Annotated in this window: 54 protein-coding genes; 33 read left to right on the top strand and 21 right to left on the bottom strand. The window is 64.0% G+C overall.

The features are described from left to right. Window positions 1–37 precede the first annotated feature (37 nt). The 3 genes from frc to AC0L2J_RS07080 form a co-directional block, all read right to left on the bottom strand. Window positions 38–1,315 (bottom strand): formyl-CoA transferase, encoded by a 1,278-nt coding sequence (frc, locus tag AC0L2J_RS07090; protein ID WP_007608365.1) that lies wholly within the window; start codon window positions 1,313–1,315, stop codon window positions 38–40. A 65-nt stretch (window positions 1,316–1,380) separates the two neighbouring features. After that, window positions 1,381–3,114: an oxalyl-CoA decarboxylase gene (gene oxc / locus AC0L2J_RS07085; protein ID WP_473249632.1), complete on the bottom strand. Its 1,734-nt coding sequence runs from the start codon at window positions 3,112–3,114 to the stop codon at window positions 1,381–1,383. Window positions 3,115–3,193: 79 nt separating this feature from the next. Further along, on the bottom strand, window positions 3,194–3,886 hold the full coding sequence (locus AC0L2J_RS07080; RefSeq protein ID WP_162496371.1) for a GntR family transcriptional regulator: 693 nt from the start codon (window positions 3,884–3,886) through the stop codon (window positions 3,194–3,196). Between the two features lie 350 nt (window positions 3,887–4,236). On the opposite strand from AC0L2J_RS07080, the gene AC0L2J_RS07075 reads away from it, so the two are divergent. The 8 genes from AC0L2J_RS07075 to AC0L2J_RS07040 all read left to right on the top strand — a co-directional run bounded on the left by AC0L2J_RS07075 (window position 4,237) and on the right by AC0L2J_RS07040 (window position 14,234). Continuing rightward, a complete protein-coding gene (locus AC0L2J_RS07075; protein WP_473388135.1) occupies window positions 4,237–6,366 on the top strand; it encodes an acetate--CoA ligase family protein in 2,130 nt (709 codons plus the stop codon). Window positions 6,367–6,451: 85 nt separating this feature from the next. Further along, entirely contained in the window at window positions 6,452–7,300 is an 849-nt protein-coding gene (locus AC0L2J_RS07070) for an IclR family transcriptional regulator (RefSeq protein ID WP_473388288.1), read from the top strand. Window positions 7,301–7,407: 107 nt separating this feature from the next. Next, window positions 7,408–8,208: an NYN domain-containing protein gene (locus AC0L2J_RS07065; protein WP_473388133.1), complete on the top strand. Its 801-nt coding sequence runs from the start codon at window positions 7,408–7,410 to the stop codon at window positions 8,206–8,208. 85 nt (window positions 8,209–8,293) lie between these two features. Then, window positions 8,294–10,096, top strand: a complete 1,803-nt coding sequence (locus AC0L2J_RS07060) for an adenine deaminase (protein WP_473388131.1) — start codon at window positions 8,294–8,296, stop codon at window positions 10,094–10,096. Window positions 10,097–10,247: 151 nt separating this feature from the next. Further along, window positions 10,248–12,038, top strand: a complete 1,791-nt coding sequence (gene gcl / locus AC0L2J_RS07055) for a glyoxylate carboligase (protein ID WP_473388128.1) — start codon at window positions 10,248–10,250, stop codon at window positions 12,036–12,038. Between the two features lie 11 nt (window positions 12,039–12,049). Next, window positions 12,050–12,835, top strand: a complete 786-nt coding sequence (gene hyi / locus AC0L2J_RS07050) for a hydroxypyruvate isomerase (protein ID WP_473388126.1) — start codon at window positions 12,050–12,052, stop codon at window positions 12,833–12,835. A 12-nt stretch (window positions 12,836–12,847) separates the two neighbouring features. Beyond that, window positions 12,848–13,735, top strand: a complete 888-nt coding sequence (locus tag AC0L2J_RS07045) for a 2-hydroxy-3-oxopropionate reductase (RefSeq protein WP_473388124.1) — start codon at window positions 12,848–12,850, stop codon at window positions 13,733–13,735. Window positions 13,736–13,850: 115 nt separating this feature from the next. Further along, window positions 13,851–14,234: a DUF1236 domain-containing protein gene (locus AC0L2J_RS07040; protein WP_007593296.1), complete on the top strand. Its 384-nt coding sequence runs from the start codon at window positions 13,851–13,853 to the stop codon at window positions 14,232–14,234. 43 nt (window positions 14,235–14,277) lie between these two features. Here the strand turns inward: AC0L2J_RS07040 and AC0L2J_RS07035 are convergent, their stop codons facing one another. The 3 genes from AC0L2J_RS07035 to AC0L2J_RS07025 form a co-directional block, all read right to left on the bottom strand. Continuing rightward, a complete protein-coding gene (locus AC0L2J_RS07035; protein ID WP_063993022.1) occupies window positions 14,278–14,655 on the bottom strand; it encodes a VanZ family protein in 378 nt (125 codons plus the stop codon). 76 nt (window positions 14,656–14,731) lie between these two features. After that, entirely contained in the window at window positions 14,732–15,334 is a 603-nt protein-coding gene (locus AC0L2J_RS07030) for a thiamine pyrophosphate-dependent enzyme (protein WP_007608378.1), read from the bottom strand. An 11-nt stretch (window positions 15,335–15,345) separates the two neighbouring features. Continuing rightward, complete coding sequence (locus AC0L2J_RS07025) at window positions 15,346–15,912, bottom strand: thiamine pyrophosphate-binding protein (protein WP_063993020.1); 567 nt, start codon at window positions 15,910–15,912, stop codon at window positions 15,346–15,348. A 266-nt stretch (window positions 15,913–16,178) separates the two neighbouring features. Here AC0L2J_RS07025 and AC0L2J_RS07020 point away from each other — a divergent pair, with 266 nt between their 5' ends. Together AC0L2J_RS07020 and AC0L2J_RS07015 are read left to right on the top strand one after the other, a co-directional pair. Further along, window positions 16,179–17,228, top strand: coding sequence for a hydroxyacid dehydrogenase (locus AC0L2J_RS07020; protein ID WP_473388119.1), 1,050 nt, complete (start codon window positions 16,179–16,181; stop codon window positions 17,226–17,228). A 156-nt stretch (window positions 17,229–17,384) separates the two neighbouring features. Next, window positions 17,385–17,597, top strand: a complete 213-nt coding sequence (locus AC0L2J_RS07015) for a hypothetical protein (protein WP_007608382.1) — start codon at window positions 17,385–17,387, stop codon at window positions 17,595–17,597. Window positions 17,598–17,601: 4 nt separating this feature from the next. Here the strand turns inward: AC0L2J_RS07015 and AC0L2J_RS07010 are convergent, their stop codons facing one another. The 6 genes from AC0L2J_RS07010 to AC0L2J_RS06985 all read right to left on the bottom strand — a co-directional run bounded on the left by AC0L2J_RS07010 (window position 17,602) and on the right by AC0L2J_RS06985 (window position 24,978). After that, on the bottom strand, window positions 17,602–18,177 hold the full coding sequence (locus AC0L2J_RS07010) for a GNAT family N-acetyltransferase (RefSeq protein WP_473388117.1): 576 nt from the start codon (window positions 18,175–18,177) through the stop codon (window positions 17,602–17,604). A gap of 6 nt (window positions 18,178–18,183) precedes the next feature. Further along, window positions 18,184–20,541, bottom strand: a complete 2,358-nt coding sequence (locus AC0L2J_RS07005) for an Orn/Lys/Arg family decarboxylase (RefSeq protein ID WP_007608384.1) — start codon at window positions 20,539–20,541, stop codon at window positions 18,184–18,186. Window positions 20,542–20,644: 103 nt separating this feature from the next. Then, complete coding sequence (locus AC0L2J_RS07000) at window positions 20,645–22,846, bottom strand: xanthine dehydrogenase family protein molybdopterin-binding subunit (protein WP_473388113.1); 2,202 nt, start codon at window positions 22,844–22,846, stop codon at window positions 20,645–20,647. A 7-nt stretch (window positions 22,847–22,853) separates the two neighbouring features. Further along, on the bottom strand, window positions 22,854–23,870 hold the full coding sequence (locus AC0L2J_RS06995) for an FAD binding domain-containing protein (RefSeq protein ID WP_473388111.1): 1,017 nt from the start codon (window positions 23,868–23,870) through the stop codon (window positions 22,854–22,856). Then, the gene (locus tag AC0L2J_RS06990; RefSeq protein WP_063993016.1) at window positions 23,867–24,358 is read right to left on the bottom strand and encodes a (2Fe-2S)-binding protein; all 492 of its coding nucleotides are present in this window, start codon (window positions 24,356–24,358) and stop codon (window positions 23,867–23,869) included. The genes AC0L2J_RS06995 and AC0L2J_RS06990 overlap by 4 nt, the downstream gene beginning before the upstream one ends. A gap of 140 nt (window positions 24,359–24,498) precedes the next feature. After that, window positions 24,499–24,978, bottom strand: coding sequence for an Lrp/AsnC family transcriptional regulator (locus AC0L2J_RS06985; protein ID WP_007608389.1), 480 nt, complete (start codon window positions 24,976–24,978; stop codon window positions 24,499–24,501). 134 nt (window positions 24,979–25,112) lie between these two features. Here AC0L2J_RS06985 and ald point away from each other — a divergent pair, with 134 nt between their 5' ends. Further along, window positions 25,113–26,228, top strand: a complete 1,116-nt coding sequence (gene ald / locus AC0L2J_RS06980) for an alanine dehydrogenase (protein WP_473388108.1) — start codon at window positions 25,113–25,115, stop codon at window positions 26,226–26,228. Window positions 26,229–26,237: 9 nt separating this feature from the next. On the opposite strand, the gene AC0L2J_RS06975 is transcribed toward ald, so the two are convergent. After that, entirely contained in the window at window positions 26,238–26,873 is a 636-nt protein-coding gene (locus AC0L2J_RS06975; protein ID WP_473388106.1) for a DsbA family protein, read from the bottom strand. A 200-nt stretch (window positions 26,874–27,073) separates the two neighbouring features. On the opposite strand from AC0L2J_RS06975, the gene AC0L2J_RS06970 reads away from it, so the two are divergent. Next, on the top strand, window positions 27,074–27,292 hold the full coding sequence (locus tag AC0L2J_RS06970; RefSeq protein ID WP_473388103.1) for a hypothetical protein: 219 nt from the start codon (window positions 27,074–27,076) through the stop codon (window positions 27,290–27,292). Window positions 27,293–27,379: 87 nt separating this feature from the next. On the opposite strand, the gene AC0L2J_RS06965 is transcribed toward AC0L2J_RS06970, so the two are convergent. Next, a complete protein-coding gene (locus tag AC0L2J_RS06965) occupies window positions 27,380–27,520 on the bottom strand; it encodes a hypothetical protein (protein ID WP_473388100.1) in 141 nt (46 codons plus the stop codon). Continuing rightward, window positions 27,517–27,828, bottom strand: coding sequence for a transposase (locus tag AC0L2J_RS06960; RefSeq protein ID WP_473388098.1), 312 nt, complete (start codon window positions 27,826–27,828; stop codon window positions 27,517–27,519). The genes AC0L2J_RS06965 and AC0L2J_RS06960 overlap by 4 nt, the downstream gene beginning before the upstream one ends. A gap of 163 nt (window positions 27,829–27,991) precedes the next feature. Between AC0L2J_RS06960 and AC0L2J_RS06955 the strand changes: the two genes are divergently transcribed. Next, entirely contained in the window at window positions 27,992–29,050 is a 1,059-nt protein-coding gene (locus AC0L2J_RS06955) for a YeiH family protein (RefSeq protein WP_007608399.1), read from the top strand. 198 nt (window positions 29,051–29,248) lie between these two features. Here the strand turns inward: AC0L2J_RS06955 and AC0L2J_RS06950 are convergent, their stop codons facing one another. The 5 genes from AC0L2J_RS06950 to AC0L2J_RS06930 form a co-directional block, all read right to left on the bottom strand. Next, window positions 29,249–30,121, bottom strand: a complete 873-nt coding sequence (locus tag AC0L2J_RS06950) for an ABC transporter ATP-binding protein (protein WP_007608401.1) — start codon at window positions 30,119–30,121, stop codon at window positions 29,249–29,251. After that, on the bottom strand, window positions 30,118–31,026 hold the full coding sequence (locus AC0L2J_RS06945; protein ID WP_088931024.1) for an ABC transporter permease: 909 nt from the start codon (window positions 31,024–31,026) through the stop codon (window positions 30,118–30,120). Before AC0L2J_RS06945 ends, AC0L2J_RS06950 begins: the two co-directional genes overlap by 4 nt. After that, a complete protein-coding gene (locus AC0L2J_RS06940; protein WP_007608404.1) occupies window positions 31,023–32,444 on the bottom strand; it encodes an ABC transporter substrate-binding protein in 1,422 nt (473 codons plus the stop codon). The genes AC0L2J_RS06945 and AC0L2J_RS06940 overlap by 4 nt, the downstream gene beginning before the upstream one ends. A 181-nt stretch (window positions 32,445–32,625) precedes the next feature. Then, complete coding sequence (locus AC0L2J_RS06935; RefSeq protein ID WP_007608405.1) at window positions 32,626–33,399, bottom strand: Crp/Fnr family transcriptional regulator; 774 nt, start codon at window positions 33,397–33,399, stop codon at window positions 32,626–32,628. A 219-nt stretch (window positions 33,400–33,618) separates the two neighbouring features. Then, a complete protein-coding gene (locus AC0L2J_RS06930) occupies window positions 33,619–33,915 on the bottom strand; it encodes a gamma-butyrobetaine hydroxylase-like domain-containing protein (RefSeq protein WP_007608406.1) in 297 nt (98 codons plus the stop codon). A gap of 208 nt (window positions 33,916–34,123) precedes the next feature. Here AC0L2J_RS06930 and AC0L2J_RS06925 point away from each other — a divergent pair, with 208 nt between their 5' ends. From AC0L2J_RS06925 to mmsB, 16 genes are all read left to right on the top strand, one after another. Next, the gene (locus tag AC0L2J_RS06925; RefSeq protein WP_007608407.1) at window positions 34,124–34,897 is read left to right on the top strand and encodes a ferredoxin--NADP reductase; all 774 of its coding nucleotides are present in this window, start codon (window positions 34,124–34,126) and stop codon (window positions 34,895–34,897) included. Between the two features lie 104 nt (window positions 34,898–35,001). Continuing rightward, entirely contained in the window at window positions 35,002–36,744 is a 1,743-nt protein-coding gene (locus AC0L2J_RS06920; RefSeq protein ID WP_007608408.1) for a fumarate reductase/succinate dehydrogenase flavoprotein subunit, read from the top strand. A gap of 29 nt (window positions 36,745–36,773) precedes the next feature. Next, window positions 36,774–37,007 carry a 4Fe-4S dicluster domain-containing protein gene (locus AC0L2J_RS06915; RefSeq protein ID WP_007593252.1) on the top strand — a complete coding sequence of 78 codons (234 nt, stop codon included), beginning with the start codon at window positions 36,774–36,776 and terminating at the stop codon, window positions 37,005–37,007. A gap of 2 nt (window positions 37,008–37,009) precedes the next feature. Then, window positions 37,010–37,987, top strand: coding sequence for a HEAT repeat domain-containing protein (locus tag AC0L2J_RS06910; protein WP_473388092.1), 978 nt, complete (start codon window positions 37,010–37,012; stop codon window positions 37,985–37,987). A 111-nt stretch (window positions 37,988–38,098) separates the two neighbouring features. Continuing rightward, window positions 38,099–39,271, top strand: a complete 1,173-nt coding sequence (locus AC0L2J_RS06905) for a fumarylacetoacetate hydrolase family protein (protein WP_007608420.1) — start codon at window positions 38,099–38,101, stop codon at window positions 39,269–39,271. 387 nt (window positions 39,272–39,658) lie between these two features. Next, a complete protein-coding gene (gene ytfQ / locus AC0L2J_RS06900) occupies window positions 39,659–40,624 on the top strand; it encodes a galactofuranose ABC transporter, galactofuranose-binding protein YtfQ (RefSeq protein WP_007608422.1) in 966 nt (321 codons plus the stop codon). A gap of 120 nt (window positions 40,625–40,744) precedes the next feature. Next, window positions 40,745–42,289, top strand: a complete 1,545-nt coding sequence (locus AC0L2J_RS06895) for a sugar ABC transporter ATP-binding protein (RefSeq protein ID WP_473388087.1) — start codon at window positions 40,745–40,747, stop codon at window positions 42,287–42,289. Further along, window positions 42,286–43,278: an ABC transporter permease gene (locus tag AC0L2J_RS06890; RefSeq protein WP_007608426.1), complete on the top strand. Its 993-nt coding sequence runs from the start codon at window positions 42,286–42,288 to the stop codon at window positions 43,276–43,278. Before AC0L2J_RS06895 ends, AC0L2J_RS06890 begins: the two co-directional genes overlap by 4 nt. Then, window positions 43,275–44,255: a galactofuranose ABC transporter, permease protein YjfF gene (yjfF, locus tag AC0L2J_RS06885; protein WP_473388084.1), complete on the top strand. Its 981-nt coding sequence runs from the start codon at window positions 43,275–43,277 to the stop codon at window positions 44,253–44,255. Before AC0L2J_RS06890 ends, yjfF begins: the two co-directional genes overlap by 4 nt. Continuing rightward, window positions 44,252–45,031 (top strand): FadR/GntR family transcriptional regulator, encoded by a 780-nt coding sequence (locus tag AC0L2J_RS06880; RefSeq protein ID WP_473388080.1) that lies wholly within the window; start codon window positions 44,252–44,254, stop codon window positions 45,029–45,031. Before yjfF ends, AC0L2J_RS06880 begins: the two co-directional genes overlap by 4 nt. Next, complete coding sequence (locus AC0L2J_RS06875) at window positions 45,028–45,954, top strand: Gfo/Idh/MocA family protein (RefSeq protein ID WP_063993008.1); 927 nt, start codon at window positions 45,028–45,030, stop codon at window positions 45,952–45,954. The genes AC0L2J_RS06880 and AC0L2J_RS06875 overlap by 4 nt, the downstream gene beginning before the upstream one ends. A gap of 2 nt (window positions 45,955–45,956) precedes the next feature. Next, window positions 45,957–47,033 (top strand): aldose epimerase family protein, encoded by a 1,077-nt coding sequence (locus tag AC0L2J_RS06870; protein WP_473388074.1) that lies wholly within the window; start codon window positions 45,957–45,959, stop codon window positions 47,031–47,033. Beyond that, the gene (locus AC0L2J_RS06865; protein WP_473388284.1) at window positions 47,033–47,911 is read left to right on the top strand and encodes an SMP-30/gluconolactonase/LRE family protein; all 879 of its coding nucleotides are present in this window, start codon (window positions 47,033–47,035) and stop codon (window positions 47,909–47,911) included. The genes AC0L2J_RS06870 and AC0L2J_RS06865 overlap by 1 nt, the downstream gene beginning before the upstream one ends. A 73-nt stretch (window positions 47,912–47,984) precedes the next feature. Next, a complete protein-coding gene (gene chvE, locus AC0L2J_RS06860) occupies window positions 47,985–49,058 on the top strand; it encodes a multiple monosaccharide ABC transporter substrate-binding protein (RefSeq protein WP_473388071.1) in 1,074 nt (357 codons plus the stop codon). A 187-nt stretch (window positions 49,059–49,245) separates the two neighbouring features. After that, a complete protein-coding gene (gene mmsA / locus AC0L2J_RS06855; RefSeq protein WP_473388068.1) occupies window positions 49,246–50,823 on the top strand; it encodes a multiple monosaccharide ABC transporter ATP-binding protein in 1,578 nt (525 codons plus the stop codon). Further along, window positions 50,820–52,010 (top strand): multiple monosaccharide ABC transporter permease, encoded by a 1,191-nt coding sequence (gene mmsB, locus AC0L2J_RS06850; RefSeq protein ID WP_007608442.1) that lies wholly within the window; start codon window positions 50,820–50,822, stop codon window positions 52,008–52,010. Before mmsA ends, mmsB begins: the two co-directional genes overlap by 4 nt. Before the next feature lie 3 nt (window positions 52,011–52,013). Here mmsB and AC0L2J_RS06845 read toward each other — a convergent pair whose 3' ends face one another. Next, window positions 52,014–52,241 carry a hypothetical protein gene (locus AC0L2J_RS06845; protein WP_473388299.1) on the bottom strand — a complete coding sequence of 76 codons (228 nt, stop codon included), beginning with the start codon at window positions 52,239–52,241 and terminating at the stop codon, window positions 52,014–52,016. Window positions 52,242–52,414: 173 nt separating this feature from the next. On the opposite strand from AC0L2J_RS06845, the gene AC0L2J_RS06840 reads away from it, so the two are divergent. From AC0L2J_RS06840 to AC0L2J_RS06825, 4 genes are all read left to right on the top strand, one after another. Then, window positions 52,415–52,990: a cytochrome c oxidase subunit 3 family protein gene (locus tag AC0L2J_RS06840; protein ID WP_473388066.1), complete on the top strand. Its 576-nt coding sequence runs from the start codon at window positions 52,415–52,417 to the stop codon at window positions 52,988–52,990. A 2-nt stretch (window positions 52,991–52,992) separates the two neighbouring features. Next, a complete protein-coding gene (locus AC0L2J_RS06835) occupies window positions 52,993–53,253 on the top strand; it encodes a cytochrome C oxidase subunit IV family protein (protein WP_063993001.1) in 261 nt (86 codons plus the stop codon). A 96-nt stretch (window positions 53,254–53,349) separates the two neighbouring features. Next, window positions 53,350–53,802 carry a c-type cytochrome gene (locus AC0L2J_RS06830; RefSeq protein ID WP_007608447.1) on the top strand — a complete coding sequence of 151 codons (453 nt, stop codon included), beginning with the start codon at window positions 53,350–53,352 and terminating at the stop codon, window positions 53,800–53,802. Between the two features lie 39 nt (window positions 53,803–53,841). Further along, a complete protein-coding gene (locus tag AC0L2J_RS06825; RefSeq protein WP_473388059.1) occupies window positions 53,842–55,188 on the top strand; it encodes a cbb3-type cytochrome c oxidase subunit I in 1,347 nt (448 codons plus the stop codon). Window positions 55,189–55,310 lie beyond the last annotated feature (122 nt).

Genomic DNA, 55,310 nt, shown 5'->3' with positions numbered 1-55,310 from the left:
GAAGCGGGCGGCCTTTCGGGTCGTGAGATAAGCCCGCTTACTCGGCGGCCTGCTTTTGCGGCGGATCGAGCGCGCCGGACTTGTGGATATCGGCGACCTGATGGTCCGAGAAGCCAAGCACGGTGCGCAGGATCTCGTCGGTGTGCTCGCCGAGCAGCGGGGAGCGCTCCACCTCGCTCGGGGAGTCCGACAGCTTGATCGGGTTGCCGACCGAGATGTACTTGCCGCGGGTGGGGTGGTCGACCTCGACCACGGTGCCGGTCGCACGCAGCGACTGGTCCTCGGCGATCTCCTTCATCGACAGGATCGGTCCGCAGGGGATGTCGTCCTTGTTGAGGATTTCCATCGCCTCAAACTTCGTCTTCGTCATCGTCCACTGTTCGATACGGCCGAAAATCTCGTTCAGGCGCGGCAGGCGGACGGCCGGCTTGGCGTAGTTCGGATCGGTCTTCCAGGAGGGCTCACCGATCACGTCGCAGATCTTCTCCCAGACCGGGGCCTGCGTGATGAAGTAGATGTAGGCGTTCGGATCGGTCTCCCAGCCCTTGCACTTCAGGATGCGGCCGGGCTGGCCGCCGCCGGAATCGTTGCCGGCACGCGGTACGGCATCGCCGAACGGAATGCCTTCGCCGAACTGGCTGTATTCCTTGAGCGGTCCATGGGCGAGGCGCTGCTGGTCGCGCAGCTTGACGCGCGCCAGATTGAGCACGCCGTCCTGCATCGCGGCCGTCACCTTCTGGCCCTTGCCGGAATGGGTGCGCTGATAGAGTGCGGTGACGATGCCGAGCGCCAGATGCAGACCGGTGCCGCTGTCGCCGATCTGCGCGCCGGTCACCAGCGGCAGGCCGTCGCGGAAGCCGGTGGTGGAGGCGGCGCCGCCGGTGCACTGCGCGACGTTCTCATAGACCTTGCAGTCTTCATACGGTCCGGGACCAAAGCCCTTGATCGAGGCGACGATCATCTTCGGGTTGATCGCCTGGATCTTCTCCCAGGGGAAGCCCATGCGGTCGAGCACGCCGGGACCGAAGTTCTCGACCAGCACGTCGCATTTCTTGATGAGCTCGGTGAGGACTTCCTTGCCCTTGGGGTTCTTGGTGTCGAGCGTGATCGAACGCTTGTTGTGGTTGAGCATGGTGAAATACAGGCTGTCCACGTTCGGGATGTCCTGCAGCTGGCCGCGGGTGATGTCACCCACGCCCGGGCGCTCCACCTTGATCACGTCGGCGCCGAACCAAGCGAGCAACTGCGTGCAGGTCGGCCCGGACTGGACGTGGGTGAAGTCGAGAATGCGAACGCCCTCGAGCGCTTTTGTCATCGTGTTGCTCCGTACTCTGATCTACCCCTGCACCCGCAGGGACCTTATGGGTTGAAGGGGAGTGCTTACTTCTTCTTCTGCAGAACGCTCTGCGGATTGAGGTTGCCGATGCGGCCGCTCTCGGATCCGGCAGCCGGATCGATCACGGCGTTGATGAGCGTCGGCTTGCCCGAGGCCATCGCTTCGTTGACGGCGCGCTTGAGCTCGTCCGGCGAGGTTGCGTTGATGCCGACGCCGCCGAAAGCTTCCATCATCTTGTCGTAGCGGGCGCCCTTGACGAACACCGTCGTCGCCGGATCGGCGTTGACGCTGTTGACGTCGGTGCCGCGATAGATGCCGTCATTGTTGAAGATCACGACGCAGATCGGCAGATTGTAGCGGCAGATGGTCTCCACCTCCATGCCGGAGAAGCCGAAGGCCGAGTCGCCTTCGACCGCGAGCACGGGATGGCCGGTCTCGAGAGCCGCCGCGATCGCCTGGCCCATGCCGATGCCCATCACGCCCCAGGTGCCGACGTCGAGACGCTTGCGTGGGCGATACATGTCGATGACGCCGCGGGCGAGGTCGAGCGTGTTGGCGCCCTCGTTGACGAGGATCGCCTCGGGATGATCCTTGATGACGTTCTTCAGCACGCCGAGCGCGCCGTGATAGTCCATCGGCGATTTGTTGTTCATGAGCTTCGGCGCCATCTTGGCGACGTTCTCTTCGCGCTTGGTCGCAATCGCCTTGGTCCATTCGGCCGGCGGGGCGGTCCAGCCCGAAGCCATCGCCTGGTTGAAGGCGGAGACGACCGAGCCGATGTCGCCGACGACGGGCGCGACGATCTCGACGTTGGAGTCCATCTCGCGCGGTTCGATGTCGACCTGGATGAACTTCTTGGGCGCTTCGCCCCAGTTCTTGCCCTTGCCGTGCGAGAGCAGCCAGTTCAGCCGGGCGCCGATCAGCAGCACGACGTCGGATTCCTTCAGCACCGTCGAGCGGGCGGCGCCTGCGCACTGCGGATGGGTGTCGGAGAGGAGGCCCTTGGCCATGCTCATCGGCAGGAAGGGGATGCCGCTCTTCTCGACGAAGGTTTTGATCTCCTCGTCGGCCTGCGCGTAGGCCGCGCCCTTGCCGAGGATGATGAGCGGACGTTTTGCGCTCTTCAAGACATCAAGCGCGCGCTTGATCGAAGCGGGCGAGGGGATCTGCGCGGGAGCCGCGTCGATCACCTTGACCAGCGACTTCTGGCCGGCATCGGCGTTCATCACCTGGCCGAACAGCTTTGCCGGCAGGTCGAGATAGACGCCGCCCGGACGGCCGGAGACGGCGGCACGGATGGCGCGGGCAAGCCCGATGCCGATGTCCTGGGCGTGCAGCACGCGATAGGCCGCCTTGCACAGCGGCTTGGCGATCGCGAGCTGGTCCATCTCTTCGTAGTCGCCCTGCTGGAGGTCGACGATCTCGCGCTCGGAGGAGCCCGAGATCAGGATCATCGGGTAGCAGTTGGTGGTGGCGTGCGCGAGCGCGGTGAGACCGTTGAGGAAGCCGGGCGCGGAGACGGTGAGGCAGATGCCGGGCTTCTTGGTGAGGTAGCCGGCGATGCCCGCCGCATAGCCGGCGTTCTGCTCGTGGCGGAACGAAATCATGCGAATACCGGCCGCCTGCGCCATGCGGCCCAAATCCGTGATCGGAATGCCCGGCACATTATAGATGGTATTGATGCCGTTCAGCTTGAGCGCGTCGATGACGAGATGAAAACCATCCGTCAATTCCTGCTCGGTGCCCGGTGCTTCGGACTTGGTCGCGGTATTCAGCATGGGCCTTGTCTCCCTGGTCTCAAGATGCCGCTTCAGGCTTTTGGGGGCGATGCCTCGCCCTTCTGGTGAACGTTGCTGGCTAGAAGAGTTCCTGACCATGCGCTTCGACGTAAGCGGCAAGGCCAAGGGTGTGATCGCGGGCGCGCTTCTCGGCGAGCTCGGTATCGCGCGCCTCAAGGGCTTCGATCATGCCGAGATGCTCGGGTAGCGACGTCGCGGTGCGGTCCTTGCGTCCGATGGTCAATTGCCGATATCCGCGCACGTGCAGCAGCAGGTCGTTGGTGAGATCGACCAGCACCGGTGATTCCGACAGCGAGATCAGCGCCTGGTGGAAGGCGATGTTGGCGCGCGAATATTCCTCGACGTGATCCTCGGGCAGGCGATCCTTGCCGAATTCCTTGAAGTAGTCGCGCAGGGCCGTGATGTCTTTCTTGCGCGCCGTGGCGGTGATGAGGCGGGCCGCCATGCTCTCCAGCGCCGCCCAGGCGCGGATCATGTCGACGATCTCGCTCTTGGTCCTGCGCACCACCATGATGCCGCGGCGCGGAACCGTCTTCACGAAACCGTCCTGCTCGAGCATCGCGATGGCTTCGCGGATCGGCGTGCGGCTCACGCCCAGGCGCTCGGACAACGCGCGCTCGTCGAGCATCACCGGCTCGGGCGTCGAGTAGATGTCCATCTTGAGGATGGCTTCCTTCAAGGCGTCATACGCCTTGTTCTTGAAGCTACTCTCCGGGGCAATACGAACGATTGCGATATCTGCCTCGGCCATGTTCGGCAACGCCTTGGTTGGTTTCCGCAGTGACACGACGAATCTCCTCCAGTGGGAGTCGTCTTTTACAGGATTATTAACGGGAAAGTTTTTGGCATACCAAATACCAGAATGTCAAGCTGCCTATTTTTTGCAGCGTTCTAGGGTGCGCTGCAGCTTGACAAGTTGGCTTCTGGCATACCAAATGCCATCGCCAGCCATTTTTGATCCAAGCCGGCGGAGTAACACTCGGCTTTATGCCACTCCGTTCCGCGACATGGAACAGAGCGCGGCGAATGGAAAGCATCACGGGCAGCCGCCACACGCGCGCGCTTTGAGAAACGCAAGAACCAAGGTCAAGGGAGAGCCACATGTCCAATTCCAAAGATGCCGTCCGCAAGGTGCTTGACCAGGTCAAGGCGGACAAGCGCACCAGCCTGACCGCCCCGGAAGGCAAGCTGGTCTGCGACGCCTACGGCATTCCGGTGCCGAAGGAGGGTGTGGCGAAATCGGCCGGCGAGGCCGGCAAAATGGCCTCCTCGATGGGCTTTCCGGTGGTGATGAAGATCGTCTCGCCGGACATTCTCCACAAGACCGAAGCCGGCGGCGTCATCGTCGGGCTCAAGACGGCCGAGGACGCCGAGAAGGCTTACGAGACGATCCTATCCAACGCCAGGAAGTACAAGTCCGATGCCAAGATCGAGGGCGTCCAGGTACAGCAGATGCTGGCCGGCGGCACCGAAGTGATCGTCGGGTCGATCACCGACGCCTCGTTCGGCAAGCTGGTGGCCTTCGGTCTCGGCGGCGTACTGGTCGAAGTTCTGAAGGACATCACCTTCCGCCTCGCGCCCGCGACCAAGCAAGACGCGCTGTCGATGCTCGATGGCATCCAGGCGCATGAAATTTTGAAGGGCGTTCGAGGCGGCGAGCCGGTGAACCGCACCGCGCTTGCGGATGTCATCGTCAAGGTCTCGCAGCTCGTCACCGATTTCCCCGAGATCGTCGAGCTCGATCTCAACCCGGTGTTCGCGACGGCCAAGGACGCGATCGCGGCCGACGTCCGCATCGTCGTCGACTTCGCTTACGTGCCCAAGCAGAAGCCGCGCCCGACCGAAGAGATCGTCGCGGCCATGAGCCGCATCATGCAGCCGAAGGCGGTTGCCGTGGTCGGCGCTTCGGCCGAAGACGGCAAGATCGGCAATTCCGTGATGAAGAACCTCATCAATGGCGGCTACAAGGGCGACATCTACCCGATCCATCCCAAGGCCGCCGAGATCCTCGGCTACAAGGCCTATAAGAGCGTCAAGGACGTGCCCGGCGTAATCGACACCGCGGTGTTCGCAATTCCCGCGAAGTTCGTGGCCGCGGCACTGACCGAATGCGGCGAGAAGAAAATTCCCGGCGCGGTTCTGATCCCGTCGGGCTTCGCGGAAGCCGGCGCGCCGGAGCTCCAGGCCGAGATCGTCGAAGTCGGCAAGAAGTACGACATCCGCCTGATGGGGCCCAACATCTACGGCTTCTATTATACCCCTGCCAATCTCTGCGCGACCTTCTGCACCGCCTATGACGTCAAGGGCCACGCGGCGCTGTCCTCGCAGTCGGGCGGCATCGGCATGGCCATCATCGGCTTCTCCCGTTCGGCCAAGATGGGCGTGTCGGCGATCGTCGGCCTCGGCAACAAGTCCGACATCGACGAGGACGATCTGCTCGCCTTTTTCGAGCAGGATCCGAACACGAACTTGATCGCGCAGCACTGCGAAGACCTCAAGGACGGCCGTGCCTTTGCGGAAGCGGCGAAGCGCGTTTCCAAGAAAAAGCCGGTCATCGTGCTCAAGGCCGGCCGCACCTCGGCCGGTGCGAAGGCGGCCTCGTCGCACACCGGCGCGCTCGCCGGTAACGACAAGATCTACGAGGACGTCCTGGCGCAGTCCGGCGTGATCCGCGCCCGTAGCTTGCGGCAGCTGCTCGAGTTCGCGCGCGGCGTGCCGGTGCTGCCGACGCCGAAGGGCGAGAACGTGCTGATCATCACCGGTGCGGGCGGCTCGGGCGTGCTACTGTCGGACTCCTGCGTCGACAATGGCCTGTCGCTGATGGCGATGCCGGCGGATCTGGATGCGGCCTTCCGCAAGTTCATTCCCCCGTTTGGCGCGGCCGGAAATCCCGTGGACATCACCGGTGGCGAGCCGCCGATCACCTACGTCAACACCGTGAAGCTCGGCCTGACGGACGAGCGCATCCATTCGCTGATCCTCGGCTACTGGCACACCATCGTCACGCCGCCGATGGTGTTCGCCCGCAACATGGTCGAGGTGAAGAAGGAGATGGAGGCCAAGGGCTTCGTGAAGCCGATCGTCGCCTCCCTTGCCGGCGACGTCGAGGTCGAGGAGGCCGCCGAATATCTCTACCAGAACGGCATCCCGGCCTATGCCTATTCGACCGAGCTGCCGGTCGAGGTCCTCGGCGCCAAGTACAAATGGGCGCGCGGGGCAGGGCTGCTCTGAGCTACTACTTCACCTCTCCCCGCACTTGCCCGCTGAAGGCTTGGCGAAGGCGGATGCGGGGAGAGGTGAGAACAGTCAGGTCGCGATGGGCAAGAACGTGATCCGGCGTAAATCTCTTGAGCCTCGATCGCCATCGGACGCCGATCACGACGCGCGTGACGGCGGCGTGCAGTCGGTCGACCGCGCATTGTCGATTCTCGAAACATTGTCCGAGGATGACGAGGGCTATCGCCTCAGCGATCTCGCCGTTCGCACCGGGCTCTCCGCCTCGACCGTGCACCGTCTGCTGGCGACGCTGGAAAGCCGCCGCTTCGTGCAGTTCGACCGCGCCGAATCCAAATGGCATGTCGGCGTGCGCAGCTTCACGGTGGGCGCGAGCTTTGCGCGGCGGCGCAATTTCAGCGCCCAGGCCATCCCCTACTTGCGCAAGCTGCGCGATCTTACCCGCGAGACCGCCAATCTTGCCATGGTCGACGACGAGTTCATCATCGTGCTGACCCGCATGGAGAGCCGCGAGATCATGCGCTCGCTGACCCAGGTCGGCGGCCGCGTCCCCATGGTGACGTCGGGCGTCGGCAAGGCGGTGCTCGCGACCTATTCCGACGAGGACGTCGGCGCCGTCATCCGCCATCACGGCATGCCACGCCTGACCGAGAAATCCATCGTGCGGCCGAGCGACCTGTTCAAGGAGCTCGAGAAGATCCGCAAGCAGGGTTTTGCGGTGGATGATGAAGAGGCTGAGATGGGCCTGCGCTGCGTCGCAGCCGTGGTCTACAACGCACTTGGCGAGCCGTTGGCGGCGATCTCCGTCTCCGGCTTGACCAGCCGCGTCACCGACGCGCGGCTGCCGGAGATCGGCCGCGTGGTGCGCGAGGTCGCGGCGGAACTGACGGCTGCGCTCGGTGGTGTGGCCCCGATCGTGAAGCCGGCCTGAGCCGGGTTCGCGGTCCGTCGTGGGTCGTTGAAGAAATCAGCTCTGGCGGCAATAGCCCCGACATCGGTATATCCGTCCACCGTTGTCGCGTCCTTTTGGGAAAAGTCATGCCGTCAGAGCTCCGTTCGCCCCGTCTCGCTGTCCTGATCGATGCCGACAATGCTTCGGCAAAGATCGCCGATGGACTGTTCGAGGAGATTGCCAAGATCGGCGAGGCGAGCGTTCGCCGCATCTATGGCGATTTTTCCAATGCCAGGTCGAGGAGCTGGGCCGACATCCTGTCCAAACACGCCATCATCCCGCAGCAACAGTTCGCCTACACGACGGGAAAGAATGCCTCCGACATCACCCTGGTCATCGACGCGATGGACCTGCTTCACAGCGGCCGGTTCGACGGTTTTTGCCTGGTGTCGTCGGACAGCGATTTTACCCGTCTGGCCGCCCGGATCCGGGAGCAGGGCATCGATGTCTTTGGGTTCGGCGAACAGAAGACGCCGGAGAGCTTCCGGCAGGCCTGCCGAAGGTTCGTCTACACGGAGAACCTGCTTCCCGCCCCGGCGAACACCCAGGACGCTGCCTCGCGATCGACCTCGCTTCAGCCGTCTGATGCCGCGACCCCCATCATCAAGAAGGTCATCACCCAGATGGAGAGCGAGGACGGCTGGGTGACGCTTGGGGAGGTCGGCCGCCAGCTCGCGAATCTCGCGTCCGATTTCGATCCGAGAACGTTCGGCTTCCGCAAACTGAGTGACCTCGTGCGCAAGACGAATGCGTTCGAGATCGACGAGCAGAACGGGAGGTCGATGCGGATTCGGGTCAAGGCCGCTGCCGCAGCGGCCCCGAGACGACGGAACTCGCGCAGACCCGCGAGGTCAGGGGCGGCAGGCGCTTCGCCGCCTAAGGCGTAAGCAGGACGTGCCGTTATATTTGAGCTTGCCCGGTCGGGCGCAGGGCGTAACCATCGCAGGGCCATAATACCACGCGAGGGGTCCGATGACCAAACTTACCCGCTTCGCCGTCGCACCGCTGCATTCGATGACCCGGCGTCTCGCCGACGTGGCCTCGGCGCGTGTCGCGCCGGATCTCGTCGTCACGGACGCGCGCGTGCTCTCGACCTATTCGGAGCGTATCCAAGCGAGCCGCGAAATCTGGATCACCGGCGGTCGCATTGCGGCGGTGAAGCCGGCCGGTGCTGCGAAGAAAGCCTTCGTCAACGTGCCGGTTTACGATGCGGCCGGCGGCATCATTGCGCCCGGGCTGGTCGATCCGCACATCCACATTGAATCATCGATGGTGACGGCCTGCGCCTATGCCGAAGCAGCTCTGCTCAACGGCACCACCACGATCTTCTGCGACAGCCACGAGATCGGCAACGTGATGGACGTCGCTGGCGTCGAGGCGATGCTGGAGGACGCGCGCGAGGCGCCGTTGACGATTTTTTTGACGGTGCCAAGCACGGTGCCGGCCACCTCAGCCGCACTCGAGACCGCGGGTGGCGATCTGACGCCCGATAAGATCGCCGGCCTGTTCGACCGTTGGCCCGAAGCCGTCGCGCTCGGCGAGAAGATGGATTTTGTACCTGTCACCATGGGCGACGAGCGCAGCCACGCCATCCTGGCCGCCGCCCTGAAGCGCGGGCGGCCGGTATCCGGTCACGTCTACGGCCGCGAATTCGTTGCGGCCTATGCGGCGAGCGGCGTCACCGACACCCATGAGGCGATCGACCGCGACATCGCCGACGATTTGCTCGATGCCGGCGTCTGGGTGTTCCTGCGCGGGGGACCGCCGACCACGCCGTGGCACTCGCTGCCGCAGGCGATCCGCACCATCACCGAGCTCGGGGCCTCGCATAAACGCACCGCCGTGTGCACCGACGATCGCGACGCCGATGATCTCCTGCTGTTCGGGCTCGACTGGGTGGTGCGCGAAGCCGTGAAGGCAGGGATGTCGCCGGAGCAGGCGTGGTCGATGGGCTCGCTGCATGGCGCGACGCGCTTCGGCATGGACAGCGATATCGGCGGGCTCGGCGGCGGCCGCCGCGCCGATCTCGTGCTGATGGACGATAATCTCAAGCCGCAATCGACCTGGTACGGCGGCGAGCTGGTGGTCGAGAACCGCAAGATCACGCCGCGGCTCGATCAGGCATTGTCGCAGCGATATCAATACCCGCAGGCGGCCTACGCGACTGTGAAGCTGCCGGAGAAGCTGAAGCTGACGCCGGAACCGCCGGCGAAGGCCTGCACCGTCAACGCCATCAAGACCGCGTTGCCCGGCATCACGCTGATCCATGAGAAGATCGCGATCGAGCCGGCCAAGGATTGGCCGACGCTGTTTGCGCGCTACGGCCTGTGCTTCGTCACGGTGGTCGAGCGTCACGGCAAATCCGCCGGCAACGTCGCCTACGGCCTGTTGAAGGACTTTGGCCTCAAGCGCGGCGCGGTTGCCTCCAGCGTCGGGCACGACAGCCACAACATCATCGTTGCCGGCACCAACGAGGCCGACATGCAGGTCGCGGTGGCCGCCATCAAGGAGCAACAGGGCGCCGTCTGCCTCGTCGCCGAGGGCAAGGTGAGGGCGCTGGTGCCGCTGCCGATCGCTGGGCTCTTGTCCGACAAGCGCGTCACGGAGGTGGCGGAAGAGGTCAAGGTGCTGAAGAAGGAATGGGCGGAAGCCGGCTGCACCATCCCCTACATGGGCTTCAATCTGATTCCTCTATCGGTCATTCCGGAAATTCGTATCACCGACAAGGGCCTCGTGCTGGTGCCGCAGATGCAGCTGGCGCCGCTGTTCGAGTGATCGCTTTCACGGATATCTCGATCTAACCGATTGAGACCGCCGCGATTTTTCCGCGGCTGCCGCATCGTGGAAAATAAAATCGATCTCGTTGAGTGCGGGGCTTGCACGCCTGATGATCGCGCTCGCTGACTCAACTCAAGCGAGGTCCGATATGGCGAAGATGCGAGCGATCGATGCGGCCGTCCGAATTCTGGAGAAGGAAGGCATCTCGACTGCCTTCGGCGTTCCCGGGGCCGCGATCAATCCGCTTTACTCGGCGCTGAAGAAGCGCGGCTCGATCCGCCATATCCTGGCGCGCCATGTCGAGGGTGCCTCGCACATGGCCGAGGGCTATACTCGGGCCAAGGCGGGCAACATCGGCGTCTGCATCGGAACCTCGGGGCCGGCGGGCACCGACATGATCACCGGGCTCTATTCGGCGATCGCCGATTCCATCCCGATCCTCTGTATCACCGGGCAGGCGCCGCGCGCGCGGCTCTACAAGGAAGATTTCCAGGCCGTCGACATCGAATCGATCGCAAAGCCCGTGACCAAATGGGCGGTGACGGTGCGCGAGCCGGCGCTGGTGCCGCGCGTGTTCAGCCAGGCGTTTCATGTCATGCGCTCAGGGAGGCCGGGACCGGTGCTGATCGACATGCCGCTCGACGTGCAGCTCGCCGAGATCGAGTTCGACGACGAGACCTACGAGCCGTTGCCGGTCTACAGGCCAACCGCGAGCCGCAAGCAGGTCGAGAAGGCGCTGGAAATGCTCAACGCCGCCGAACGGCCGCTGATCGTCGCGGGCGGCGGCGTGATCAATGCCGACGCCTCGGATCTGCTGGTGGAATTCGCCGAGATTGCCAACGTGCCGGTCGTGCCGACGCTGATGGGGTGGGGAGCCATCCCCGACGACCACGTGCTGATGGCCGGTATGGTCGGTCTTCAGACCAGCCATCGTTACGGCAATGCCACCATGCTCGAATCCGATTTCGTGCTCGGCATCGGCAACCGCTGGGCAAACCGCCACACCGGCTCGGTCGAGACCTACACCAAGGGTCGCACCTTCGTGCATGTCGACATCGAACCGACCCAGATCGGACGCGTGTTCAATCCCGATCTCGGCATCGTCTCGGACGCGAAGGCCGCGCTCGAACTGTTCGTCACCGTCGCCAGGGAATGGCGCCGGTCAGGCAGGTTGCGCGAGCGCCAGGCGTGGCCCGCTTCCTGCCGCGACCGGAAGAAGACCATGTTGCGCAAGAGCCATTTCGACAATGTCCCGATCAAGCCGCAGCGCGTCTACGAGGAGATGACCAAGGCCTTTGGCCGCGACACCTGCTACGTTTCCGTGATCGGCCTGTCGCAGATCGCCGGCGCGCAGTTCTTGGGCGTCTACAAGCCGCGCAACTGGATCAATGCCGGGCAGGCGGGACCGCTCGGCTGGACGCTACCCGCGGCGCTCGGCGTGCGCGCGGCGTGTCCGGATCGCGACATCGTCGCGCTCTCCGGTGACTACGACTTCCAGTTCCTGATTGAAGAGCTCGCGGTCGGGGCGCAATTCAATCTGCCCTACATCCATGTTGTCGTGAACAATTCCTATCTCGGGCTGATCCGCCAGGCCCAGCGTGGATTCGACATGGACTATCACGTCCAGCTCTCGTTTGAGAACATAAACGCGCCGGAGCTCGGCGGCTACGGCGTCGATCACGTCGCCGTCGCCGAAGGGCTCGGCTGCAAGGCGATCCGTGTCACCGATCCCAAGGATTCGCAGGCTGCGTTCGCGACCGCGCGCGAATGGATGGCGAAGTACCGCGTGCCCGTGATGGTCGAATTCATTCTCGAACGCGTCACCAACATCGCGATGGGAACGGAAATCGACAACATCGTCGAATTCGAGGAGGTGCTGGATTTGCCGCTCGACGAGGTCGCGACGGCGCGGCCCGGCGTGCTGCAGCCGGCGGAATAGGGAACAGCATCATGCCGAAATTCGCCGCAAACCTCACCATGCTTTTCAACGAAATGCCGTTCGTGGACCGCTTCGCCGCAGCCAAAGCGGCGGGCTTTTCCGGGGTCGAGTACCTCTTCCCCTATGAATTCGACAAGGCGCAGTTGCGCGAGCAGCTCGACAGCCATGGGCTGACGCAGGTGCTGCACAATCTGCCGGCCGGCAATTGGGCGGCAGGCGAGCGCGGCATCGCGATCCTGCCTGATCGTACCAGCGAGTTCAGGGACGGCGTGTTTCGCGCCATCGACTATGCCAAAGCGCTCGATTGCGAGCAGCTCAACTGTCTCGTCGGCATCGCGCCTGTCGATGCCGACCCGCGCGAGCTCAACGAAACGCTGGTCGGGAATCTGCGGTTTGCAGCGTCGACTCTGGCGCGCGAGAACATCAAACTTCTGGTCGAGCCGATTAACACGCTCGACATTCCCGGCTTCTTCCTCAACGGCACCGAGCAGGCCGTGCAGCTGATCTCCGAGGTGCGCTCCAACAATCTGTTCATCCAGTACGACATCTATCACATGCAGATCATGGAGGGTGATCTCGCCCGCACCATGCAGGAATATCTGCCGCAGATCGCGCACATCCAGCTCGCCGACAATCCCGGCCGCAACGAGCCCGGCACCGGCGAGATCAACTATCCCTTCCTGTTCCGCCATCTCGACGCGATCGGCTATCGCGGCTGGATCGGCTGCGAATACAAGCCGCGCACCACGACGCTGGAAGGCCTGTCCTGGCACGCCGCGCAGACGTTTGAGACCTGAGGAAACCTTGACATGATCGACATCGGCTTTATCGGACTTGGCACCATGGGACGGCCGATGGCCGGCCATCTTCTGGCCGCAGGCCATCGCGTTCTCCTGCACGATGTCGGGCCGGTCGCACCCGAGCTGATCGCCGCCGGCGGCGTTGACTGCAAGTCAAGCAAGGAGGTCGCGGAGGAGGCGGATGCGATCATCATCATGGTTCCGGATACCCCGCATGTGGAGGCCGTGCTGTTCGGCAAGAACGGCGTAGCGGGCGGCATTTGCAAGGGCAAGATCGTGGTCGACATGAGCTCGATCTCGCCGCTGGCGACCAAGGAGTTCGCGAAGAAGATCGAGGCGCTCGGCGCGGATTATCTCGACGCCCCGGTGTCAGGCGGGGAGGTCGGTGCCAAGGCGGCAAGCCTCACCATCATGGTCGGTGGGCCCGAACGCGCCTTCAACACCATGAAGCCGATCTTCGACCGGATGGGAAAGAACGTCACCCGGGTCGGCGCCAATGGCGATGGCCAGACGACGAAGGTCGCCAACCAGATCATCGTCGCGTTGACGATCGAAGCGGTCAGCGAAGCGCTGCTGTTCGCGTCGAAAGCCGGTGCGGATCCGGCGCTGGTGCGGCAGGCCCTGATGGGCGGCTTTGCGTCGTCGCGGATTCTAGAAGTGCATGGTGAGCGCATGGTGAAGCGCAATTTCGATCCCGGCTTCCGTATCGAGCTGCACCAGAAGGATCTCAACCTCGCGCTTGAAGGCGCCCGCGCGCTCGGCCTGTCGCTGCCGAGCACGGCAGTGGCGCAGCAATTGTTCTCGTCTTGCACTGCGCATGGTGGCAAGGGCTGGGATCACTCGGCGATGGTGCGGGCGCTGGAACTGATGGCGGGGCACGAGATCGCCGCGGCCTGAACTGTTACCGGGGAACAGTCTCCAGTTTTGGTGCAGTCTAGATCGGGCGGGGAACCGGAACAATGATCCGGCCCGGCGGTTGAAGGCGCACAACAATCACTGGAGACATAAGCACATGAAAACCCGTCTTGCGATTTCGTTGGCTGCCGCGTCGCTGCTGGCGTCGAGTGCGGCCTTTGCTCAGTCGACGACCGAAGAGGGCGCCAGGAACGGCGCACGCGCAGGCGGCGACATCGGCGGCCCGGTCGGAGCGATGGTCGGTGGTACCGTCGGTGCGGCGGTCGGCGCTGGTCTGGAAATCCCGAATGCGATCCTCGGCGGAATTCCGCGCGATGATTCCGTCGTGGTTCACGAGCGCGTCGTGGTCGGCGAGCCCCTGCCGCCGACCGTGGTGCTGCGGCCCGTGCCGAACTACACCGAATATCGCTATGCAGTCGTGAACGATCGCCGCGTGATCGTGGAGCCGCGCACCCGCCGCGTCGTCAAGATCATCGACTGATCGATCTGAGCGTGAGCTTTGAAGAGACGGGCCCTGCGGAGCGTCACTCCGCGGGGCCTTGACTCGTTAGGGCCGAATTTGCACGAAACCGCGTCATGGCCCAATCGGCGATGGCCGCGAGCGCGAAGCCGACGCAGGTGGTGCCAGCATCGACCAGAAAGTCCTCCAGCCGCGCATGCCGTCCCGGTGCCCAGAATTGCATCAGTTCGAGCAGCCCGATCAGCACCACCGCGATGGCCGTGGCCGACAGGCGGCGGCGCGGATAGGCGAGGCCGAAGGCTAGTCCCACCAGGACGAAGGCAAGGGCATGTTCGCCGTCCTGGCCGAGGTCGGAATGGGGCCGCAGGCCGGGCGGGCCGAGGGTTGCAAAGGCGACGGCGGCGGCAAGCAGCCAGGCAGAGGAGCGAACCAAAATGGACATTCGCACCGCTTAGCACGGATTGCAGCCGCCTGCCGAGGCGCCAGGATCAGATCGCCGTGTAGTTAATGACGAAACGTTAAAGCGGCTCGCGCACGCCAAGGCCGTGCATGAAGCGTTCCCGGATTTGTACGGGATCGCGTCGGGTGGCGCCGACGCCGGGCTTGTCATCGATGCGGACGGCGATCAGGCTGGGCTCGCCGACCGACATGGCTTGCTCGACCAGACGCTCGAAATCCTCCTCGTCTGCGGCCCAGGCGCTGTTGGCAAGCCCGGAGCCGGTCGCGATGGCGACGATGTCAGCTACGTTCGCGGCCGGCGTCGGCTGCGCGCCGGTGATCTGGTAGATGCCGTTGTCCATCACGATCATGACGAGGTTCTTCGGCTTCAACGCTGCAATCGTCGAGAGCGCGCCGAGTTGCATCAGCAGCGAGCCGTCGCCTTCGAGCGCAAAGACGCGCCGGTCCGGCTGCGCCAGCGCCACGCCCAGCGCGATCGGAAAGGCGAGCCCCATGCTGCCGAGCATGTAGAAATTCTGCGGACGGTGGCCGGCGGCCCAGAGGTCGAAATTGGTGTTGCCGATGCCGCCGATCACGGCTTCCTCGTGCTCGAGTTTCGCGATCAGGCGCGAGGTGACGTCGAAGCGGTTCATCACTTTGGTGTTGCGCGCGTCTGTGTTCATTTGGGCCGGCCTCACTTGTCGAACACCTTGCCGCCCGTGAGCAGCGGGTTGAGGATCAGGGCCACCGGCGCCTGCGTCGTGACGGCCTGCTTGATCGAACGGTCGGCAATGAATTCGAGCTCGTCGAGCCGGGTGATGGTGTGATGCTCCAGCGCCAGCGAATCCAGCACCGGACGCATGGTGCGGCAGACCAATGACTGGCCGTAGTTGAACTCGCCGAGCGTGCCGCGCTCGGACACGAACATGATCAGCGGAATCTGGTAGGGCACCGCGAGCGAGGCCAGCACGTTGGCGAGCGTCGCAAAGCCCGAGGTCTGCATCAGCACCGCGCCCCGCCGTCCGCCCATCCAGGCGCCCGAGACGATGCCGACGGCCTCCTCCTCGCGGGCGGTGGCAAAGGTGGTGAAGAACGGATCGGCGTGCAGGTTCTTGATCAGCGGCGTTAGCACGCGGTCGGGCACGTAGGGGACGAGGCTGATCTCGTTCCGCTTCAGCGTTTGCAGGATGATGCCGTGCCAGCTCTTGTCACTGGAGGTCTGCGCCGCCTCGGACGAGGTCTGTTGCTCCGCAATCGGCATTGCGTTCTCCCTTCGGCCGCGCATGCTTCTTGGTCTTTTGCCATTGTCTTAGCCCTGTCTTGGCCGTCGCGGCGGTCTGCCGAACTTGACGCAGGCAGCGGGATTGTCAACATGTCCGGGCTGCACCGTGATCTGCGCCAGACGGCCTGCCGCGGCCGGTGCCGCCGTGTCATAAGCGGCAACAACAAGAGAACGGAGGAACGCATGACAGGAGCGCGCGAAGCGCGGGCCCTGCGGATCTCCTGGAGAGAGCCGGAAGGGTCCTGATGTCCGTCAACAGCAAGCGCGTCTTCTACGTCAAATATCTGGCCAACCCGATCTATATCGACATTCTGAAGGCGCGGCCCGATGTCCGGCTCGATCGCATCGAGAACGAGAGCCCCGAGGAATATTTCGCGCCGATCATCGAAGCGGCTCATGTCTACCAGATCGGGGCCGCCCGTGACGAACTGGCCCCGCACTTCCATGTCGGTGCTGCCTTCCTGAAGCGCGCGCCGAACCTGCTGCTCGTCTCCAGCAACGGCGCGGGATTCGATCCTGTCGACGTCGAGGCCTGCACCGATGCCGGCGTGCTGGTCGTCAACCAGTCCGGCGGCAACGCCCACTCGGTCGCCGAGCATGCGTTGGCGATGATGCTGACGCTGTCCAAGCGCATCATCCAGTCCGATCGCAAGCTCCGCAGGGAGTCCAACGTCAACCGCAACGAACTCGTCGGCAACGAGATCGAGCACAAGACCGTCGGCATCATCGGCCTCGGCAATGTCGGTCGCCGCATCGCCGCGTTGTGCAACGGCCTGTTCGGCATGAAGGTGCTGGCCTACGATCCGTACCTGACGGCCGAGGTGATGGCCGAGCGGGGCGGCGAGAAGGTCGAGCTCGACGAGCTCTTGCGCCGCGCCGATTTCGTCTCGATCTCCTGTCCGCTCGACAAGGGCAGCCGCAACATGATCAGCGTGCGCGAGTTTGGGTTGATGCAGCCGCATGCGTACTTTATCACCACGGCGCGTGGCTTCATCCACGATGAAGATGCGCTGCTCCAGGCCTTGCGTGACAAGCGCATTGCGGGCGCCGGTCTCGACGTCTGGTCCAAGGAGCCGCCGCCGCCGGAGCATCCGCTGCTCCAGTTCGATAATGTGCTGGCGAGCCCGCATACGGCCGGCGTCACGATCGAGGCGCGGCAGAACATGGGCCGGATCGCCGCCGAGCAAGTGCTGCAGACGCTCGACGGCAAGCGCCCGCCGCGCATCATCAATCCCGAGGTCTGGCCACGCTATGCGGAGCGATTCAAGCAGGCGTTTGGTGTGACGCCGGCGTAGTCGGCTGTCGCTTTGTCCTTCCGTGGGCGGCGCTCCTGCCGCCTAATGATCGGCGGGGGGGAACCGCGCCCGATTTTGATCCGCGTCAAAATCTCCCTCCCGGATTCCGTCTAAATGGGATTAGAGTGAGCGCCGCCGGGGCAGGCAGGAGGTCCCATGTCAACTTATGTGGTCAGGTTCATGAAGGACGTGCTCGGCCAGTACGGCCGGCAGATCGAGGTGTGCCAGGGCACGCTTGAGATCGACGCTTCCGACGAGGACGAAGCCAGAGAGCGGGCGAAGGCGAGGTTTTGCGAGGACCAGGCGTTGCACCACTGGTCGTTGCATGCCGACCGCATCCAGGTCAGACCGGCTGACTTTCCATCGTGAGGGCCTAGCGCCGGGGCGCCGTGACAGGTGGCGCAGTGACGCCAGCGCCGAGCGAGCGCTGTACCATGACGGTGTCGGACCAGTGACCGTGGCGATAGGCGACACCACGCAGAAGGCCGGCGCGCGCGAAACCGAACTTCTCGTGCAACGCCAGCGAGGGGGCGTTGTCGGCATCGATATAGCCGATCATCTGGCGGAAGCCGGCGGCTGCACAAGCATCGATCAATTCCTGGAGCAACAGCCGTCCGACCCCGCGGCCAAGATGCTCGTGGTGGACGTAGATCGAATGCTTGGCGGTGTAGCGATAGGCTGGACGCTTGCGGAACAGCACGGCGTAGGCATAGCCCACGACTTCGCCGCGGTAGGCCGCGACCAGATGCGGCAGGCGGGTCTGCTTCAGGTTCTTGCGCCGGTCGCGCAGATCGTCCGGCTCGGGCGCACCGGTTCCCTCGACGTCGCGCGGCACGCCGTTGCGGACGTGATGGCGGTAGATCGCCAGCATCGCCTCGACATCGCTCTCGCGAGAGGGCCGGACCAGGACCGGCCCGTCATCCGGGCGCGCAATCGCAGTTTCGTTCATCGGCACCTACTCGGTAACGACGTAAGTATAGAGCCCGATGCGCCCCTGCGCATCGATCTCCTTGTAGACGCCCTGGATTTCCACGTCGAAGCCCGGGAACGTGTTGAAGCAGGTCTCGAACATCTTGAGATAATCCAGCATGGGCTTGGCCCGTTCCGTCAGCCGCTCGCCGGGCACGATGGTGGCGATGCCGGGGGGATAGACCACGAAGGGTGTGGTGGCGATACGGCCCGTGATCGCCTCGATCGGCAGATAGTCGACATCGTTGCGGAACAGGTAGCGCGCGGCATCGCGGGGCGACATCGCGATGTCAGGCATGTGCTCGGGCATGAACTGTCGCGCCTGAAGCGCGCTGACGTCGGCGGCGCGAAAGAAGCGGTGCATCTCGCCGCAGAGGTCGCGCAGCCGCACGCCGGCATAGCGCGCCTGCCGCCGCTGGGAGAACTCCGGGATAACGTCCGCAAGCAGCGCATTGTCGTCGTGCAGCCGCTTGAAGGCGACGAGACCGGAGATCAGCGTGCCCGCCTTGCTTGCCTCGACGCCCGGAGTAAGCAGGAAGAGCAGGGAGTTGAGGTCGTTCTTCTCGGGGACGATGCGGTTCTCGCGCAGATATTGCGCGACGACCGGAGCGGGGATGCCGTGATCGACATAGCCGCCGGTGATGCGATCGAAGCCGGGCGTGAGCAGCGTCAGCTTGTTCGGATCGGTCATGGCGAAGCCCTCGCTGAGGCCAGGGAAGCCATGCCAGGCGCTGTCGGGGGAGAGCTGCCACAGCGCAGGATTGGTGGCGAGCTCGTCGGTGGAGAGTGTTTCCCAGGCGACGTTGTGCGAAGCGCCGGCGTGGCTGACATCGGGAATGGCGACGCGATCGGGGACGAAGGGTTCGAAGAACCAGCGCCTGTCCGGATTCTGCTCCTTCTCCTCGAACTCCCTGCGCATCGCGCGGATCTTCTTGCGCAGCTCGATGCCGAGCCGGATGGTGTCGTCCCACAGCACTTCGCCGGAGCGGCCCTTCATCATCTGCGCGCCGACGTCGAGCGAGGCGAACAGCGGGTAGAATGGCGACGTGGAAGCGTGCTGCATGAAACTTTCATTGAAGCGGCGGTGCTCGACGCGTCGCTTCTGGCCGCGGATGTGACGATCCTTGATGTGGATTTGGGATGCCTGCGAGAAGCTCGCAAGCTGCTTGTGGGTCGACTGCGTCGCGATGATCCCGGGTGCCTCGGGGGGAAGGTTCGCCAGCCCCATGGCGAAGCGGCCCGCATAGAGCGGGTGGAACTTCATGAAGCCGGCCCAGGCCTCGTCGAACAGGATGTACTCGCAGAGATGGCCGATGCGCTTCAAGATCATCTCGGCGCTGTGGATGGTGCCGTCATAGGTGCACTGCTCGACCACGGCGACGCGGAACGGCCGTTCCTTGCGCCAGGCGTCCTTGTCCGTGACCAGGGGATGATTGCGGATTGCCTCGCGCAAGGTTTTCTCGTCGAGCATATCCCAGCGCATCGGGCCGATCAGGCCCCAGGCATTCCGGATGGTCGGCACGTAGACCGGGACGCCGCCATTGATCATCAGCGCGCCATGATGGGCGGCCTTGTGATTGTTGCGGTCGAACAGTACGAGATCGCCGTCGGTGACGAGGGCGCCGAGCGCAACCTTGTTCGAGGTCGAGGTTCCATTGAGCACGAAGTAGGTCTTTTCCGCGCCAAAGATCTGGGCGGCTTCCTTCTGTGCCTTCAACGCCGGTCCTTCATGGGTGAGGAGGTCGCCCAGGTCGAGCACGGAATTGTCGAGATCGTCGCGGAACACGGACTCGCCGAGATGTTCGACGAAGACCCGTCCGATGGGGCTGCGGTTGTAGAACACGCCGCCATTGTGGCCCGGACAGGTCCAGAGCTGGTTGCCCTCCTCGGCATAGTCGACCAGCGCGCCGAAGAACGGCGTCTTCAGCGTCTCCGCATATTGCTTCAGACGGCTGATCAGGTTCTTGGCGATGAAGGTCGGTGTCTCCTCCGACAGGAAGACATAACCGTCGATGAAGTCGAGCACCTCGACCGGGAGATCCTCGAACCGCTTGCGCCGGATCAGGAGGATGATCGGGAAATCGAGGCCGCGTCGCCGCATCAAATTGATCAGCGCCGAGGTCTTGCCCTCCAGGCCCTTCTTGCCCCAATCCACCACCATGCAGCCGATCGCGGCATCGGTCTGCACCGCCATCTCCGCGTCCTCCAGCTTGCGGGCGCGAACGACCTCGAAGCCGGAACGCTGGATCTCCTCGATGATCTGGTTGAAGCGCACGCCTTCGAGGTCGTCGGCGTCGAACACAGGTGCGGCGAACAGGAAGTTGAAGCGCTTGAAATAGTCCATTGTCCATCCCGAATGTGCGAGACCGACAGGTCTCGACACATTTGATGACAGCTGGATGACAGGGGGCGCGATCCCGAGCGGGCCGGGTCGGATGACCGGCGGCTCAGTCGAGTAGCTTGTCCAGTGTGATCGGGAAGCGGCGGATGCGTTTGCCGGTGGCATGATAGACGGCGTTCGCGATCGCGGCGGGGACGCCGACGATGCCGATCTCGCCCAATCCCTTGATGCCGAGCTTGTTGATACGATTGTCCGGCTCGTCGACGAAGATCACGTCGATGTCGTGAACATCCGCATTCACGGGAATATGGTACTCGGCGATGTTGGCGTTCATGATCCGGCCAAAGCGGTGATCCATCACCGTCTCCTCGTGCAGTGCCATCCCGATTCCCCAGACCACGCTGCCCATGATCTGGCTGCGGCCAGTCTTGGTGTTGAGAATCCGCCCGGCCGCGACGGCGCTCACGACCCGCGTCACGCGGATGACGCCCAGCTCTTCGTCCACCTTGACCTCGGCAAAGACGGCTGAATGGGTATTGCGCGCGTGCTTCTTGTCCTCACCGAACTGGTTGAGCTTTTCCTTCTCGATGCGTTCGACGCCGCCATGGCGCATCGCGTCGGCGATCGAGACCGCACGGCTGGTGTCGCTGGCCCCGGCAATGCTGCCGTCGATCAGGACCGTATCGGCCAACTCGGCGCCGGCAAGCGGCGAGCCTGGGATTTTCCCGGCCAGACCTAACAGCTCCTTGCGCACCTCCTCGGCGGCTGCGAGCACCGCATGTGCGCTCGAGGCAGCCATCCAGGAGCCGCCCTCGACCGGCGCCTGCGGCAGACTGGAATCTGCGAGCCTGACGCTGATGTTCTCGATCGGCAGGCCCAGCGCATCGGCCGCGACCTGCGCGACAATGGTGTAGGTGCCGGTGCCGATGTCGGATGCGGCGCAGGACACCTCGGCATGTCCGTTCGACGTCAGCACGATACGGACGGCGACCGGCATCTGCAGTGCTTCCCACACACCCGTCGCCATGCCCCAGCCGACCAGATCCTTGCCGTCGCGCATCGAGCGCGGTGCAGGATTGCGCTTGCTCCAGCCGAAGGCGTCCGCGCCGCGCGCGTAGCATTCGCGCAACTGCTTGCTGGTGTAGGGCAGGTTTTCGCTCTGGTCGCGATCCGAGTAGCACTTCAGCCGCAGCTCGACCGGGTCGAGCTTGAGTGCCGCCGCGAGTTCGTCCATCGCGCATTCGAGCGCGCAGACGCCCGACGCCGCGCCCGGTGCGCGCGTGTCGCAGGGTGTGGAGACGTCAAGGTGAACCAGCTTGTGGGAGAAGCGGCTGTTCGGGCTCTTGTAGAGCTGTTCAGCCCAGCCGGTATCGTTGCGCGCAAAATCCTCATAGCGCGAGGTGACGGCAATGGCCTCGTGCGTGACCGCATCGAGCGTACCGTCGGACATTGCGCCCAGCCCGACGCGCTCGATGGTCATCGGCCGGTAGCCGAGCCCATACATCTGCTGCCGCGTCAGCACGACGCGAACGGACCGCTTCAGCGCGAGCGCGCCGAGCGTTGCCAGTACCACCTGATATTGCGGCCGCAAACCGGAGCCGAAGGCGCCGCCGACGTATGGCGAGACCACGCGAATGTCATCGGGCATCTTGTCGAACACGCCGCAGAGAAATTTGTGGACGTTCTGGACGCCTTGAGTCTTGTCGTAGATCGTCAGCTTGCCACTGCTGTCCCAGACCGCCGTGGTCGCATAGAGTTCCATCGGGTTGTGATGCTCGGTCGGTATCACGTAGTCCGCCTCGTGGCGCACATCAGCTTCCGCAAGGGCGGCTGCGGCGTCGCCGCGCGGCTTATGCGGCTTGTCCTTCTCGGCAGCGTTGCTGCGCTCGCCTTCGAGGTCGGTCGCAAAACCATGCTGCTCATATTCGACCCGCACCAGCGTCGCGGCGAATTTCGCGGTTTCCCAGTCCCCCGCGACGACAAGTGCGATCGGCTGGCCGTTGAACTTGATCGTGTCATCGTAAAGCGGACGGAAAGGCGACCCGTCCGGTGCAACCTCGTCCTTCCAGGACTCGTCGCTGTCGGCGAGCGGCGGACGGTTCGCATGCGTGAGCACGTCGAGCACGCCCTCGACCTGCAGCGCCGCACTGCTGTCGAGGCGTGCAATGCGCCCGCGTGGAATGGTGGCCTCGACGACAAAGCCATGGAGGAGCCTGTCGGCCGGAAATTCGCCGGCGTATTTGGCGGCCCCGGTGACCTTGGCCCGGCCGTCGACACGCGACGTCGGCGTTCCCACATAAGCGTTCATAGGGTCCTCACGCGATCTTCTTGTGGGCCTGGGATTGCGGCGTGGCGTTCGCCGCCTGTGTCAGCGTCCGCACGATGGCCCGGCGTGCGAGTTCGACCTTGAAGCCGTTATGGGAGCGGGCCGTTGCTCCCTGGAGCAAGAGTTCCGCGACGCGGGCGAAATGGTCGGGCGTCGCAGCCTGGCCGCGCAACGCCGCTTCGGCTTCGAGGCTGCGCCAAGGCTTGTGAGCCACGCCGCCGAGCGCCACGCGTGCCCCGCTGATCGCGTTGCCCTGCAATTCGAGCGCGGCGGCAACCGAGACCACAGCAAAAGCATAGGACATGCGGTCGCGAATTTTCAGATAGCTGTAGTTTTGAGCAAAGCCGCCCGGCGGGAGTTCGATCGCTGTGATGATTTCGCCGGTGCCGAGATTGGTATCGACATGAGGCTTATCGCCGGGCAGCCGATGGAAATCGGTCAGCGCGATGGTGCGTTCGCCGGAGGGACCCGCGATGTGCACGAGCGCATCGAGCGCGGCAAGCGCCACGCTCATGTCGGATGGATTGGTCGCGATGCAGGCGGCGCTCGTGCCCAGGATCGCATGGTTGCGGTTGAGGCCGTCCATCGCCGAGCAACCGCTGCCGGGATGTCGCTTGTTGCAGGGCGTGGCCGTGTCATAGAAATAAGCGCAGCGCGTTCGCTGCATCAGATTGCCGCCAACGGAGGCCATGTTGCGCAATTGCGCCGAGGCGCCGGCCAGGATGGCGCTGGCGAGCAGGGGATACCGCTGCTCGATAAGTGGATGGTAGGCGAGGTCCGAGTTCGGCACCAGGGCGCCGATGCGTAAGGACCCGCCGGGTGTCTCCTCGACCTTGCGCAGCGGCAGGCGGGAAATGTCTATCAGCCGGGTGGGGCGTTCGACATTCTCTTTCATCAGGTCGATCAGATTTGTGCCGCCGGCAATGAGTTTTGCGCCGGGATCGGCGGCGAGCAAGCGGATGGCGTCGGCGACATCAGTGGCTCGAGCGTACTGGAAGTTGTTCATGGCTGGCCCATTGCCTGCTGGATGGCGGCGACGATGTTCGGATAGGCGCCGCAGCGGCAGAGGTTTCCGCTCATCAACTCCCGGATCTCGTCGGTATCTTTGGCACGGCCTTCGGCGAGCAATCCGGCCGCCGAACATATCTGTCCCGGCGTGCAATAGCCGCACTGGAAGGCGTCATGGTCGATGAAAGCCTGTTGCAGGGGATGCAGCGCGCCATCCTTGGCAAGACCTTCGACGGTCGTGATCTCCGCGCCGTCCTTCATGACGGCGAGCGTGAGGCAGGAATTGACGCGCCGGCCGTCCACCAGCACCGTGCAGGCGCCGCACTGACCATGGTCGCAGCCCTTCTTGGTGCCGCTCAGCGCAAGATGGTCGCGCAAGGCATCGAGCAGCGTGGTCCACGGCACGAGATCGAGCGTGTGACTGACGCCGTTGACGACAAGCTGAATCGGAATGCGTTCGGGAATCTGATGCGTGAGATCGCCCATGTCCTGCTCCCTGCGACGGCGACGATGCCGGACGTCAGCCGTGTCGACGCGGGGGGCACGCCTCCGACGGCCAATAGCGCCCAACGGACCACCGGCCGGTTGGTTCCTTGGAGGCAATTCGCCTTTCCGAGAGGTTGCGGTCAGCGCTTTGCTTCGCCGAACACCACATTCGGCACGGCGCGGTTGACAACCTCGCGCAGCGCGAAGCTCGATTGTACCCGCGCGACGCGCGGCAGGCGCGACAGCTCCATGCGGTGGATGCGCTCGAAATCCTGGATGTCGCGGGCGAGCACGATCAGAATGTAGTCGTCGGTCCCCGACATCAGGAAGCAGCGCACGACGGACGGGCATTTCACCACCTCCGCCTCGAACGCCTTCAACGCCTCGTCGCTCTGGCTTTCCAGCGCGATACGGACCAGCACCGTGGTGGTGAGGCCGAATTGTGCGAGGTCGAGTGCGGCCTGATAGCCCTGGATGTAGCCGTCGTCCTCGAGCGTCTTCTGCCGCCGCGCGAGCGCGGTGCTGGACAGGCCAACCTTGTTGGCGAGCTCGGTGTGGCTGGCCCGCGCATTGGTCGTGAGTTCCGCGAGAATGGCGAGATCTTTCCGGTCGAGGGCCAAAGTTTCGTTTCCAGCGTGAAAGGGCGTTTGCGCGCCGGAAACCGGCGCAGGGAGGCCAAAGCTAGCGGATATTTGCACGAAACCAAACCGGGTAGGTCGCTACGATCATGAGGTGAATCAAAAGGAGGCCCGGGATGCGCGTGGGTGTGCCCAAGGAAATCAAAGTACAGGAATATCGCGTCGGGCTCACCCCGGGCGCAGTCCGCGAATATGTCGCAGCAGGGCACGAGGTGACAGTCGAGACCGGCGCGGGCGGCGGCATCGGCGCCTCCGACGAAGTCTATAGGCGGGCAGGGGCCACCATTGCCGAGAGCGCGCGCGACATCTTCGCGAAGTCCGACATGATCGTGAAGGTGAAGGAGCCCCAGAAAAGCGAGTGGGCCCAGCTCCGCGAAAGCCAGATCCTGTTCACCTATCTCCATCTCGCGCCGGATCCCGAGCAGGCCGGGGGTTTGCTCGCCTCCGGCTGTACTGCGATCGCCTATGAAACCGTCACCGATGCGGCCGGTCACCTCCCCCTGCTTGCGCCGATGAGCGAAGTCGCCGGCCGCCTCGCCGTCGAGGCCGCCGGCGCCGCACTCAAGCGTTCGGCCGGCGGCCGCGGGCTGCTGCTGGGCGGCGTTCCTGGTGTGCAGCCGGCGCGGGTCGTCGTGCTCGGCGGCGGCGTAGTGGGAACGCAAGCCGCGCGCATGGCCGCAGGCCTTGGCGCCGAGGTCACCGTGATCGACCGTTCTATCCCCCGCTTGCGCGAACTCGATGATCTCTTTGCCGGGCGCGTGCGCACCCGCTTCTCCACCATCGAGTCAGTCGAGGAGGAGGTGTTCGCTGCCGACGTCGTGATCGGCGCGGTGCTGGTGCCGGGCGCGAGTGCGCCCAAGCTCGTCACGCGTGCGATGCTGGCATCGATGCGACCGGGCGCCGTGCTGGTCGACGTCGCCATCGATCAGGGCGGTTGCTTCGAGACCTCGCACCCGACCACGCATGCCGATCCGACCTATCTGGATGACGGCATCGTGCATTATTGCGTGGCCAATATGCCCGGCGCGGTGCCGGTGACGTCGAGCCAGGCGCTGAACAACGCGACGCTGCCGTTCGGCCTGATGCTCGCGAACAAGGGCTTCGCGGCGGTGCTGGAAAACCCACATCTGCGCAACGGACTGAATGTGCATCGCGGCCGCATCACCAACAAGGCGGTGGCGGAGAGCCTAGGGCTGGAGTTTGCTCCGGTGGAGAGTGGACTGGCGGCGTAGCGTTGCTGCTCATACCGGCTTGCGATAGCGGCTACCGAGCGCGGCCTCGATCGTCCCGGGCTTCTCGATGCGTTCGATCAGCATGTCGATGCGGTCGCCGCCCCAGAACAGCTCGCCGTTGAACACCATGGTCGGTACGCCGAACACGCCAAGCGCTTCGGCCTCGTCGATGATGCGGTCGTGTTCGGCGCGGGCAGGGCCGTTGACGTAGGCTTCGAACTCGCTGGCTGAGCCACCGCAGGACGTGATGACGTCAGTGATTGCGGCGAGATCGTCGATCTCGAGCTCATGGCTCCAGAACCGACGAAACACCGTGTCGTGATAAGGCCGGAAGAAGCCGTGCTGTTGGGCGAATAGCATGCCGACGCTGGAGTAGAACGCGTCGTAGATCCGCCGGGGACCTTTCATGACGAGCCCTTGCGCATTGGCATAGCGCCGTGCGTCCATATAGGCGTAGCGCACCTTGCGCCAGAAATGCGGCGTGCGCTCTTCCACGGTCCCCATGAATTCGGCGACGCGCAGCGTATAGGGCAGCCATTCGAGCTCGACGCCGTGCGTCTCCTGCAGTTCGAACAGGCGCTTGTTGGCGACGAACGCGTAGGGGCTCTTGTAATCCGTGTAGATGCGCACGCGGGGGTTTGGCATAGGCAGATTCCTTTCATAGCGCGGCGCTACCTGCCAACCGGGGCGCGGGTGCTAAAATAGGCCGGAAGAAGAAAACTATTGCCCCGGGTCCGTCCGGCGGAAGGAGTTTCCCCTCCGGGAGGCAAAAAAGCCAATCGCTTCCATTGCTGTTTGGAGCCGAAACGACGACATTTCCATCAGAAATTGATGGATTGATTGCTATGGAACGCACCAGGTTTGAGCCTTTCGGCGAGCAATTGGTGTCCGCAACGGACACCCAGCCGCGCTCGCGCGGGTCAAAGCTTCTGCTGCGGGTCGGTGCCGGCCTGTTCTGGTCGCTGGTCGCCGGCATTGTGCTGGCGCGCGCGGCCTTCTTCGAGCCCGGCGTCTACGACGGCTTCAGCCGCGTCGCCTCGCTGGCCAAGAGCCTGATCTTCTAAGGCGCGCCTGATCTTCTAAAGGGCGCCTGACCTTCCGAGCCGGATTATTGATCTTCCCCCGAAAAAGTGGACGGGTTTAAGCGGCTTTTAGCTCCATTTGGAGCCCGCACGCGCGCTCACCGGACGCTCGCGCCAGGCATAATAACCGGCCGGTGAGACCTCGAGCACGGCGCACATCAAGCGTACCGGATAGGTCTCGCGGTGATCCTCGATGAAGCGGAAGCTCATGTCCGGGTTCCGGCGAAGATCGCGATCGACTTTTTTAAAATGTCGCGCTCCATGCGCAGCCGCTCGTTCTCCTGGCGCAGGCGGGAGATCTCCGAAGCCTGGTCCGCCGACATCGGCGTCGCCTGCGTGGTGGAGCGCCACGCCGCCGATGCCGGCTCCTGCCGGAGCTTATCGACCCAGCGTCGCAATACCGAGTCGCGCAGACCGAGTTCCTTGGCAACCGACCCGATCGAGCGACCGCTCGATACCACCAGTTCGGCGGCCTGGCGCTTGTACTCTTCAGTAAACGAACGACGTTGACGTTCCATTCGACACCTCCGGGCTCAACGAGCCTACTACAGGTGTCCACTCATTCGGAGGAGGTTCATATTCCGGGCTGAGGATAGAACTTCCCTCGGCTCTGATATGTCGAAAACTTATTTCCCAATCGGCTGGCGCTGCGTATAAATCCTTCTCCTCTGGGAGAGATTTGTGTCGCAGAATCAAGCATCCAGCCCGGCCGACGCCAAGCCGACCACGGCCACCAGCCGCATCGTCGCGCTGATTCCCGGGATCCTCCTCTGCATCGCCGTGGCCGGCGTTTCGGCCCTGCTCGAACGGGCGGAATTGGGCGTCTTCGAACATCCCTATGTCGAGGCGCTGGTGATGGCGATCTTGCTTGGCATGGCCGTGCGCAGCTTCTGGAAGCCTGCGCCGCGCTGGCAGTCCGGCATCGCCTTCAGCGCCAAGCAACTGCTCGAAGTCGCCGTCATGCTGCTGGGGGCCTCGATCAGCTTTGCCGCGATCGCTGCGTCCGGCGTCGCGCTGTTGGCATCGATCGCAGCCATTGTCGTGATCGCGCTCAGCGTCTCCTTCGGCATCAGCCGCCTGCTCGGTCTCTCGACGCGGCTCTCGATCCTGATCGCCTGCGGCAACTCGATCTGCGGCAACTCGGCGATTGCGGCGGTGGCGCCGATCATCGGTGCCAACAATGACGAGATCGCATCCTCGATCTCCTTCACCGCGATCCTCGGCGTGATGATGGTGCTCGGTCTGCCGCTGCTGATCCCGCTGCTGCAGCTATCGGCCACGCAATACGGTATCCTCGCAGGCCTCACCGTCTATGCCGTGCCGCAGGTGCTGGCCGCGACGGTGCCGGCCGGGCTCGTCTCGACGCAGATCGGCACGCTCGTCAAGCTGATGCGCGTGCTGATGCTCGGGCCGGTCGTCGTCGGCCTTTCGCTGACGGCCTCGCGCTGGCACAGCGACGCCAAGAAGACCAATGTCGGCTTTTTCCGCCTGGTCCCGTGGTTCATTCTTGGCTTCCTTGCGCTGGCGACCCTGCGATCCCTGGAGATCGTGCCGGCCACGGTGGTCGGTCCGGTGACGAAGATCACCAGCTTTCTCACGGTGGTGTCGATGGCGGCGCTGGGCCTGGGTGTCGACGTCCGTGTGCTGGCCAATGTCGGGGGCAGGGTGACGGCGGCCGTGACGTTGTCGCTGTTGCTACTGCTCGGCATCAGCATCGCGCTGGTGCACTGGTTCAAGTAGAAGCAATCGCGCGGCGATGGCAGTGCACCCTCTCCCCCTTGTGGGAAAGGGTGGCTCGCCGCGCAGCGGCGAGACGGGTGAGGGGTTCTATCCGCGAGTCAATCTGTAGCAGAGAGCACGCGGAAGCATACCCCTCATCCGGCGCTTCGCGCCACCTTCTCCCACAAGGGGAGAAGGGAAGTAACCGTCGAGAAATCGCTAAATCACATCCGCGAGCGAATGCCCGTGCAGCTCGATGTTCAGCCCCTGCATGCCCATGTCGTTGAGCTCGCCGCCCATCGCTTTGATGCTCTCCTCGCGGATCAGCGACATCAGTCCGCGGCGCAATGCAAGGAATTCCGACGACATCATCATCGACTGCTGCCGCGGCCGCTCCAGCGGGATCGGAATCTCCGCCTTGATCGATCCGGGGCGTGCGGTCATGCAGTAGACGCGGTCGGACAGGAAGATCGCCTCGTCGATGTCGTGGGTGACGAACAGCACCGAGATCTTCAGCCGCTGCCACATGTTGGTGAGGATCTGCTGCATGATGACGCGGGTCTGCGCGTCGAGCGCGCCGAAGGGCTCGTCCAGCAGCAACACTTTGGGTCCCGTCGCGAGCGCGCGGACGATGCCCACGCGCTGCTTCATGCCACCTGAGAGTTTCTCGGGATAATGCTTTTCGAAGGCTTCGAGGCCCGCGAGCCCCAGCAGCGTGCGCGCAGCGCGCTCGCGCTGCGAGCGCGGCATGCCGCGCATCTTCAGGCCGAACTCCACGTTCTCCCGCACCGTCTTCCAGGGAAACAGCGAATACTGCTGAAACACCATGCCGCGCTCGGCGCTGGGGCCGTTCACCTTCTCGCCGTCGACGGTGACGATGCCCGTGGTCGGCTTGAGGAAACCCGCGACTGCATTGAGCAGCGTCGACTTTCCGCAGCCGGAGGGACCGACGATCGAGACGAACTCGCCCGGATTCACATGAATCTGCGTATCGGTGACGGCTTCGACCGGCCCCTCGATGCTGTCGTAGCTGAGGGAGAAATTCCTGACTTCGATATGGCCCTGCGGTGCCTTGACAACGATCTCGCTCATCTTGACCTCCACGGCATCACCAATTGTCCGGCCCCCCGGATCAGCATGCTCGATCCGAGGCCGAGCACGCCGATCGCGATCATGCCGAGCGCAATGTCGGCATACTGGACCAGCGAATAGGCCTCCCAGGTGAAATAGCCGATGCCGTACTGCCCCGAGATCATCTCGGCGGCGATCAGCGACACCCAGGCCACGCCCATGCCGACGGTGAGGCCAGTGAAGATGTGCGGGAGCGAGGCCGGAAAATACACGTCGCGGAAGATCGAGCGCTCCCGCGCGCCGAGACATTGCGCGGCGCGCACCAGCACGGGGTCGACCAGCGACATGCCGTGCAGCGTGTTGACCAGGATCGGGAAGAACGAGCCGAGGAACGTGATATAGACGATGCTCTGCTCGTTGGTCGGCCACAGCATGATCGCCATCGGCACCCAGGCGATCGCCGGGATCGGCCGCAGCACCTCCGCCACGGGGAAGATGATCTCGTGGGCGAGCTTGAAGCGGCCCATGATCAGGCCGAGCGGCACGGCGACGATGGCCGCGAGCGAGAAGCCGAAGAAGATGCGCCGGCAGCTCAAGAGCACGTGCAGCAGGAATTTGGGATCGTGGATCGCCTTGGTGAAGCTCGCATAGACCGCGAGCGGCGAGGGCACGTTGGTGAAGCGCACGAAGAACACGACGCGATAGGTCGTCAGCAGATGCCAGACCAGCAGAAAAGCGAGCAGCGAGATGATGCCGATCGCGGTCGCGCGCAGCCCGCCCCGGTTGAGCCGGTACCAGCGCAACGCGAGTGTGCCGAAGGAGGGTGGGGATGCGGGTGGCGTGGAGGCAGGCAAGGCGCTTGCCTCCGCGATTGCACTTGCCGGCATGCTGTCCTCGGGATGTCTGAGGAGGGCGGGACTGCTCACGTCTTGCCCCCGCCGACCGCCGCCTTCACTGCGTCGTCGAAGCCGAGCACCTTGCCGCTGGTCTTGGCGGCATAGGCTTCGGCGTCCTTCTTCAACAGGAACGGCGCAACCTCGCCATTGCCGACCGCGAAGAAAGCCTGGTCGGCGAACAGCTTGATGCCGCGGGTGGTATCGAAGACGTAGGCGACGTTGATCTTCTTGCCCTTGGCCTTGTAGTCGGCATAGGCGGCGAGCGTGCAACTGGCCGACGAGAAGGGCATGATGCCTGCCTCGTCGATCCAGACCTCGCCGGCCTTGCGCGGATCGGCAATCGGCTTCTTGCAGAAGGAGTCTTCGCCGGAGATCTCGTAGTTGCTGGCGCTCGCGAGCCGCGCGTCGTAGTCGAGCTTCATCTCGGCATAGGCTTTGCGGATGTAGCTGTCGTCGACCCACTTCTTCGGGTCGAACTCCTTCATCCGGCCGAGGTTCTGCAGCACCTTGACGTCGGCCGCAGCGGCGTCGATCAGCGCCGGCTTGATCGAGGGATCGGTGGTCATGTTGCCGCTGGGGCCGAGGAAGATGTAGACGACCTCCTTGTTGATGCCGGTCCATTCCTGGATTTTCTCCGCGGCGAGCTTGGGATCGTCGCGCAGCCACTGATTGGCGGCGATCAGGGCCTTGAAATATGCGACGACGACCTCGGGATATTTCTCGGCGAAATCGGTGCGCACCACGATGCCGTGGAAGGTCGGCAGATTGGTCTCGACGCCGTCAAAGATCTTTCGCGCAAAACCGCGGAACGGCAGCAGCTCGGCGAACGGAACGAAATCGGCATGCGCGTCGATCTTCTTCTCCTGGAGATTGGTCGAGCCGACCTCCGGGCTCTGGCTGACCAGCTGGAAGAAATCCGACGCGTAGCCGCGGTCCTGCATCGCCTTGAGCACCATGCCGTGCGCGGCCGAGCCAAACGGCACGCTGACGAGCTTGCCCTTGAGATCCGCGAGATCATAGTAGGGCGAGTCCTTGTGAACGACGATGCCGTTGCCGGAGCCCGACAGGCTGTAGGCGGCCATGCCGACCAGCCGGCTCTTGCTCTCCGGATTGCTGTCGAACGTGAAGCCGTTCACGATCAGCGGATAGTCGCCCATCATGCCGATCTGCAGCTTGTTCGCCATCATCGCATTGGTGACGGGCGGACCGGAGGTGAAGTTCTGCCACTCCAGCTCGAACTTGATGTTGGCGTATTTGCCGTCCTTCGGCAGATATTTTTCGAGGAGATGGAGCTGGCGGATGACGACGCCGGCGGTCACCGTGTTGGTCGTGGTGTCCTGCGTTCCAATGCCGAGCGTGACAGTTTCCGCCGCGGCCGGCTGCGCGAGGAGAAGCGCCAGCGACGTCACCGACATCGCGATCGAGAGCGTGGGAAGATGGCGGACCATTCTCATCCTCATTCGGTTGGATGTGCTGTGGTTGCCATGATTGGGTGAGGGCGTGGGCAGGGCAAATCCGGAATGAGCGCCACAGTCGATTAGTTGCCGGGAAAAGTTGATTGCATAGTCCTTGGGCAGTCCTGCACTATAAAGCCGCTTGCATGGGCACCAGCCCTGGTCGCAAGCTCGATCAGTCGGCCGCCTGGCCTCGCATCTCTTCCAGCACGTCGGACCGGCAGACCACGATCTGCGAGCGCTTTGTCAGCACGATCCCCTTTTCCTGCATGCGCTTCAGGCTGATCGTGACCCATTGCCTGGTGGCGCCGACCATGTGGGCGATATCGGCATGGGTGAAGGCGGCCGCGATCACCCGGCCGTCGGCGTCATCGACGCCATAGAGGTCGACGAGATGCAGCAACAGATGCGCAAGGCGCTGTGTGATCGAGCGCGTTCCCAGCATCTGGGCCAGCGCCGAATAGCACTTGCCCTTGAAGGTCAGGCCTTCAATCAGGCCGATCGCGAGGTTCGGAATCTCGACCGCAAGGGATCGCAGCTCCTTTCCGGGCAGATGCACCACGCTGCAATTGCTGGATGCAACGCCGGACCATTGATGCACGGTACCTTCGAACACTTCGGGGCCGCCGACGAAATTGCCGACATGCCAATAGGCCAGCGTGATCTCGCGGCCGAGCGGGGAGGTGTAGAACACCCGGATACGGCCGCTCTCGATCAGCCAGATACCGTCATGCTTGCCACCCTGGCTGAATAGCGTCTGGCCACGGTTGAGCACTTTTCGGCGGCCCTGCTTCAGCACCAGCTCCCGTTCGCGCTGGCTGAGCTTGTCCATCAACGCCGGCGGTCCGCCGATCCATTGCTGGTTCTCGGTGAGCAGCAGCGAGGAACCGCCCGCAGGCCGGGCCGTTGCGGGGCCCGTCCCGCGAACCACATTGGCCGCCTGCAACATCGTCTGCCTCCGGAACGTTCAAACCGTTCTAAAGAGGAGCAATGTCCGTGCCAGATGGCCGCGTTCTCCCTGTCATCGCCCGCGAAAGCGGGCGATCCAGTATTCCAGAGGCGTCAGTGGGAGACGGTGAGGGCGCGGCCTACTGGATTGCCCGCTTTCGCGGGGAATGACAGCGGTGTTTGTGGCCGCTGGGGTGCCAATCTCACGGCTGCGTCATGCCTAGCGCCCCGCCAAGCTCAGCAAATACGGCTTCGGGTAAATCCCCCGATTGTGCCCATCCGAGAACGAGATGTTCAGCCCGTAACCGAGATCGCCGATCTCGGTGATTGCGATGCCTGGAAACCGCTCGGGGAAGCGGCCGTCGAAGCGGGCGCGGGTGCAGTGGGCGCATTTGCAGGAGAGGCGGAGCGTTTCCGCCGGCAAGTCCAGCGTGTCGTCCTCAGCGGTGCGGACGCGCAGCGTCGCGAGGTCGGCGCTTGCTTCGTAATCTGCCACGGTCGGTGCCACCAAGGTCATGACGTGTCTCCGAGCCTTCTCTACGTTGCCGCAGTGCTGCGGCGATAGCAACTAATTGCCAGGCGCAGGTGCGCGACGCTGATCTTCGCTGCCTGCTGTTCGATCATCGCCTACGAAATGTGAAACTAATCGACCGGGAATTTCAGTTCGGCGTTGCCGGATTCCTGTCTCTCCGAAACCTTGTGCGCAATCGAGGTCAGGAGAGACAATGAGCGCATTTCAGAAGGAAACGGTCCTGTCGGTCAGGCACTGGACCGACAGCCTGTTCAGCTTCACCGCGACGCGCGATCCGGGCTTCCGCTTCCAGAACGGCCAATTCGCGATGATCGGGCTGGAAGTCGAGGGCAAGCCGTTGCTGCGGGCCTACAGCATGGCGAGCGCCAATCACGAGGAGGCGCTCGAGTTCTTCTCGATCAAGGTGCAGGACGGTCCGCTGACCTCGCGCCTTCAGAAGATCAGAGAGGGGGACGTCATCCTGGTCGGCCGCAAGGCCACGGGCACGCTGATCACCGGCAATCTCATTCCCGGCAAACGCCTGTTGCTGCTCTCGACCGGAACGGGGCTCGCGCCTTTCGCCAGCCTGATCAAGGACCCCGACGTCTACGAGAATTACGAGACCATCGTGCTCGCCCATGGTTGCCGCCAGGTCTCCGAGCTCTCCTATGGCGAGCACCTCGTCGAAGGCTTGCGCGATCACGAGTTCTTCGGGCCGCTGATTCGGGACAAGCTCGTCTACTATCCCACCGTTACCCGCGAGCCGTTCAGGAATCGCGGCCGCATCTCCGACCTGATCGCGTCGAACCAGCTGTTCGACGACATCGGTCTATCAGGCCTCGATATCGAGACCGACCGCATTATGCTGTGCGGCAGCCCGGCGATGCTGGAGGAACTTCCCGCGATGCTTTCTGGGCGCGGGTTTGTCGAGGGCAATCACAGCCGGCCCGGCCATTTCGTGATCGAAAAGGCCTTTGTCGAGCGCTGAGGCGCAAATCGCAGCCCGGCGACAACTAATTGCTATCGCCGGGACGCCTGCTGAACAAATCTGATGCAAAGGCGCCGGACCTGCCGGCGAGCCAGGAGCAAGCGATGTCACTAGATCAGATCGTCGACGGACTTTCGGAGGTTTCCTGCGACGTGCTCGTCATCGGCGGCGGCACTGCCGGCCCGATGGCGGCGTTGAAGGCGAAGCTGAAGAATCCGAAGGCCAACGTCGTCCTGCTCGAGAAGGCCAACGTCAAGCGCTCCGGCGCGATCTCGATGGGCATGGACGGCTTGAACAACGCCGTCATTCCCGGCTACGCGACGCCGGAGCAGTACACCAAGGAAATCACCATCGCCAATGACGGCATCGTCGATCAGAAGGCGGTCTACAAATACGCGCAGAACTGCTACTCGATCATCGAGGAACTCGACAGTTTCGGCATCCGCTTCCTGAAGAACGAGAACGGCGACTACGCCGTCAAGAAGGTCCACCACATCGGCACCTACGTGCTGCCGATGCCGAACGGCGAGACCGTGAAGAAGGCGCTGTATCGCCAGCTCCGTCGCGCCCGCATCCTGATCTCCAACCGCTACATGGCGACGCGGCTCCTCAAATCCGCCGACGGACGTATTGCCGGCGCGATCAGCGTCAACACCCGCACCGCCGAGATGCTGGTGATCAAGGCCAAGGCCGTCATCCTGTGCATGGGCGCCGCCGGCCGTCTCGGCCTGCCGACCTCCGGCTACATGTTCGGCACCTACGAGAACGCTGCCAATTCCGGTGACGGCTATTCCATGGCCTATCACGCCGGTGCGGCACTGGCGAACCTCGAATGCTATCAGATCAATCCGCTGATCAAGGACTATAACGGCCCGGCCTGTGCCTATGTCGCCGGTCCCTTCGGCGCCTTCACGGCCAACAACGAGGGATCGCGCTTCATCGAATGCGACTACTGGTCCGGCCAGATGATGCTGGAGTTCTACAACGAGCTGCTGTCCGGCAAGGGCCCGGTGTTTCTCCAGCTCAAGCATCTCCATCCCGACACCATCTCGGAGATCGAATCGACGCTGCACAAGGTCGAGCGGCCCACACGCGGCCTGTTCCAGCAGGGGCGCGGGGTCGACTACCGCAGCGAGTCGATCGAGATGCATATCTCCGAGATCGGCTTCTGCTCCGGTCACAGTGCGTCGGGCGTGTTCGTCGACGACAACGCGCGCACCACCGTGCCGGGCCTCTATGCCGCCGGCGACATGGCCAGCGTGCCGCACAATTACATGCTAGGTGCCTTCACCAACGGTTCGGTCGCCGGCATCGACGCGATGGAATTCGCGGACAATCACGACTTCGCGGAATTCGACGCGGCCGATGTCGCCAGCGAACGTGACCGCGTCATGGCTCCAACCAAACGCGAGGACGGCATTCCGCCGAACCAGATCGAGTACAAGACCCGGCGCCTCGTCAATGACTATCTCCAGCCGCCGAAAGTCACGCGCAAATACGAGCTCGGCATGCGCCGGCTCGCCGAAGCGAGGGAGGACATGCAGGAGCGCATGATCGCGCGCAACGCGCACGAACTGCTTCGCGCGCTCGAAGTCCAGTCGATCATGGACTGCGCGGACATGGCAGTGCATGCCTCGCTCTACCGCGAGGAAAGCCGCTGGGGCCTCTATCACTGGCGCACGGATTTTCCGGAGAAGGACAACGAGAACTGGTTCTGCCACACGCTGCTCAGCAAGCAGGACGGCAAGATGACCAGCGAGAAGCGTGCCGTGGAGCCCTACATCGTACCGATCGCCGACGATGAGAAGGATCTCTACGACAAGCAGCGCATCCGCGCGACAGCCTGACCCGCCGCACAAATACTAGGAGACATACGATGCCTCTCGCTTCCTATCAGACATCGGTTCCGGTGGTCGTCGACGACGCCAAATGCATCGCTGACAAAGGCTGCACCGTGTGCGTCGACGTCTGTCCGCTCGACGTGCTGCGTATCAGCGATATGACCAACAAGGCCTACATGGCCTATGACGAATGCTGGTACTGCATGCCCTGCGAGGCGGATTGCCCGACCGGCGCCGTCACCGTCAACATTCCCTATCTCCTGAGGTAGCCATGTCGAGCCCGTTCGAATCCTACGACGATCTCGAAGATGCCGACGAGCGGCTCCAGGCCGCCGATCCAGGGGAGCGCCGCGTTGCCATCATCGCGCTCGGCCATTCCGGCGATCCCGCCGCCGTCGGCCATCTCGCCAAAATGGTCGCCGATCCCGATGCCGGCGTGCGCCAGCAGGTCGCGATGGCGCTTGGCGAGTTCGACGGGCCGGAGGCCGCGAGCGCGCTGGTGAAGCTGCTGGTCGATCCTGAAAGGATCGTCGCGGCCGCCGCGGCCGACAGCATGGCCGAATTCAAGGATCCCGCTTGCGCCGAAATCATCCTGCCGCTGGTCAAGCATGCCCACGCCTTCGTCCGCATGGGCGCGTTGCGCGCGCTGAAGGAGCTGCGCTGCAAGGATACGCTGAAACCCGCGCTGGAAGCGCTCCAGGATTCCGATGCCGCCGTACGGGTGCAGGCGATCGGGGTGATTGGGTTCCTCAAACTGGAGGAATCCATTCCGGCGCTGACCGCGCTGATCAACGATTCCGACGCGCATGTGCGCCGTGCCGCCGTCAGCGCGCTCGCCTTCTCGCAGATGAAGCCGGCGGCCGAGATGATCACGCGCGCGTTGAAAGATTCGGACTGGATGGTGCGGGAGATGGCCGCGGAAACGTTGGGCCTCAACGTCAACGGCTCGATCGCCGCCGACCCGCTCATCGCTTCGCTCACCGACGAGTTCTGGCAGGTGCGTCTGAAGGCAATCCGCAGCCTTGGCCGGATGAAGATCGAGCGCGCGGTTCGCCCGATCGGCAATTGCGTCAACCACGACCAGGCCAATTTGCGGAAAGAGGCGGCTGCTGCGCTCGGCGAGATCGCCCACCACGACGGCGAAGCCTTCCTTGCCGTCATCGCCGACGATCCCGATCCCGAGGTGCGCAAGAACGCGCGCTGGGCCCTTCAGCAGATCGCGGCCCGAAAAGCGCGGGCGGGGGCATAGGAGCGCGGCGGGCTGCCGCGCTGGACTTCCCGTCCCAGACGTTTATTGGTCTTCGCCAACGTGATCGGCCTCTGCGAGTGAGGCCGATCCGAAAAGAGCGAGGATACGCCCATGACGACATTGACGGTAAAGGACCTTCTTCCCGAGGACGGCACGCGGGGAACGCTCGTCGGCCGCGTCTGGCTGCCGCAGGCGAATGGCCCGGCCGTGGTCGCCGTGCGCGGCGATGGTGTGTTCGACGTCACCGCAAAATTCCCGACCGTCAGCACGCTCTGCGAGGAGGACGATCCGGCGAAGGCGCTTGCCGCGACCAGGGGCGAGCGCATCGGCGATCTCGATGCTATGGTCGCCAACACGCCCCCCGATCAGCGCGATCCGAAAAAACCGTGGTTGCTTGCACCCGTCGATCTCCAGACGCTGAAGGCGGCCGGGGTGACCTTCGCCATCTCGATGCTGGAGCGCGTGATCGAGGAGCGGGCGAAAGGCAATCCGGCCTCGGCCGAAGCGATCCGGACGGAAGTGACGCGGCTGATCGGCGATGATCTGTCGAAGCTCAAGCCCGGCTCGGACCAGGCGATGCACCTGAAGCAGGTGCTGATCGACCAGAACGCCTGGAGCCAGTATCTCGAGGTTGGCATTGGTCCCGATGCCGAGGTCTTCACCAAGGCGCCGACCTTGTCGTCGGTCGGCACCGGCATGGATGCGGGGCTGCATCCGAAATCGACCTGGAACAACCCCGAGCCCGAGCTGGTGCTGTTCGTCTCGAGCCGTGGCAAGATCGTCGGCGGCGCGCTCGGCAACGACGTCAATCTGCGCGACTTCGAGGGCCGTTCGGCACTGCTGTTGTCGAAGGCCAAGGACAACAACGCCTCGTGCTCCATCGGCCCTCTGCTGCGCCTGTTCGACGACAGCTTTACCCTCGACGACGCCCGCAAGCTCGACATCAGCCTGAACGTGAAGGGGCAGGACGGTTTCGTCCTCGACGGCCATTCCTCGATCAGCATGATCAGCCGCGATCCGACCGATCTGGTCGAGCAGACCATCGGCAAGGTGCACCAATATCCAGATGGCTTCGTGCTGTTCCTCGGGACCATGTTCGCGCCGGTCAAGGATCGCGACGCGCCGGGACAGGGGTTCACCCACAAGCGCGACGACATCGTCACGATCTCGGCGCCCCAGCTCGGCAAACTCGTCAACCGCATGCGAACCAGCGACGAGTGCGAACCCTGGACCTTCGGCATCGGCGCGCTGATGAAGAACCTGGCGCAGCGGAAGCTGATCTAGAGCCGGCTTCGTTGCCCGGCCGACAGCGGGCGATTGCACATCGAAATCAGAGAAGATCGTCCTGCCCGGGCTTGTCCCGGGCATCCACGTTCTTGATCCCGCACGGCAAGGCCGTGGATGGCCGGGACAAGCCCGGCCATAGCGATGTGGCGCTGCTAGGCCGCATCGTTTCATTCATCTTCCCGTTGCATCGGCGGAACTAAATCGCTCCGAGTGTGTCGTACAACGGCCGTCAAGCCTTGCTTGCGCTGCGTATCAATAGTCAAATAATATGACTAGTCGGAACCAAACTTCCGTGAAATAGTCCCTCCCGCCGCCTCAAAGGTCGGCCTGTGGGTGCGATGCTACCAATCAGCGCCCCGGATAACATTTTGGGAGATACGCCTGATGATCCTCAAAGCCCTCTTTGCGGCCAGCGCCACGGCCGCGTTACTGCTCGCGCTGCCGGCGAATGCCGCCGAACTCACCATCGGCTTCTCGCAGATCGGATCGGAATCCGGCTGGCGCGCGGCCGAGACCTCGGTCTCCAAGCAGGAGGCCACCAAGCGCAAGGTCAATCTCAAGATTGCCGACGCGCAGCAGAAGCAGGAGAACCAGATCAAGGCGATCCGCTCCTTCATCGCGCAGAATGTCGATGCGATCTTCCTTGCGCCCGTCGTCTCGACCGGCTGGGACTCGGTGCTGAAGGAAGCCAAGGAGGCCAAGATCCCGGTCGTGCTGCTCGACCGCGACATCGATCCCTCCGGGAAGGAGCTCTATCTCACCGCAGTGACCTCGGACAGCGTTCACGAAGGCGAGGTCGCCGGCGACTGGCTGGCGAAGACCGTCGGCGCAAAGGCCTGCAACATCGTCGAATTGCAGGGCACGGTCGGCGCCAGCGTCGCCGCCAACCGCAAGAAGGGTTTTGACACCGCCATCGCCAAGCATGCGAACCTGAAGGTGGTGCGCAGCCAGACCGGCGACTTCACCCGCGCCAAGGGCAAGGAAGTGATGGAAAGCTTCATCAAGGCCGAAGGCGGCGGCAAGTCGATCTGCGCGGTCTATGCGCACAACGACGACATGATGGTCGGCGCGATCCAGGCGATGAAGGAAGCCGGGCTCAAGCCGGGCAAGGAGATCCTCACTGTCTCGATCGATGCGGTCCCCGACATCTTCAAGGCGATGGTCGCCGGCGAAGCCAATGCCACGGTCGAGCTGACGCCGAACATGGCTGGCCCCGCGCTCGATGCCATCGCGGCCTTCAAGGACAAGGGCACGGTTCCGCCGAAATGGATCCAGACCGAGTCGAAGCTGTACACGCCCACCGACGATCCGCAGAAGATCTACGACAGCAAGAAGGGCCTCGGTTACTGAGGCGGGAGTGTCGCCGGACGGCCGTGTTTCGGCAGTCCGGCGATGCCGCTCGAACCGCTGCGCGAATGAACAGGCTCCGTGTCCGCATCGTCAGCGGGCGCCGCTGGGAGTGAATTTGTCATGGAGAAAAGCCCGGATTTCGCTGCTGCCCTGCTGGAAGTGCGCGGGATCAGCAAGAGCTTTGGTGCTGTGCGTGCGTTGCAGGAGGTCGACTTCAGGCTTCGCGCAGGCGAGATTCATGCGTTGCTCGGCGAGAACGGCGCCGGCAAGTCCACGCTGATCAAGGTTGTCACGGGCATATTTCCGCGCGACGCCGGCATCGTCAGGCTGGGCGGCGAAGAGGTCGCGCCGCGCTCGGCCAAGGCGGCGCTTCAGGCCGGCATTGCCACCGTCTACCAGGAGGTCAATCTCCTGCCGAACCTCTCGGTGGCGCAGAACCTGTTCCTCGACCGGCAGCCAATGCGCTTCGGCATCGTTCGCGAAGGCGAGATGCGACGCCGCGCGAAGGCGCTGCTCGCGGATTTCGGCCTCGACATCGACGTATCAGCGCCGCTTGGCAATTATTCGGTGGCGATCCAGCATGTCACCGCGATCGCGCGCGCCGTCGATCTCTCGGCGCGCGTGCTGATCCTGGACGAGCCGACCGCGAGCCTCGATCGCCACGAGGTCGAGATTCTCTTTCGCATCATGCGTCAGCTTGCCAAGCGCGGCATTGGAATCGTCTTCGTCAGCCATTTCCTCGACCAGGTCTACGAGATCTCCGATCGCATCACCGTTTTGCGAAATGGTCGCCTGGTCGGCGAGCGCGAGACCGCGTCGCTGTTGCGGCTTGAGCTGATCCGGATGATGCTCGGCCGCGAGCTGGCCGAGACCACCAGCGCGCGGGCGTCGACAGGCGCACAGACTACGCGTGAAGTCTGTGCGAGCTTCGAGGGTTACGGCAAGGCCGGCTATGTCGCGCCGTTCAATCTCGAGCTGCGCCATGGCGAGGTTGTCGGTCTCGCCGGCCTGCTCGGCTCGGGGCGGACCGAGACGGCCCGGCTGGTGTTCGGCGTCGAGCGCGCGGATGGCGGGCAGGCGAGGGTGGAAGGCGCGCCTGTCCGGCTTCACTCGCCGCGGGACGGCGTGCGCCACGGCTTTGGCTATTGCCCCGAGGAGCGCAAGACCGACGGCATCGTCGCTGAGCTCACCGTGCGCGAGAACATCGTGCTCGCGCTCCAGGCCAAGCGCGGTCTGCATCGGCCGCTGTCGCGACGCGAGCAGGACGAGATCGCAAGCCGTTATGTCAAGATGCTCGACATTCGCCCGCCCGATCCGGAGCGTCCCGTCGGCCTGCTGTCCGGCGGCAATCAGCAGAAGGTCCTGCTGGCACGGTGGCTTGCGACCTCGCCGCGGCTCCTCGTGCTGGACGAGCCGACCCGCGGTATCGACGTCGGTGCGCATGCCGAGATCATCCGCCTGATACGCGAGCTCTGCGACGACGGGCTTGCGCTGCTCGTGATTTCCTCCGAGCTCGACGAGATCGTGACCTATTCCGATCGCGTGGTGGTGCTGCGCGACCGGGCTCATGTCGAGGAGCTCACGGGCGAGGCCATCGACGTCGGCAGCATTCTCGCCGCCATCGCCGCCGATGGCGCCAGTGTCGCCCATGAGGGCCGGGCATGACCGCGCTGTTGCCGCGCCGCGGCCTTGCCCAGATCCTCGCGTTGATCGTCATCCTGGCGGTCGATCGCGTGGTGTCGCCGCAATTCTTCGATCTGCGCCTCCAGGACGGCCGGCTATTCGGCAGCCTGATCGACGTGCTCAACCGCGGCACGCCGGTGGCGCTGCTCTCGCTCGGCATGGTGCTGGTGATCGCGACGCGCGGCATCGACCTGTCGGTCGGCGCTGTGATGGCGATCTCAGGCGCGATCGCGGCGAGCCTCGCCGACAACCACAGTCTGGCAGTGGTGCTGGCGGCTGCGCTCGGCGCGGGCCTGATCTGCGGATTGTGGAACGGATTTCTCGTCGCGGTGCTCGGCATGCAGCCGATCGTGGCGACCCTGATCTTGATGGTGGCGGGACGCGGCATCGCCCAGCTTATTACCGAAGGCCGCATCGTGACCTTCTCCTCGCCCGATCTGGTCTGGCTCGGCAACGGCTCCATCCTCGGCGTGCCGGTGCCGGTCGCGATTGCGCTGGGCATGCTGATCCTCACCGGCGCGGTGGTGCGAGGCTCGGCACTTGGGTTACTGATCGAGGCAACCGGCGGCAATGCGCGGGCGAGCGAGCTTGCCGGCGTTGGCACGCGCGCCATGATTTTGGCGGTGTATGTCTGGTGCGGCGTTTGCGCCGCGCTTGCCGGCGTCATCGCGGCGGCCGACATCATGGGTGCGGATGCCAACAATGCCGGCCTCTGGCTCGAGCTCGACGCCATCCTCGCGGTGGTGATCGGCGGCACCTCGCTGTTCGGCGGCCGCTTCAGTCTCGTGCTGGCCGTACTCGGCGCGCTGATCATCCAGACCATGAATACCGGCATTCTGCTGTCGGGCTATCCGCCGGAGTTCAATTTGCTGGTCAAGGCGGTGGTGGTGCTCGCCGTGCTGCTGCTGCAATCGCCGAAGTTGTCCGGCTTTGCCGGCGTCGTGGCGCGGCTGCGGAGGACCAAGGCATGAAAGGCCTGCCGCCCGTCCTCATCACGGCGATCGTGCTCGTCGTGGGATTCGCGCTCTGCGCGATGCAGTTTCCCAACATCGCCTCCACCCGCGTGGTCGGCAATCTCCTGACCGACAACGCCTTCCTCGGCATCGTCGCGACCGGTATGACCTTCGTCATCATTTCCGGCGGCATCGATCTCTCGGTCGGCTCGGTGATCGGCTTCACCACGGTGTTCGTCGCGCTGGCGATCGAGCGCTGGGGAATGCCGCCCCTGGTCGCCTTCGTCGCCATTCTCGCGCTTTCGGCCGCCTTCGGAGCGGCGATGGGCGCGGTGATCCACGTCTTCGATTTGCCGCCTTTCATCGTGACGCTCGCCGGCATGTTCTTGGCCCGGGGTGCCAGCTTCCTGCTCTCGACGGAATCGGTGCCGATCACAGCACCGGTCTATTCCACCGTGTCGGACTTCGCACTGCGACTACCCGGCGGTGGACGGCTGACGGCGGTCGCGATCATCATGCTTGCGATCGTGATCGGCGGCGCATTGCTGCTGCAGCTCACCCGGTTCGGCGCCAATGTCTATGCGCTCGGCGGCAGCCGGGCGACCGCGAGCCTGATGGGTGTCGCCGTCGGCAGGATGACGGTGAAGATCTACATGCTGTCGAGCCTGCTCGCGGGCATCGCCGGCATCGTCTTCTCCTTCTACACCAGCGCTGGCTACTCGCTGTCCGCCGTCGGCGTCGAGCTTGATAGCATCGCGGCCGTCGTGATCGGCGGCACGCTGCTCACGGGCGGGCAGGGCTCGGTAATCGGCACCTTCCTCGGTGTGCTGATCCAGGGCATGATTCAGACCTACATCAATTTCGACGGGACGCTGTCGAGCTGGTGGACCAAGATCGCGACCGGCGTGCTGCTGTTCGCCTTCATCGCCTTGCAACAGGGATTGGTCGCGCTCGCGCGCCGGCCCGTGCCAAAGCGCGCGGGAGCAGTCTCATGACCACCTCGCGCATCCTCGCCATCCCGACGCGCCGGGCGCACTCCAATCACGCGGAGGTGGCCCGTTCGATCGGCGTTGACATCATTGCCGGCCGCTACGCGGAGGGAACGCGCCTGCCGGGCGATGCCGAGATGATCGCCATGTTCGGGGTGTCGCGGCCGGTGTTGCGGGAGAGCGTCAAGACGCTGGTCGCCAAGGGCCTGCTCACCACCAAGGCCCGCGTCGGCACCGTCGTGCGCGAACGCGTCGCCTGGAACATGTTCGACGCCGACGTGCTGGCCTGGCACCTGGACGCCGGGATCGACAAGCGTTTCCTCAACGACCTCGCCGAGATTCGCCTTGCGGTCGAGCCGCGCGCGGCGATGTTGGCGGCGGCGCAGCGGTCGGAGCAGGATCTCTCCGAGCTCCGGCGCTGCATGGAGCGGATGCGACTTGAAGCCTCCGACTCCGTTGGCTTCGCCGATGCCGACCTCGCGCTCCACGTGGCGGTGGCGCGCGCCTCCGGAAATCTGTTCATGCGCTCGATCGGGCACGTCATCGAGGCTGCGTTGCGCGCCTCATTCCTGCTCAGCGCACCGGTCGAACCGGAGGACCGCGACACCGTTCTGCTGTGGCATCAGAAGATCGTCGATGCCATCGCCGCCGGTGATGCTGCGACTGCGTCGGAGGCGATGGTCTATGTCATTCATAACGGCATGCGCCGCCATGAGGGTACAGTGATCGAGACTGTACCGGCCGAAGCGCTGCCGTCCGCGGAAGCTGGAGAAAGATCGTGACTGAACTTCGCATCGCCATCGTCGGCTTCGGCAAGATCGCGCGGGATCAGCATGTCGGCGCCATCGCAGCGGTTCCCGGCGCGACGCTGGCAGCCGTCGCCAGCCGCAATGCCTCGTTGCCGGATCTGCCGCATTTCGCGACCATCGAAGAGCTGTTGGAGAAAGGTCCGCCGATTGACGCGGTGTCGCTCTGCACGCCGCCTCAAGTGCGCCGCGCCCAGGCCGTCGCAGCGCTCAGGGCCGGCAAGCATGTCATGCTGGAGAAGCCGCCCGGCGCCGGCGTTGCCGAGCTCGATCCGTTGATCGCGATGGCGGGTGAGGCCAAGCGAACGCTGTTTGCGACCTGGCATTCGCGCCATGCGCCGGCCGTCGAGCCGGCGCGCGAGTGGCTCGCCGCGCGCCGCATCCGTTCCGTGCACATCAACTGGAAAGAGGACGTCCGCGTCTGGCATCCCGGGCAGGCCTGGATCTGGGAGCCGGGCGGGCTCGGGGTGTTCGATCCCGGCATCAATGCGCTGTCGATCCTGACCAGGATCCTGCCGAAGCCCGTGTTCGTCACCGCGGCCGAGCTCGCCTTTCCCGCCAATTGCCAGGCGCCGATCGCCGCGAAGCTGACGCTGACCGATATCGACGGCCTGCCTGTGGCCGCCGAGTTCGATTTCCGCCAGACTGGGCCGCAGAGCTGGGATATCCTCGTCGAAACCGACCAAGGCCGGATGACGCTATCCCGCGGCGGCCGGATCATGGCGATCGACGGCAAGACCGTTGCCGAGGCGCCCGATGAGGAATATCGGGAGCTTTACCGGCGCTTCGTCACGCTCGCCGCGACAGGCGCGAGCGACGTCGATTTGGCGCCGCTTCGTCTCGTGGCGGACGCCTTCCTGCTTGGCAGGCGCACGATCGTCGAACCGTTTGTGGATTGATCATGGCTGGATCGAAAGCAGAAAGAGACGTCTTCGGAACGCTGCCGGACGGCCGCAAGGTGGACCGCATCATGCTGCGCGGAGAGGGCGGGTTCGAGGCACGCATCATCACCCATGGTGCAGTCTTGCAGGCCTTGATCGCGCCGGACGCCAAGGGTGGCTACGACGACGTCGTGCTTGGCCATGACGCATTCGCCGGCTATCTCGCCGAACGGAAGTTCTTCGGCGCCACCGTCGGCCGCTACGCCAATCGCATCGCCAACGGACAATTTGCGCTGGACGGCGAGACGGTGCAGCTTCCCGTCAACAACGGTCCGAATGCGCTGCACGGCGGCGTTGACGGTTTTGATCGCAAGCTCTGGGACATTGCGGAGATCGACGCTGGCGCCGAGCCCGCGGTCACGCTGACCTACACGAGCCCGCATGGCGAGGAAAACTATCCCGGTCGGCTCGATGTGCGCCTGACCTATCGCGTCACCGGCCCGGCCGAGCTATCCCTGATCATGGAGGCGTGGACCGATCGGCCGACCATCGTCAACCTGACCAACCACAGCTTCTTCAATCTGGAAGGCGCGACATCAGGCACGCCCATTCTCGATCACAAGCTGACGGTCGCCGCCGGGCATTTCCTCGCGATCGATCCCACCGCCATTCCATTGCCGGAGCCGCCGCGCAGCGTTGCCGGCACGCCGTTCGACTTTCGCGAGCCGCGGCCCGTCGGCGAGCGCATCCGCGAGGGCGACCAGCAATTGCGCAACGGCAAGGGCTACGACCACACCTACTGTCTCGCGCGCGACGGCAAGCTTAGTCTCGCGGCACGGCTGGAGGCGCCGCGCTCGGGGCGCATCATGGAGCTGTTCACGGATCAGCCTGGTCTGCAGGTCTATTCGGGTAATTATCTCGACGGCACGATTTCGGGCAAGGGTGGCAAGCTCTACCGGCAGTCGGACGCGATGTGCCTGGAGCCGCATATCTGGCCGGACGCACCGAACCGGCCGGATTTCCCGAGCCCGCGCCTAGCGCCCCGCGAGGTCTATCGCCATCATACGGTCTATCGCTTTGCGGTGAGAAGGTCATGATGGAACAGGTGCCGACCTCGGTTCTTTCGGACGATCCTTGCCATCTCGGCGAGGGGCCGACCTATGACGTGACCACGGACACGGCCTGGTGGTTCGATATCCGCGAGGGGCGACTGTTCGAGGCGCAGCTCGGCCGTGGCAGCGTTCGCGTTCATGCGCTGGGCCGGATGGCGAGCGCACTTGGGCGGATTGACGCCGAGCGGCAGTTGATTATCGCGGAAGACGGGCTCTATGTCCGCAAAACTGCCGACGGCGCGATGACGCTGCTCTGTCCGCTCGAAGCGGACAATCCCGCGACCCGCTCCAACGATGCCCGCGTGCATCCCTCCGGCACGTTCTGGATCGGCACCATGGGCCGCAAGGCGGAAGCAGGGGCAGGGGCGATCTACGCGTTCCATCACGGCGAGATATCGATGCTGTTTCCGCGCATCAGCATTCCCAACTCGATCTGCTTCTCGCCCGATGGCGCCACTGGCTACTTCGCCGACACCGCGCGCGCGCTGCTCTACGCGGTGCCGCTCAATCCCACGACCGGCCTGCCGCTCGGCGAGCCGGAAGTGCTGCTGCGCCACACCGGAATCGGCGGTCTCGACGGCTCGGTGTGCGACGCCGACGGGCAGATTTGGAACGCGTGCTGGGGCGCAAGCCGCGTCGACGTCTACTCTCCGCAAGGCGAGCGCCTGCGTTCGCTGAGCGTGCCGGCAAAGCAGGCGAGCTGCCCCGCTTTTGTCGGCCCTGATCTGTCGCGTCTCCTCGTCACCTCGGCCTGGCAGGACATGGATGCGGCGGCGCGTGCCGCCGATCCGCAAGCCGGCTACACCTTCCTGTTGGAGGCATCCGCGCGCGGTCGCGCGGAGCCCGACGTCAAGCTCGGATAGGAGGCTAGAAGCCGCACACGACCAAATTTCTCGACGACACGAAAAAACAGTCTGACATCCAAGGGAGTGAAACATGTTGAAACTGAAGACGACATTCCTCGCGCTGGCGCTGGCCGGCGCTGCGACGATGGCCGCGGGCGTCACCGCCTCGGCCCAGGACAAAGCAACAGTCGGCATCGCCATGCCGACCAAATCGTCGGCGCGCTGGATCGACGATGGCAACAACATGGTCAAGGTGCTGAAGGAGCGCGGCTACAACACCGACCTGCAATATGCCGAGGACGACATTCCGAACCAGCTCTCGCAAGTCGAGAACATGGTGACCAAGGGCGCGAAAGCGCTGGTGATTGCCGCGATCGACGGCACCACGCTCTCCGACGTGCTCAAGCAGGCGAAAGCAAAAGGCATCACCGTGATCGCCTATGACCGCCTGATCCGCGGCACGCCGAACGTCGACTATTACGCGACCTTCGACAATTTCCAGGTCGGCGTGCTCCAGGCGCAATCAATCGAGAAAGGGCTTGGCCTAAAGGAGGGCAAGGGTCCGTTCAACATCGAGCTGTTCGGCGGCTCGCCCGACGACAACAACGCCTACTTCTTCTACAACGGCGCGATGAGCGTGCTGAAGCCGTACATCGACAGCGGCAAGCTCGTCGTCGCCTCCGGTCAGATGGGTATGGACAAGGTTGCGACCTTGCGCTGGGACGGCGCCACCGCGCAGGCCCGCATGGACAATCTGCTCAGCGCCTACTACGGCAACAAGAAGGTCAACGCCGTGCTGTCGCCGTATGACGGCCTGTCGATCGGCATCATCTCCTCGCTGAAGGGCGTCGGTTATGGCAGCGCCGGCCAGCCGATGCCTATCATCTCGGGCCAGGATGCCGAGGTGCCCTCGATCAAGGCGATGCTGCGCGGCGACCAGTATTCGACCATCTTCAAGGACACCCGCGACCTCGCCAAGGTGACCGCCGACATGGTCGACGCTGCGCTTGCCGGCAAGCAGGTCACCGTCAACGACACCAAGACCTACGAGAACAGCGCCAAGACCGTGCCGTCCTATCTGCTCAAGCCGGTCGTGGTCTACAAGGACAATTGGGAGAAGGTCCTGGTCGAGAGCGGCTACTACAAGAAGGCGCAGTTCCAGTAAGGCTTCTTTTCTTTTCCCTCTCCCCGCTTGCGGGGAGAGGGTTAGGGTGAGGGGGAGCCTCCGCGAGGAAGGTAGCAGTGTGTCTCGCGGAGACTCCCCCTCACCCGGATCGCATCCAACGATGCGATCCGACCTCTCCCCGCAAGCGGGGAGAGGTGAGCTAACACTGATTGAGGGATGTGAAATCATGACCGCAATGCTGGAGATGCGCAACGTCAGCAAGAGCTTTTCCGGCGTGCAGGCGCTGCGCGATGTCAATTTCTCGGTTGAAGCCGGGCAGATCCACGCCCTCGTCGGCGAGAACGGTGCCGGCAAGTCCACGCTGATGAAGGTGCTCAGCGGCGTCTACCCGGCCGGCAGCTACGAGGGCACCATCATCTTTGATGGCGAGGAGCGCCGCTTCCGCGACATCAACGATTCCGAGGCGCTCGGGATCATCATCATCCATCAGGAGCTGGCGCTGATCCCGCTGATGTCGATCGCCGAGAACATTTTTCTGTCGCACCCGCCGTCCAAGCTTGGCGTCATCGACCGCGACCAGGTATATCGGCGCACGCGCGACCTGCTCGCGCAGGTCGGCCTGAAGGAATCCCCGGATACGCTGATAACCGATCTCGGCGTCGGCAAGCAGCAGCTGGTCGAGATCGCCAAGGCGCTGTCCAAGCGGGTGCGGATGCTGATCCTGGACGAGCCGACCGCAAGCCTCAACGAGGCCGACAGCGCCGCGCTGCTCGAACGTCTCATGGCGTTCCGCGCGCAGGGCATCGGCTCCATCCTGATCTCGCACAAGCTGAACGAGGTCGCCAAGGTCGCCGACCACATCACCGTGCTGCGCGACGGCCGCACCGTTGACGGCATCGACTGCCGCGCCGAGCCGATTCAGGAAGACCGCATCATCCGCAGCATGGTCAACCGCGATCTGGCCCATCGCTTTCCCGAGCGCAGCGTGAAGATCGGCGAGCCCGTTCTCACCGTCGAGAACTGGTCGGTCTACCATCCCATCCATCCCGAGCGGCAGGTGATCAAGAACGTCGATTTCAGCGTGAAACGCGGCGAGGTCGTCGGCATTGCCGGATTGATGGGCGCCGGCCGCACCGAATTCGCCATGAGCCTGTTCGGCCGGTCCTGGGGCACCACGATCAGCGGTCGCATCCGGCTTGAGGGCCATGAGATCGTGCTGCCGAACGTCGCGGCCGCGATCGACGCAGGCCTTGCCTATGTCACGGAGGACCGCAAGCAGCTGGGACTGGTCCTCGCCGACGACGTCCGCAAGAACATCACGCTCGCAAGCCTCGACCAGGTCGCGCCGAACCGCGTCATCGACGACATCGCCGAGCTGAAGGTCGCCAGCGACTACCGCAACCGGATGCGCATCCGCTGCTCCGACGTCTACCAGGAGACCAGCCAGCTGTCCGGCGGCAACCAGCAAAAGGTCGTGCTGTCGAAATGGCTGATGACCGACCCCAAGGTCTTGATCCTGGACGAGCCGACCCGGGGCATCGACGTCGGTGCCAAATACGAGATCTACTGTATCATCAACGAGCTTGCGGAAGCCGGCCGCGGTGTCGTGGTGATCTCCTCGGAGATGCCCGAGCTGCTCGGCATCTGCGACCGCATCTGCGTCATGAACGACGGCGCCTTCGTCGGCGAGTTCAAGAGCGCAGACGCAACGCAGGAAAAGATCATGCGCGCCATCATGCGCAACGACAGAAATTATGGAAGCAGCGCCCTTGCGGGTGCGGAGATGGGAGGATCGCAGCCATGACCGACAAGACGGTTTCGCTGCCCGAGGAGGGCCGGCACGGCAGCTTCATCAAGAACAATCTGCGCAATTACGGCATGCTGATGTCGCTGATCGCGATCATGCTGTTCTTCCAGGTCATGACGGGCGGCACGCTGCTGCAGCCGCTCAACCTGACCAATCTGGTGCTCCAGAACAGCTACATCGTCATCATGGCGCTGGGCATGCTGCTGGTGATCGTGACCGGACACATCGATTTGTCGGTCGGCTCGGTCGCGGGGTTCGTCGGCGCGGTGGCCGCCGTGCTCATGGTGACCTACAAGGTCGACTACACGCTCGCCTTCATCGCCTGCCTGCTGCTGGGCGCGGCGATCGGCGCCGCGCAGGGCTATTGGGTGGCCTATTTCAAGATACCGTCCTTCATCGTCACGCTCGCCGGCATGCTGGTGTTCAAGGGGCTCGCGCTTGCGGTATTGCAGGGCCAGTCGCTCGGACCGTTCCCGGCGACCTTCCAGAAATTGTCGTCGGGCTTCATTCCGGAGATGCTGCCCGAGGCCGGCACGTTGCATCCGACGTCGATGCTGGTCGGTGCGGTGCTCGCGCTCGGCCTCGTCTACGCCAGCGCCAAGGGGCGTTCGCGCGAGCAGCTGCACGGCATCGAGGTCGAGCCTTACGCGTTCTTCCTCGGCAAGAGCATTCTCCTGGCCTGCGCCGTGCTCTATTTCACCTATCTGATCGCCTCGCATCGCGGTCTGCCGAACGTGCTGGTCATCATGACCGCGCTGATCGCGCTCTACGGCTTCGTCACCCGGCGCACCGTCATCGGTCGGCAGGTCTATGCGGTCGGCGGCAATGCGAAAGCGGCCAGCCTGTCGGGCATCAAGACGGAACGGTTGACCTTCCTTACCTTCGTCAACATGGGCGTGCTCGCTGCGCTCGCCGGCCTCGTCTTCGCCGCGCGCCTCAACACGGCAACGCCGAAGGCGGGTCTCGGCTTCGAGCTCGACGTCATCGCCGCCTGCTTCATCGGCGGCGCCTCGGCCTATGGCGGTGTCGGCCGCGTCGGCGGTGCCGTGGTCGGTGCTATGATCATGGGTGTGATGAACAACGGCATGTCCATCCTCGGCATTGGCATCGACTATCAGCAGGTCATCAAGGGACTGGTCCTGCTCGGGGCGGTGTGCATCGACGTGTATAATCAGCGGAGATAGAGACTATCTCTTCGTAGCTACGTAGCGCGGATTGCGCTGCGCTCGATCCGGGCTACCATCCAAGATCGACGGCTCTACTGCGTCGTGAACAGCACCGCCGCGATTCGCGACGGAAAGGCTCACTGCCGATACGGTTGCCACGGTCGACAGCACGCCCATTCGCTGGAGCGCGATGGCGAAGACGATGATGATGGGCGTTGCGGTCATCAGCCCGATTTGTGCATCGCTCACGTTATCGCTCGCAGCTCCACGGAACCCTGGGGCGTTTGGTACCGCGACCCGGCCGGCCGGACGTTGCGACGGCGCAAACAAATTGATCGGCATTCCCCCAAATTTGTCCGGCAACAAACTTGGATCGGCACGGCTGAGCTAAAGCTGGCCGGTGTCCTGATCCGGAAGAGCAGATGTCGGCAGCCGATTGCGAACCACAGGGAACGGGCTGGGGAATCCTGGACGATCTTCCCGGCGATCCCATGATCTGGGTTCTGATCTTCAGCGAGTTCGCCGCCTTCGGTCTGTTTCTCGGTACCTTCACAGTCGCCCGCGCGATCCACCCGGCCGTGTTTGCGGCGGAGCAGGCGGCGCTTGATCCGGGTCTCGCCGGATTGAACACTGTCGTGCTGGTGACGAGCGGTTGGGCCGCAGCCCGGGCTACGAAGGCCGCGCGGGCCAGCGAGAGGCGGGCGACACGATGCTGGCTCCTCACAGCCATGGGGCTTGGTGGCCTGTTCGTGGCGGTCAAGCTCGCCGAATATGCGGAAGAGATCGGGCGCGGCATCGGACTTGAAACCAGTCCGTTCTTCACACTCTATTTCCTCCTGACCGGCTTCCATCTCCTGCACGTCTGCCTCGGCATCATCATCCTCGCATTCGTCTGCCGCCGCGCTGAAGCGTTCGGCGTCGAGACGGGAACGGCCTTCTGGCACATGGTCGATCTGGTCTGGATCGTAATGTTCCCGATTCTTTATCTGGTGCGGTGACGATGCCGAATCGCCTGGACATCACCTGGCTCGCGCTGATCGGCCTCGCGCTCGCGACCATCATGGTGCCACTGCTTGTGCCGCTACCGCTGCTCGGCGACGCCCTGCTGCTGGCCTTGGCCGCCGTCAAGGGCCGCCGGATTGCACTCGATTTCCTCGATCTTCGCGCGGCGCCTGCGCTCTGGCGCGGCCTCGTCAGCGCCTGGATCCTCATGGTGGTGCTGTTTGCCTGGCTCACATCCGCCGTCGCCGCCCTGATCTGACCCACTCCTTGCGCCCTGACAAAGAACGGGCCGGGCCAATCGGCAATAAATCGCATTACCGATTTACGCGACGGGACTCAATTGAAAGGATTGGCAATGGCTGAACGCCTGACCAAGTCGGCCGCTCGAAACGTCTTCTACGGCGGCTCGGCCTTTTTCTTCGCCATCTTCATCGGGCTGACGGCGCACAGCCACTACTACATGGCCACGACATCGACGGACGCGGCGACGCTGACGTCGTCGGTCGCCCGCGGCAAGCATGTCTGGGAAAAGAACTCCTGCATCAACTGCCACACGTTGCTCGGTGAAGGCGCCTATTTCGCGCCCGAAGTCGGCAACGTCTGGGATCGATGGGGCGGCAAGGAGGATCCGGCCGGCGCGCGAGAGACGTTGAAGGCCTGGATGCAGTCGCAGCCTTCGGGCGCGGAGGGCCGGCGACAGATGCCGCAGTTCAACCTCACCGATCAGGAGCTCAACGATCTCGCCGATTTCCTGCAATGGGTGAGCACGATCAAGCGCCAGGATTGGCCGCCGAACAAGGCCGGCTGAGCCCGCCGCTTTCCTCTTTCAGAACAGAGAGAATCCGAGATGAAATATCAAACGCAGAAAGTCGCGATGCTGTATTTCTACGGCGCGCTGACCCTCTTCCTGGCCCAGGTCCTGTTCGGCCTCCTCGCCGGGACCATCTACGTCCTGCCCAACACGCTGTCGGTGCTGCTGCCGTTCAATATCGTCAGGATGATCCACACCAACGCGCTGATCGTGTGGTCGTTGCTCGGCTTCATGGGCGCGACCTACTACCTGCTGCCTGAGGAAACCGAGACCGAGCTGTACAGCCCGCTGCTCGCAAAGATCCAGTTCTGGATGTTCTTCGGCGCAGCGGGCGTGGCGGTGGTCGGCTATCTCTTCCACTACCATGAAGGCCGCGAGTTCCTCGAGCAGCCCTTCATCATCAAGGTCGGCATTGTCGTCGTCTGCCTGATGTTCCTGTTCAACGTGACCATGACCGCGCTCAAGGGACGCAAGACCACGGTCACCAACATCCTGCTGTTCGGCCTGTGGGGCGTTGCGATCTTCTTCCTGTTCGCCTTCTACAATCCGGCGAACCTCGCCGTCGACAAGATGTACTGGTGGTACGTCGTCCATCTCTGGGTCGAGGGCGTCTGGGAGCTGATCATGGCCTCCGTGCTCGCCTATCTCATGATCAAGCTCAATGGCATCGATCGCGAGCTGGTCGAGAAGTGGCTCTACGTCATTATCGGCCTCGCGCTGTTCTCCGGGATTCTCGGCACCGGCCACCATTTCTACTGGATCGGCGCGCCCGGCTACTGGCAGTGGATCGGCTCGCTGTTCTCGACGCTCGAGGTCGCGCCGTTCTTCACGATGGTGATCTTCACGGTGCAGATGACCTGGAAGGCCGGCCGCAAGCATCCGAACCGCGCCGCGCTGCTGTGGTCGGTCGGCTGTTCGGTGATGGCGTTCCTGGGGGCCGGCGTCTGGGGTTTCCTGCACACGCTGTCCTCGGTGAACTACTACACCCACGGCACCCAGGTCACCGCCGCGCATGGCCATCTCGCCTTCTTCGGCGCCTATGTGATGCTCAATCTTGCCGTGATGGCTTACGCCATCCCGCAGATCAAGGGACGCGCACCCTATAACCAGTGGCTCAGCATGACGAGCTTCTGGATCATGTGCACGGCCATGATGACGATGACGTTCGCGCTGACCTTTGCCGGCGTGGTCCAGGTCCATCTCCAGCGCGTGCTCGGTCAGGGCTACATGGACGTGCAGGACCAGCTCGCCTTTTTCTACTGGGTGCGGCTCGGCTCCGGTGGGTTCGTCGCGATCTCCGCGCTGATGTTCGTCTGGGCGGTGCTGGTGCCCGGCCGCGAAAAGCAGGCGACCATTCCCGCCGCGCTGCAGCCGGCCGAGTAAGCGTGACGGGGGGGGCGGGGGGGGGGGGGGGCCCCGGGGCGGCCGGCACGGGGGCGGGAGAGAGAAGCACCCCCCCACCCCGGGGGGCCCGCCCCCCCCCCCCCCCCCCCCCCCCCCGCACC

This window comes from Bradyrhizobium sp. MV1.5 (assembly GCF_055807615.1).
This window is presented reverse-complemented; position numbering and strand designations above follow the sequence as displayed.

Excerpts from the sequence above, each read along its gene's own strand:
- frc (WP_007608365.1), bottom strand. The coding sequence starts at position 1,315 with ATGACAAAAGCGCTCGAGGGCGTTCGCATTCTCGACTTCACCCACGTC.
- oxc (WP_473249632.1), bottom strand. The coding sequence starts at position 3,114 with ATGCTGAATACCGCGACCAAGTCCGAAGCACCGGGCACCGAGCAGGAA.
- AC0L2J_RS07080 (WP_162496371.1), bottom strand. The coding sequence starts at position 3,886 with ATGGCCGAGGCAGATATCGCAATCGTTCGTATTGCCCCGGAGAGTAGC.
- AC0L2J_RS07075 (WP_473388135.1), top strand. The coding sequence starts at position 4,237 with ATGTCCAATTCCAAAGATGCCGTCCGCAAGGTGCTTGACCAGGTCAAG.
- AC0L2J_RS07070 (WP_473388288.1), top strand. The coding sequence starts at position 6,452 with ATGGGCAAGAACGTGATCCGGCGTAAATCTCTTGAGCCTCGATCGCCA.
- AC0L2J_RS07065 (WP_473388133.1), top strand. The coding sequence starts at position 7,408 with ATGCCGTCAGAGCTCCGTTCGCCCCGTCTCGCTGTCCTGATCGATGCC.
- AC0L2J_RS07060 (WP_473388131.1), top strand. The coding sequence starts at position 8,294 with ATGACCAAACTTACCCGCTTCGCCGTCGCACCGCTGCATTCGATGACC.
- gcl (WP_473388128.1), top strand. The coding sequence starts at position 10,248 with ATGGCGAAGATGCGAGCGATCGATGCGGCCGTCCGAATTCTGGAGAAG.
- hyi (WP_473388126.1), top strand. The coding sequence starts at position 12,050 with ATGCCGAAATTCGCCGCAAACCTCACCATGCTTTTCAACGAAATGCCG.
- AC0L2J_RS07045 (WP_473388124.1), top strand. The coding sequence starts at position 12,848 with ATGATCGACATCGGCTTTATCGGACTTGGCACCATGGGACGGCCGATG.
- AC0L2J_RS07040 (WP_007593296.1), top strand. The coding sequence starts at position 13,851 with ATGAAAACCCGTCTTGCGATTTCGTTGGCTGCCGCGTCGCTGCTGGCG.
- AC0L2J_RS07035 (WP_063993022.1), bottom strand. The coding sequence starts at position 14,655 with ATGTCCATTTTGGTTCGCTCCTCTGCCTGGCTGCTTGCCGCCGCCGTC.
- AC0L2J_RS07030 (WP_007608378.1), bottom strand. The coding sequence starts at position 15,334 with ATGAACACAGACGCGCGCAACACCAAAGTGATGAACCGCTTCGACGTC.
- AC0L2J_RS07025 (WP_063993020.1), bottom strand. The coding sequence starts at position 15,912 with ATGCCGATTGCGGAGCAACAGACCTCGTCCGAGGCGGCGCAGACCTCC.
- AC0L2J_RS07020 (WP_473388119.1), top strand. The coding sequence starts at position 16,179 with ATGTCCGTCAACAGCAAGCGCGTCTTCTACGTCAAATATCTGGCCAAC.
- AC0L2J_RS07015 (WP_007608382.1), top strand. The coding sequence starts at position 17,385 with ATGTCAACTTATGTGGTCAGGTTCATGAAGGACGTGCTCGGCCAGTAC.
- AC0L2J_RS07010 (WP_473388117.1), bottom strand. The coding sequence starts at position 18,177 with ATGAACGAAACTGCGATTGCGCGCCCGGATGACGGGCCGGTCCTGGTC.
- AC0L2J_RS07005 (WP_007608384.1), bottom strand. The coding sequence starts at position 20,541 with ATGGACTATTTCAAGCGCTTCAACTTCCTGTTCGCCGCACCTGTGTTC.
- AC0L2J_RS07000 (WP_473388113.1), bottom strand. The coding sequence starts at position 22,846 with ATGAACGCTTATGTGGGAACGCCGACGTCGCGTGTCGACGGCCGGGCC.
- AC0L2J_RS06995 (WP_473388111.1), bottom strand. The coding sequence starts at position 23,870 with ATGAACAACTTCCAGTACGCTCGAGCCACTGATGTCGCCGACGCCATC.
- AC0L2J_RS06990 (WP_063993016.1), bottom strand. The coding sequence starts at position 24,358 with ATGGGCGATCTCACGCATCAGATTCCCGAACGCATTCCGATTCAGCTT.
- ald (WP_473388108.1), top strand. The coding sequence starts at position 25,113 with ATGCGCGTGGGTGTGCCCAAGGAAATCAAAGTACAGGAATATCGCGTC.
- AC0L2J_RS06975 (WP_473388106.1), bottom strand. The coding sequence starts at position 26,873 with ATGCCAAACCCCCGCGTGCGCATCTACACGGATTACAAGAGCCCCTAC.
- AC0L2J_RS06970 (WP_473388103.1), top strand. The coding sequence starts at position 27,074 with ATGGAACGCACCAGGTTTGAGCCTTTCGGCGAGCAATTGGTGTCCGCA.
- AC0L2J_RS06965 (WP_473388100.1), bottom strand. The coding sequence starts at position 27,520 with ATGAGCTTCCGCTTCATCGAGGATCACCGCGAGACCTATCCGGTACGC.
- AC0L2J_RS06960 (WP_473388098.1), bottom strand. The coding sequence starts at position 27,828 with ATGGAACGTCAACGTCGTTCGTTTACTGAAGAGTACAAGCGCCAGGCC.
- AC0L2J_RS06950 (WP_007608401.1), bottom strand. The coding sequence starts at position 30,121 with ATGAGCGAGATCGTTGTCAAGGCACCGCAGGGCCATATCGAAGTCAGG.
- AC0L2J_RS06940 (WP_007608404.1), bottom strand. The coding sequence starts at position 32,444 with ATGGTCCGCCATCTTCCCACGCTCTCGATCGCGATGTCGGTGACGTCG.
- AC0L2J_RS06935 (WP_007608405.1), bottom strand. The coding sequence starts at position 33,399 with ATGTTGCAGGCGGCCAATGTGGTTCGCGGGACGGGCCCCGCAACGGCC.
- AC0L2J_RS06930 (WP_007608406.1), bottom strand. The coding sequence starts at position 33,915 with ATGACCTTGGTGGCACCGACCGTGGCAGATTACGAAGCAAGCGCCGAC.
- AC0L2J_RS06925 (WP_007608407.1), top strand. The coding sequence starts at position 34,124 with ATGAGCGCATTTCAGAAGGAAACGGTCCTGTCGGTCAGGCACTGGACC.
- AC0L2J_RS06920 (WP_007608408.1), top strand. The coding sequence starts at position 35,002 with ATGTCACTAGATCAGATCGTCGACGGACTTTCGGAGGTTTCCTGCGAC.
- AC0L2J_RS06915 (WP_007593252.1), top strand. The coding sequence starts at position 36,774 with ATGCCTCTCGCTTCCTATCAGACATCGGTTCCGGTGGTCGTCGACGAC.
- AC0L2J_RS06910 (WP_473388092.1), top strand. The coding sequence starts at position 37,010 with ATGTCGAGCCCGTTCGAATCCTACGACGATCTCGAAGATGCCGACGAG.
- AC0L2J_RS06905 (WP_007608420.1), top strand. The coding sequence starts at position 38,099 with ATGACGACATTGACGGTAAAGGACCTTCTTCCCGAGGACGGCACGCGG.
- ytfQ (WP_007608422.1), top strand. The coding sequence starts at position 39,659 with ATGATCCTCAAAGCCCTCTTTGCGGCCAGCGCCACGGCCGCGTTACTG.
- AC0L2J_RS06895 (WP_473388087.1), top strand. The coding sequence starts at position 40,745 with ATGGAGAAAAGCCCGGATTTCGCTGCTGCCCTGCTGGAAGTGCGCGGG.
- AC0L2J_RS06890 (WP_007608426.1), top strand. The coding sequence starts at position 42,286 with ATGACCGCGCTGTTGCCGCGCCGCGGCCTTGCCCAGATCCTCGCGTTG.
- yjfF (WP_473388084.1), top strand. The coding sequence starts at position 43,275 with ATGAAAGGCCTGCCGCCCGTCCTCATCACGGCGATCGTGCTCGTCGTG.
- AC0L2J_RS06880 (WP_473388080.1), top strand. The coding sequence starts at position 44,252 with ATGACCACCTCGCGCATCCTCGCCATCCCGACGCGCCGGGCGCACTCC.
- AC0L2J_RS06870 (WP_473388074.1), top strand. The coding sequence starts at position 45,957 with ATGGCTGGATCGAAAGCAGAAAGAGACGTCTTCGGAACGCTGCCGGAC.
- AC0L2J_RS06865 (WP_473388284.1), top strand. The coding sequence starts at position 47,033 with ATGGAACAGGTGCCGACCTCGGTTCTTTCGGACGATCCTTGCCATCTC.
- chvE (WP_473388071.1), top strand. The coding sequence starts at position 47,985 with ATGTTGAAACTGAAGACGACATTCCTCGCGCTGGCGCTGGCCGGCGCT.
- mmsA (WP_473388068.1), top strand. The coding sequence starts at position 49,246 with ATGACCGCAATGCTGGAGATGCGCAACGTCAGCAAGAGCTTTTCCGGC.
- mmsB (WP_007608442.1), top strand. The coding sequence starts at position 50,820 with ATGACCGACAAGACGGTTTCGCTGCCCGAGGAGGGCCGGCACGGCAGC.
- AC0L2J_RS06840 (WP_473388066.1), top strand. The coding sequence starts at position 52,415 with ATGTCGGCAGCCGATTGCGAACCACAGGGAACGGGCTGGGGAATCCTG.
- AC0L2J_RS06835 (WP_063993001.1), top strand. The coding sequence starts at position 52,993 with ATGCCGAATCGCCTGGACATCACCTGGCTCGCGCTGATCGGCCTCGCG.
- AC0L2J_RS06830 (WP_007608447.1), top strand. The coding sequence starts at position 53,350 with ATGGCTGAACGCCTGACCAAGTCGGCCGCTCGAAACGTCTTCTACGGC.
- AC0L2J_RS06825 (WP_473388059.1), top strand. The coding sequence starts at position 53,842 with ATGAAATATCAAACGCAGAAAGTCGCGATGCTGTATTTCTACGGCGCG.